The organism is Nocardia sp. NPDC060249 (assembly GCF_042728755.1).
GTDB lineage: Bacteria > Actinomycetota > Actinomycetes > Mycobacteriales > Mycobacteriaceae > Nocardia.
The window spans coordinates 435,814-493,484 of sequence record NZ_JBHXAQ010000002.1 but is presented as its reverse complement, the minus strand read 5'-3'; the positions used below and the strand labels follow the sequence as shown (position 1 = coordinate 493,484).

The window sequence follows — 57,671 nt, the reverse complement described above, 5'->3', positions numbered from 1 at the left end:
CGGCTACCTGGTCGGCGCGGGCGTGGACGCGGAACAAGTGCGCGCGGCCGCGCGCGACCGGCTTCCGGCGCACATGGTGCCCGATGTGTGCATGGTGCTCGACCGATTCCCGCTGACCGCCAGCGGCAAACTCGATCGCGCCGTACTGCCCGAGCCGGTGTTCCCGCAGGCCGCCGAGCACATCGCGCCGCGCACGCCGTCCGAACAACTCGTCGCCGGTGTCTACCGCGATGTGCTCGGCGCAGCGCACGTGAGCGCGCTCGACAACTTCTTCGACCTGGGCGGCAATTCGCTCACCGCGACCAAGGCCGCGGCACGGCTGTCCGATGAATTCGGCACCGACATCGCGGTGCGGGTCCTGTTCGAGATGCCGACCGTCGACGCGCTGGCTCGCGAGCTGGATTCGGCTGGTGGACAGTCTGATCGGGGATCAGTCCATCGTCGGCTGGTGCCACAGCAGCGTCCGGATCGGATTCCGCTCTCGCCCGCGCAGACCAGGATGTGGTTCCTGAACCAGTTCGATACCTCGGCGGCGGTCTACAACGTGCCTGTCGTCGTACGGATCTCCGGTCCGCTCGATGTCGATGCTCTTCGGTCGGCTCTGGCCGACGTGATCGTCAGGCACGAAACGCTGCGCACCCGCTATCCGGACAGTGACAGCGGACCGTGGCAGCAGATCCTGCCCCCGGCATCGGCACCGCAGCTGCAGTGCCGCGAGATCACCGAGACCGAGATCGCCGAACAGATCGCGCGGGAAACCTCCCTCGGCTTCGATGTGAGCGCCGAGGTCCCGATCCGGATCGCGTTGCTGCGCACCGCCACCGAGGAATGGACCGTGGTGCTCACCGTGCACCACATCGCCATCGACGGATCCTCGCTCGCGCCGCTGACCGCCGACCTGGCCGCGGCCTACCGGGCGCGGTCGGCCGGCCAGGCGCCCGCCTTCGCGCCCCTGCCGGTGCAGTACGCCGACTACACGCTGTGGCAGCGGCGAAATCTCGGAACCCAGGAAGACCCGGCCAGTGTGACCGCGGACCAGATCCGGTACTGGATCGCGGCGCTGGCCGACCTGCCGCAGATGCTGGACCTGCCGACCGACCGACCGCGTCCGGCGCGGCGGTCCTTCCGCGGGGCGACCATGTCGGCCACGATTCCGGCCGACCTGCACCGCGACGTCATCGCCCTCGCCCGCCGTCACGACTCGACGCTGTTCATGGTGACCCATGCCGCGTTCTCGGTCCTGCTGGCAAGGCTGTCGGGCACCGGCGACATCGCGGTCGGCACTCCGGTCGCCGGGCGTGGAGAGCCCGCCCTCGACCCGCTCATCGGCATGTTCGTCAACACGCTGGTGTTGCGCGTGCAGGTCGATCCCGCGGCCCCGTTCACCGAGGTGCTCGGGCGGGCCCGGGAATGCGATCTCGGCGCGTTCGACAATGCCGCGATCCCGTTCGAACAGCTGGTGGAGGTCCTCAATCCGGCGCGCAGCACCGCGCACGAGCCACTGACCCAGGTCGGTTTCTCGTTCCAGAACATCGATGTTCCGACGCTGCGCCTGGGCGGGCTCACGGTGTCGGCCGACCTCGTCGAACCGGGCGTCGCCAAGTACGACCTGCATCTCACCCTGGTCGACACGGTCGACGCCGACGGCGCTCCCGGCGGCATACAAGTCGAATTCGGCTATGCGACCGATCTTTTCGACGAAACCACGATCGCGCCGATCTTCGAGCGGTTCGTCGCCGTCCTGCGCGGAATCGTCGCCGATCCCGCCGCACCCGTAGGTGACCTGCCACTGCTCAGCCCGCGCGAACTCGACGAGCTGGTGCTGCGCGAGTCCGGCCCCCACGCGCCCCCGGACGGCGCGACGATCGCGGATCTGTTCGCGGTGCGGGTCGCGGCGACACCGGAACGCCCCGCGATCGTCGACGCCGACAGCGGTGATGTGCTCACCTACGCCGCGTTCGGCGCCGAAGTGAACGCGCTGGCACGAGAGCTGATCAGCCGCGGTATCGGGCCGGGAAGCGTGGTGGCCGTGGCCGTGCACCGCTCGGTCGAGCTGCTCACCGCGCTCTACGCCGTGCACGCGGCAGGCGCCGCCTATCTCCCGCTGGATCCCGGTCATCCCGTCGATCGGCTGCGCACCGTCCTCACGTCCGCCCGACCCGACGGGGTACTGATCGGCGACGACATCGACCTGCCGGCACAGGTGCCGGTCTGGCGTCTGCCGGATCTCACCGCGCCCGCGTCCGACACCACACCGATCACCGACGCCGATCGGATCAGGCCGCTGCGCCCGGACGATCTGGCGTACGTCATCTTCACCTCGGGGTCGACCGGGGTCCCCAAGGGTGTCGCACTCACCCACGCGGCAGTCGTCAACCAACTCCGGTGGCTCACCGGGCATTACGAGATCCGCACCGACGACGTACTGCTCCTGCGCACGCCCGCGACCTTCGACCTGTCGGTGTGGGAACTGTTCACCGCATCCACCGCCGGCGCCGCGCTGGTCGTCGCCGGGCGCGACGATCACACCGACCCCACCGCCGTCGCAGGGCTGATCGCTCGGCACCGCGTGACCGTGGTCGACTTCGTTCCCTCACTGCTGTCGGCGTTGCTCGACATCGCCACCCCGGACGATCTCGCCACCGTCCGCCAGGTGCTGTGCATCGGTGAGGCGTTGGACTCCGCGACCGTTCGCCGGTTCCGCGACGTCAGCGCAGCACGCATCGACAACCTGTACGGCCCGACGGAAGCGGCTGTCAGTGTCACCGCCCACGAGATCGGCGAGCTCGACGGACCCGTCGTGCCGATCGGCACGCCCGAGGCGAACGTCGTCACACGGGTGCTCGACGCCCGGCTGCGGCCCGTCCCCGCCGGCGTGACGGGCGAGCTGTATCTCGGCGGAATCCAGCTCGCCCGCGGCTACCATGCCCGCGCGGACCTGACGTCGACCGCGTTCGTGGCCGACCCGTTCGGCTCGACGCCGGGGGCACGCCTCTATCGCACCGGCGACCTGGTCCGCTGGGACACGGCAGGCCGGCTGCGGTACGTCGGCCGTCGCGATTCCCAGGTGAAGATTCGCGGCCTGCGCGTCGAACTCGGCGACATCGAAGCAGCGCTTCTCGCCCACGAACACATCGATGCTGCGGTCGTGCGGGTCCATACGGTCGCCGACGGACAGATCCTGGTGGCCTACGCCGTCAGCGACGAGGCGGTCGACCCCGACTCGCTGCGGACGTACCTGCTGTCGCGCCTGCCCGCGTACATGGTGCCCGCCCAGGTGATTCGGATCGACACGATCCCGCTCACACCCAACGGCAAAATCGACTACCGTGCCCTTCCGGTTCCCGACACCCGCGCCACCACGACCCGATACCGCGCTCCCAGCGGGCTCACCGAGGAAACCATCGCCGGGGTGATCGGCGAACTGGTGCAGACCCCCTGGGTCGGGGCCGACCAGAACTTCTTCACCCTCGGTGGCAATTCGCTGCTGGCAACCCGCGTGCTCAGCCGCATCGGCGAAGTTCTCGGCGTGATGATTCCCGTGCGCGCCATCTTCGAAGCGCCGACGGTGGCGGAGCTGGCCCGGTGGGTCGAGCGGCAGCGCGCCGTCGGCGACATCGCGGGACCGGTGGCGAAACCGCGGCCCGAGCGCATCCCGCTCTCGCCCGCGCAGAGCCGGATGTGGCTGCTCAATCAGCTGGACCCCGAGTCGGCGAGTTACGTGGTGCCCCTGTCGATCCGCCTCGACGGCGAACTCGATATCGAGGCCATGTCGGCCGCGCTGCGCGATGTCATCGAACGGCACGAGATCTTGCGCACCACCTATCCGGCCCACGACGGCACCCCCGCGCAGCTCGTTCTGCCCGCCGATGACGTCGTCGCGTCCTGTGATCTCGTGGTGCACCCGGTGTCCGCCGACGAACTGCTCCCACGGCTGACAGACTTCTTCGGCACCGGCTTCGATGTCTCGGCGGGCGCCCCGTTGCGAGTGGCCTTGTTCCGGCTCACCGAAACCGCGCACGCGCTGGCGCTGTCGGTGCATCACATCAATTGCGACGGCTACTCGGTGGCGCCGCTGGCCGCCGACATCATCGAGGCCTACCGCGCACGCCGGATCGGTGCTGCGCCCGAATGGACGCCGCTACCAGTGCAATTCGCTGATTACGCCCTGTGGCAGCGCGAACTGCTCGCCGCGCCCGACTCCGCGCCGGGCCGCGACCTGCTGTACTGGCGTACCCAACTCGCGGGGATCCCGGATGTACTCGCGCTGCCCACCGACCGCCCGCGCCCGCTCGAGCAATCCCACCGCGGCGCGACCGTGCACACCCCGGTGCCTTCCCGGGTGGCCGAAGCCGTGGCGGACTCGGCGCGGCGCAGCGGGGTGACCCCGTTCATGGTGGCGCACACCGCCCTTGCCGTCCTGCTCGCGCAGTTGTCGAGCAGCGACGACATCGCCATCGGCATCCCCTATGCGGGTCGCGGCGACCGAGCCCTCGATCGCCTCGTCGGCATGTTCGTCAACACGCTGGTCCTGCGCACCCGCGTGCGCCCCGACCAGCGGTTCGCCGACCTGATCGAATTGACGAGGCGTACCGACATCGAAGCGTTCGATCATGCGGCCGTTCCGTTCGAACAGCTGGTGGAAGTGCTGAATCCGGCGCGTTCGACGGCACATTCGCCGCTGTTCCAGGTGATGCTCGCCTACCAGAACATGGCGCCCGCCCAGCTCGAGGTGCCGGGGCTCGAGGTCGGCGGCATCGACGTCGGCGCCGACGCGGCGATCTGCGATCTGCTGCTCATGATCACCGAGGACCGGGGCCCGCACAACGAGATCACGGGCATGAACCTGCGCCTGACCTACGCCACCGACCTGTTCGACGACGCCACCGCGCGCCGGTTCACCGACCAGTTCGTGCGCGTTCTGGACGCGGTCACCGCCGACGAGCAGATCATCGCCGGGGAGATCGACCTCGCCGACGAAACGACCCGCGATCGGCTGCTGCGCCCGCAGGACGCACCACTGGTGAGCGCGGACCGAACGCTGGTCGATGCCTTCGACGAGCAGGTAGCACGCACCCCGGACGCTGTCGCTGTCCGAGTGCCCGGTGGCCGTGGCCTCACCTACCGTGAATTCGACGACTCCGTGAACCGCCTCGCCCGCCACCTCATCGAGCTCGGCGCGAGTCCCGAAACGACCGTGGCCGTGGCGATGCACCGCTCGATCGACCTGATCACCGCCGTCTACGCCGTCGTGAAATCCGGTGCCGCCTTCGTTCCGCTCGACCCGGACCACCCCACCGCGCGGCTGGCCCATGTCCTGTCGGTGGCCCGGCCGCTGCTGGTCGTCACCACCTCTGGCGACGAGAGCTCGCTTCCCGACGACATCGAGCGGGTCCGCCTCGACGGACTGGACCTGAGCGCGCGCCCCGGCGGGCCGATCGGCGACGACGAACGCCGCGCACCGCTGCGCGCCGGCAACGCCGCGTACGTGCTGTTCACCTCCGGCTCGACCGGCGCACCGAAGGGCGTCGCGCTCACACACGCCGCCACGGTGCACCAGTTGACCTGGGCGCAAAGCGAATTCCCGCACGACGCGTCGGATGTGGTGCTGCACAAGACCCCGATCACCTTCGACATCGCGGTGTGGGAGTTGTTCTGGCCGTTGCAGACCGGCGCGCAGATCGTGGTCGCCGAGCCCGGCGGCCACCGCGACCCCGCCTACCTCGCGCAGGTCATCGCGGACGAGCAGATCAGCACGGTGCACTTCGTCCCGTCGATGCTCGACGTGCTGCTCGAGCATCCGGGCACGACACGGCTGCCGTCGGTCCGCTATGTCTTCCCGGCCGGTGAGGCCCTGGCCCAGCGCACCGCCGAACGCGCACAGCAGGTGTTCGACCGGGCTCAGGTGGTCAACTGGTACGGCCCCGCCGAAGCGGAGGTCGTGACGGCCTACCGGTGCACAACGGATTCCGACGCACCGCAGAGCGTTCCGATCGGATACCCGGTGTCGGGGATGTCCGCCTCTGTGCTGAACGCGCGGCTGCGGCCGGTTCCTGTCGGTGTCGCCGGGGACCTGTACGTGTCCGGTGCTCAGCTGGCTCGCGGCTACCAGGGCCGTCCCGACCTGACCTGCGGTGTGTTCCTCGCCGACCCGTTCGGGGTGCCGGGGGAACGCGTGTACCGCACCGGCGATCTGGCGCGCTGGACAACCAGCGGCACGCTGGAGTTCCTCGGCCGCAGCGATTTCCAGGTGAAATACCACGGTCAACGCGTCGAGCCCGGCGACATCGAAGCCGCCATGCACTCGATCGACACGATCGCCCACTCGGTCGCGATCGTCACCGAGGACCGGATCACCGCCTACGTCACGCCGGCGCCGGGCGTGACGCTCGACGGGCCGGACATCCGACGCGAGCTCACCCGGTTGCTGCCGTCCTACCTCGTCCCCGGTGCGGTGCTGGTGCTGGACACCCTGCCGCTCAACGCGAACGGCAAGCTGGACCGCGCCGCGCTGCCCCGCCCGGACTTCGACGAGGCGGAGGAGTTCGTCGCCGCGCGCACCGATCGGGAATCGGTGCTGGCCAAGATCGTCGCCGAGATCGTCGGCGCCGATCGGGTCAGCGTCGCCGCCGACCTGTTCGACATCGGGGTGAACTCGCTGTCGGCTGCCCAGATCGCCGCTCGCGCCGAAGCCGCCCTGCGGGTGCGCGTCGGTGTCCGCGACATCTTCGACGCGCTCACCATCGGTGCGCTGGCCGAGCGGATCGCGCTGCGCGACCGGTATGCCGGCGTCCCGCTGGTGCGCCGCACCGACCTCGCCGAGATCCCGCTGGCGGCGGCGCAGCGACGTATTTGGATCCTCAACCAGCTCGACCCCACCTCCGGTGCCTACAACATCGGATTCGCCGCGCGATTGACCGGTCCGCTCGATGTGGCCGCATTGCGCGCGGCGATGCTCGATGTGGTGGCGCGCCACGAAACCCTGCGCACGATCTATCCCTCGGTGGGTGGGCGAGCACGTCAGCTGGTCCAGGACAGTGCGGTCGGTGCCGTGGATATCGAGATCGCCGTCCTCGACGACCCGGCGCTGCTGGCCGAGCGGCTGCGTGCGGCGGTCGAGTCCGGCTTCGACATCGCCACCGACACCCCGGTCCGCGCGCGGCTCTATCGCACGGGCGCCGAGGAACACGTGTTGATCCTGGTGGTGCACCACATCGCCGCCGACGGCGCGTCGATGGCGCCGCTGGCCCGAGACGTGTTCGCCGCCTATCGGTCTCGCCGTACCGACACCACACCGCTGTGGCCCCCGTTGCCGGTCGACTACGCCGACTACGCGGTCTGGCAGCGTGACCTGCTCGGTGCCGAGGACGATCCCACCTCGCTGTCGGGCCGCCAGATCGCCTACTGGCAGCGGATTCTCGCCGATGCTCCCGAACTGCTCGCACTGCCGACCGACCGTCCGCGGCCCGCGGTATCGACGATGGACGGCGGCAGTATCGGCTTCACGGTCGAGCCGGCGCTGCACGGTGCCGTGGCCGACCTCGCCCGCCGCGAGGGCGCCACGGTGTTCATGGTTCTGCACGCCGCCCTGGCGATCCTGCTCGCGCGCACCGCCCACACCGACGACGTCACGATCGGTACTCCGGTGAGCGGTCGCGGCCGCCCCGAACTCGACGATCTGGTCGGGATGTTCGTCAACACGGTCGTCCTGCGTACCCGCGTCGCCGAGCGACGGTCCTTCCGTGCGTTCCTGGCCGAGGTGCGCGGCACAGATCTGGAGGCGCTCGCGCACGCCGACGTACCGTTCGAGCGTCTCGTCGAGGTGCTCGACCGGGCCGGGTCGACTGCGTATTCGCCGCTCTACCAAGTGCTGCTCGGGTTCCGCAACGCCGACCCCGCGCGCTTCGAACTCGACGATATCGACGTCGAGGTGCTCGATCCCGTGGTGGCGCAAGCCAAAACCGATCTCACGGTGCTGCTGAACGAGCGCTCCGACGCAGCGGGCATCGACGGTGAGATCGTCTACGCCACGGATCTGTTCACCGCGGCCACCGCGACCCGGTTCGCCGACCGGCTGCTGCGCGTGCTCGCCATCGTCACCACCCAGCCCGACATTCCGCTCGAGGCCATCGACCTGCTGAGCCCGGAGGAGGTCACACACCTGCTCCCCGCCGGGCGCGAGATCGCCGTAGTGCCGAAAACGCTGCCCGCGCTGCTCGCCGTCGCTGCCGCCGACTCGATGGCGACCGCGCTGATCGGTGCCGACGAAACCGTGACCTATGGTGAACTCGACCGGCGATCCGATCAGCTCGCCGTGCTGCTGGCACAGGCAGGCGCGGGACCGGGAACCTATGTCGCCCTGGCTGTCCCGCGGTCGGTCGCCTTCCACGTGGTGCTGTGGGCGATCGCGAAAACCGGTGCGGCGTTCATGCCGCTGGATCTGCGTTACCCCGCGGACCGGTTGGCGCACATGGCCCAGGATTCCGGCGTCGGTCTCGGGGTGACGCTGGGCGCGGCGCGCTCCGCACTGCCGGACACCGTCGAATGGCTGTGCCTCGACGACGAGCAGGTGATCGCTGAGCTGTCCACCACGACAACAGATCACCGTTTCCAGCAGGCACGCCTGGACGATGCCGCCTACCTGGTGTACACCTCCGGCTCGACGGGCACGCCGAAGGGCGTGGTCGTCACGCACGCGGGCTTGTCGGCTTTCACCGCCGAAAAGGGTCAGCACTATCAGGTGGATCGAGCGTCGAGGGTCCTGCAGGTCGCCGCACCCGCGTTCGACGCGGTGATGATGGAATCGCTGATGGCGTACGCGGCGGGTGCCACCCTGGTCGTCTCGCCGGCCGAGGTGTTCGCCGGGGCGGAACTGACCGAACTGATTCGCACACACGAGGTGTCGCACGCGTTCCTGACACCCAGCGTGCTGGCGACCCTGCGGCCCGAAGGTCTCGACGCGCTGAAGATGCTCACCATCGGCGGCGAGGCACTCTCGGCCGAACTCGTCGCCGCCTGGGCGCCGGGCCGCCGCTTCCACAATGTGTACGGTCCGACCGAGACAACGGTCGCGGTGTGCGTGAGCGCCGAGTTGCTGCCCGGTGATCCGATCACCATCGGCACCCCGATCCGCGGGGTGCGCGCGGTCGTGCTCGACCGTCGGTTGCGGCCGGTACCGGTCGGCGTCGTCGGCGAGCTGTACCTGGCGGGCAATGCGCTGGCGCGCGGCTACCTGAATCGGCCGGGGACGAGCGCCGGTGCGTTCGTGGCCGATCCGTTCGGTGCGCCGGGCACCCGGATGTACCGCACCGGTGACCTGGTGCGCTGGAGCGCCGAGCACACCATCGAATACGTGGGTCGCGCCGACTTCCAGGTCAAGATCCGTGGTCAGCGGGTGGAACTCGGTGAGATCGACGCGGCGCTTGTCGCCTGCCCGAACGTCGCCTCGGCGGTCACGGTGAGCGGGCACGGGCGTGCCGGGCAACCGACGTTGGTCGGCTACCTGGTGGCCGCCCAGGGGCGAACGATCGACACGGCCGCGATCCGCGACCAGATCGCGGGCGCACTGCCCGACCACATGGTGCCCGCTGTGCTCATGGTTCTCGACGAGATGCCGGTGACGTCGACGGGCAAGGTGGATCGACGCGCACTGCCCGAACCCGATGCCGAGGTGTCGGATTCGGGTGTGGCCGCTGCGGCGACCGCGTTGGAGGCGACCATCGCGGGGATCTTCGCCGAGGTGCTCGGTGTGGCCTCGGTGGGTGTGGACGAGTCGTTCTTCGCGAGCGGCGGTGACTCGATCATGTCGATCCAGCTGGCGTCGCGATTGAAGACCGCGGGCGTGCTCGTGACGGCACGCGACATCTTCGAGCACCGGACCGTTCGTGGACTGGCCGCCGTGGCAGGCGACGCCGGACGGGTGAGTCTCGAGGAACTTCCCGGCGGTGGCATCGGCGAGGTGACGCGGACCCCGATCGTGTCCTGGTACCTCGACCGTCCCGCCGGTGACCGGTTCGCGCAGTCGCTGCTGGTCGAGCTGCCCGGCGATGCGCGCCCGGCCGATGTGGTCACCACTGTCCGAGCGGTGCTGGATCGGCACGACATGTTGCGTGCGCGCGTGAGTCTCGCACACCTGGAAGTGTTGGCGCCCGACGCGATCGACGCCGAGCGGCTGGTATCGGTGCGTGAATTCGGTGCCGGGAGTGTCCCCGGCAGTGCGGGTTTCACGTCATTGATCGAGGATGCCCTCGAGGAGGCTTCGGCCGCGCTGAACCCCGTGGACGCCGTCATGATGCAGGTCGTCTGCCTGCTGCCCGAGCCCGGTGTGGTGTCGCGGGGGCGCGCGTTGATCGTGATCCACCACCTGGTGGTCGACGGTGTCTCCTGGCGCATCCTGATCCCCGACTTCGTCTCCGCGTGGCAGCAGGTCGGCACGGGGCGAACGGTCGAACTGCCCGAAGTCGGCACATCGATGCGCCGGTGGGCCGAGGCCGTGTCGTCCGCCGTCGACAGCCGTACCGGCGAGCTGGCGCTGTGGCAACGGATGGGGTCACGCCCTGAACCGCTGCTCGGGCGCGCACCGCTCGACCCGGCGGTCGACACGCACGCCACGGTCGAACGGCTGACGCTGGCGCTGCCTGCCGAGCTGACCGCCGCCCTGCTGGGTGCGGTGCCCCGCGCCGCGCATGCCACCACCGACGACGCCTTGCTCGCGGGTCTCGTTCTCGCACTGGGACGTTGGCGCACCCGGCGCGGTGTCGAGCACTCCGGTGCGCGCATCCTGCTCGAAAGCCATGGGCGTGAAGAGCAACTCGCCCCGGGCGCCGATCTGTCCCGCACCGTCGGCTGGTTCACCAGCGCCTACCCGGTGGACCTCGACGTCGACGGCACCGATCCACGTGCCGCGGTGAAGGCGGTCAAGGAACAGCTGCGAGCCGTGCCCGACAAGGGCATCGGATACGGCATGCTGCGATACCTGAACCCGGCGACCGCCGACCAGTTGGCCTCCCTACCCGCACCGCAGATCAGTTTCAACAATCTCGGCCGGGCAGGCGTCGACATCTCGGCACTGTCGGGACTCGCCTGGATTCCCGCCGACGAGGAATTCGACCACCAGGGCTCATTCGACCCGGACATGCCCGCGGCCGCCACACTGGCCGTCGACACCAGCATCGTCGATACCCCCGACGGTCCTACCCTCGGCGTGCAGATCGGCTACGCCGCACGGCTTCTCGATCGTGAGGACGTCGATGAACTCCTCGACGAGTGGACAGCCGCCCTCGGACAGATCGCGGAAGCGTCGGCACGAGAACACGATTGGGGCCTGTCCCCGTCCGACGCCCCGCTGGTCGCGCTGACCCAACAGGACCTCGACTACTTCACTGAACGATACGGCCCGATCGAGGCCGTCTGGTCGATGGCGCCGTTGCAGGCGGGGCTGCTGTTCCACGCCGAGCTCGCCGCAGGCGACCTCGATGTGTACACGGCGCAGTCGGAGATGACACTCACCGGGCCGGTCGACGAGGTCCGGTTGCGGCAAGCCGTGGCGGACTTGCTGCATCGGCATCCGAACCTGCGCGCGGCGTTCACCCGAACGATCGATGGTGATGTCGCGCAGGTCGTTCCCGTGGAGTCCGTCGTGCACTGGCGCCGCATCGAGGCAGTCGAGGCAGCGCTGCCGGAGATCTCGGCCGTTGAACGCGAAACCGCGTTCGACCCGGCCGATCCGCCGCTGGTGCGATTCGTTCTCGTCGCTGTGGCCCCCACCGAATTCCGGCTGATCCTGACCGCGCACCACCTGCTGCTCGACGGCTGGTCGCTACCGTTGCTGCTGCGCGACCTCGTCGGGCTGTACGCGGCAGGCGCGGATGCCGCCCTGCTGCCTCCCGCGCCGTCCTACGGCGACTACCTGGCCTGGCTGGACCGGCGCGACAACACCGCCGGTGTCGAGATCTGGCGCGAGACCATGGCGGGCTTCACCGAGCCCACCCTGATCGCGGACACGGTCGGCGAGGCCACTGTCGAGGTGCCGACCGACCTGAGCATCGATCTCGACGACGACATCACCGCCGCCCTCACCACACTCGCCCGCACCTCGGGCGCCACGATGTCGACGATCGTGCAATTCGCGTGGGCGACGGTGCTGGCCAACCAGCTGGGCCGCGAGCGGATCGTGTTCGGCGAGACCGTCTCCGGTAGGCCGGCCGAGGTGCCGGGCGTCGAGTCGATGATCGGGCTGTTCATCAATACGCTGCCCGTTCCGGTCCTCGTGCGAGGTGACCGGACCATCGTGGCGGCGCTGGAACAGTTGCAGACGGACAAGACCCGGCTGCTCGACCACCACCACGTCGAACTGTCCGGCATCATGGCCGCGCTCGGCGGCGGACAGCTTTTCGACACCCTGGTGGCATTCGAGTCCTACCCGGTCGACAGCAGCGGACTCGGTGACGCGGACATCGACGGAGTGCGGGTCACGGAGGTGGTCGGCACCGATGCCGCGCACTACCCGATCACCGTGCAGGCCCACCACACCGACACCTTGCACATCCGCCTTCGGTATCAGGCGGCTCGCGTCGCCACCGTGACCGCCGCCGGGCTCGCCGCCCGGGTCGAGCGGGTCCTGCGCGCCGTCGCCGCCCACCCGACCGGGCGCGTCGGCGATATCGACCTGCTCTCGGCGGCGGAGCGTGCGGCACTGGTCCCGGCCAGGGGCGCCGACCGGGTGACTCCCGAACCGTTGACGGACTTGCTGCGCCACGGCGTGACCCGGCACCCCCACGGTGCGGCGGTGCTGTGCGGGACCGAGACGGTGAGTTTCACCGAGCTCGACACCCGGGCACATCGGCTGGCGCACTGGCTGGTCGAGCACGGTGTCGACACGGGGGACACCGTGGGGGTGGTGATGCCGCGGTCGCTGCCGTTGATCACCACGATCTGGGCGCTCGCCGAGATCGGCGCCGCGTGTGCCCTGCTCGACCCACGCAACCCCGACGAGCGGCTCGCGGTCATGCTGTCCGACTGTGCTGCCCACGTCGTGGTGACCGTCTCGGAGGTGAGTGCGGGAGTGCCGGAAGGTGAGTGGGCGCGTCTGGTCGTCGACGATCCGGCGGCCGAGCGCGAGATCGCGAGCCGACCGGCACAGGCGGTGGAACGGACGGTCCGCGACACCGACCTGGCCTATGTCATCTACACCTCCGGAACGACCGGCACGCCCAAGGGCGTCGCGGTGACCCAGGCGGGAATGGCGAACTTCGCCACCGAGCAAAAGGAGCGGTACCAGGTCAGCCCGGATTCACGGGTGTTGCAGTGTGCCGCACCAGGATTCGACGCGGTCATGCTCGAAGTCCTGATGGCGCACCCGCACGGCGCGGCGCTGGTCATCGCGCCGCCCGACACCTACGCGGGTACGGAGCTGGCCGGGCTCATCCGCGACAACGCGGTCACCCACGCCTTCCTCACTCCGACCGTGCTGGCGACCATGTCGCCAGACGGGCTGGACAGCCTCACGGTTCTGGTCGCGGGCGGGGAAGCCGTGTCTGCCGAACTCTCCGCGCGCTGGGCACCGCGACGCCGCTTGTTCAACGGCTATGGACCCACCGAGACGACCATCATGGTCGCCATCAGCGACCCACTCGCGCCGACCGAACCGATTACCCTGGGCGGTCCGATTCGCGGAACATCCGCGGTGGTGCTGGACTCCCACCTGCGGCCCGTGCCGATCGGGGTGACCGGCGAACTGTATGTCAGCGGCGTCCAGCTCGCCCGCGGATACCTCGGCCGCCCCGGCGCCACCGCCGCCGCCTTCCTCGCCAACCCCTACGATCCGGGCACCCGGATGTACCGCACGGGCGACCGAGTCCGCTGGACCGCCGACCACACCCTCGACTACGTCGGGCGCACCGACCATCAGGTCAAGATCCGTGGCCAGCGGATCGAACTCGGCGAGATCGAGGCCGTTCTCGCCGAACACCACGCGGTCACCCACGCGGTAGCGCTGCTGCGCACCGACGACAACGGCACGGACCGACTCGTCGGCTACCTCATCGGCGACAGCATCGACCCCGAGCACGTGCGGGTATCGGCACGCCGCCGGCTACCGGCCCACATGGTTCCCGACATCTGCGTTGTGCTGGAACAGGTTCCGCTGACCACCACCGGCAAACTCGACCGCGGCGCACTGCCGATGCCGAGCTTCGCCGCCGCCGGATACCTGGCGCCGAGCGACCCGACCGAGCACCTCGTCGCCGACCTCTGCGCGGAAGTGCTCGACCTGCCCCGAGTCGGCATGCGCGACAACTTCTTCGACCTCGGCGGCAATTCACTGACCGCGACCAGGCTGACCGCTCGACTGAGCACCGCGCTCGGCATCCGGGTGACGGTGCGCGACCTGTTCGAGTACCCGAGGATGGCCGACCTCGCCGCCCGGCTCACCGAACGTGACCACATCGAACGCCCGGCGCTGACCCGGCGGCCCGACCGCGGCCCGGCACCGCTCTCGCCGGCCCAGCAGCGGATGTGGTTCCTCAACCAGCTCGACGCCTCGGTCGGCGCCTACAACGTGCCACTGGTGATCCGGTTGACCGGCGATCTGGATATCGCCGCGCTGCGGACCGCCTGCGCGATGGTGCTCGGCCGCCACGAGTCATTGCGCACGAAATTCCCGGTGGTCGACGGCATTCCGCGGCAGGAGATCGTCGATGTGGACGAGGTCGTGCCCGACCTGATCCCGGTGGCGATCGAGGAATCGGTGCTGCCGAAGGCCGCGGCGGCGGTCCTGTCGCGCAGCTTCCAGGTCACCGAGGCACCGCCGGTACGGGCCGAACTGTTCGATCTCGGCTCCGATGAACACGTGCTGGTGATCGCCGTGCACCACATCTGCGCGGACGGGCTCTCGATGATTCCGCTGGCCCGCGACGTCGCCGCCGCCTATCACGCGGTGACCACCGCGAGCGCGCCCGCCTGGCCACCGCTCCCGGTCCAGTATCCGGATTACGCGCTGTGGCAACACGATCTGCTCGGCGACGAGCACGATCCGCAGTCGCTGCTGTCCCGTCAGCTGGACTATTGGCGCGATACCCTCGCCGGGCTGCCCGAACTGCTCGAACTGCCGACCGATATGCCGCGTCCGCCGGTCGCGTCGATGCGCGGCCGGATCATCGACTTCGACATCGAGGCACGACTGCAGGAGCGGATCGGCACGGTCGCGCGGGCCGCGGGCGCGACGCCGTTCATGGTGGCCCACGCCGCGCTGACCGTCCTGCTGGCGCGGCTGGCGAACACCCGCGATGTCGCGGTGGGCACCCCGGTCTCGGGGCGCGGGGAACGTGAACTCGACGACTTGATCGGCATGTTCGTCAACACCGTCGTCCTGCGCACGACGGTGTCCGCCGATCAGCCCTTCGATGAGCTGCTGGCCGAGGTGATGGCCGGTGACCTGGCGGCACTGGCGCACGCGGAGGTCTCCTTCGAGCAGGTCGTGGAGGCGCTCAACCCGCCGCGTTCGACCGCGCACCTGCCGCTGTACCAGGTCACGATCGACTACCAGAATCTCGATCAGGTGGTCCTCGAACTGCCGGGAATCTCGGTGGAACCGGTGGAGGACTACATCGAGCAGGCGCAGTCCGATCTCAATGTGAAGCTGGTCGAGCGATTCGACGCCGACGGTAACCCGCTGGGCATGCTCGGCCGATTGACCTACGCCACAGACCTGTTCGTCGAAGAGTCGATGGAGCGGTTCGCGCACTGGTATCTGCGGATCCTGGAGGCGGTGACCGCGGATCCGCAGGCGATCATCGGCGACATCGAGTTCATGCAACCGCAGCAGCGCGACGAGGTTCTCGATGCGGCGGGCGTGGCGGGCGTGCACGTTCCCAAGGAAACGATCGGTGGATTGTTCGCACGGCGCGTGGATATGGCCCCGGATTCGGTCGCGGTGACCGATGGGACGACGGTCCTGACCTACGCGGAGCTGGATCGGCGCGCGAAGTCTGTTGCCGCCCGACTGATCGCCGCCGGTGCGGGCCCTGAAACACTGGTCGCCGTCGCGTTGCCGCGCTCGGCCGAACTGGCGATCGGGCTACTGGCTGTGGTCATGGCGGGTGCGGGTTATCTGCCCGTGGATGTGGCCTATCCGGCCGAGCGGCTCCGGTTCGTGCTCGACGACGCACGACCGGTAGCGATGCTGACCACGTCGGCATCGGCATCGCAGACACCCGAATTCGACGGGCCGACAGTCCTTGTGGAAGACGACAACGACATCGACAGTGCGCCCGGCGTTGCCGCGCTTGCGGACAACGTCGCCTACATGATCTACACCTCGGGCTCGACCGGCCGGCCGAAGGGTGTCGCGGTCACCCACCGCGATGTGGTCACCCTGCTCACCCACACCGCGCAGAAGTTCGATGTCGGGCCCGACGACGTCTGGACGCTGTTCCATTCCTACGCTTTCGATTTCGCGGTCTGGGAGATGTGGGGCGCCCTGCTCTCGGGTGGGCGCCTTGTGGTCGTCGACTACGACACCACGCGCACGCCCGACGCCTTCGTCGAGCTCGTGGCGCGCGAACAGGTCACCGTGCTCAGCCAAACCCCGTCGGCGTTCTACGGATTCGCCGACGCGGAGCGCCGTTATCGTGGCGAGGGCGGCGCCGGGCTCGCCCTGCGCTACATCGTGTTCGGCGGCGAAGCGCTCGACCCGTCCCGGCTGACCGGCTGGTTCCTCGCGCACCCGGCGGGCACGCCGACGCTGGTCAACATGTACGGCATCACCGAGACAACCGTGCATGTCAGCTACGCCGAGGTCGATCAGGTGGCCGGGGGCGGGATCGGTCGCGCCCTGCCCGGCCTGTCGGTGTACGTGCTCGACGCGCGGTTGCGGCCGGTCCCGGTCGGCGTCGCCGGTGATCTCTACGTCGGCGGCGGCCAGCTCTCGCGCGGTTATCACGGGGCGAGCGCGCTCACGTCGGGCCGGTTCGTGGCGGATCCGTTCGGCACGCCGGGTAGCCGCCTGTACCGGACCGGTGACGTCGGCCGGTGGCGCCGCGGCGGGCACGGACTGGAACTGGACTACCTCGGGCGCGCGGACGCGCAGATCCAATTGCGTGGTTTCCGTATCGAATTGGGCGAGGTGGAATCGGCGCTGCTCCGCCATCCCGGCGTCGCCCAGGCGGCAGCCGCGGTGCATCGCCACGCCATGGACGTCGACCAGCTGATCGGTTATGTCGTCCCCGTCGACGGGCAGGAGCTCGACCCGGCGCGGGTCCGCGAGACCGCCGCCGACCTGCTCACCGGCTACATGGTGCCCTCGGCCATCGTGGTGCTCTCGGCGCTGCCGGTGACGGTCAACGGCAAGCTCGACCGAAAGGCCTTGCCCGCACCCGACTTCGACCACGCTGCGGACGAATACGACGCGCCGCGAACACCGTCCGAGATCGCGATCGCCGAGGTCTTCGCACGCACCCTGGACGTGGCCGTGGTCGGTGCCGGTGACGGCTTCTTCGATCTGGGCGGCAACTCATTGCTCGCGACCATGGCGGTAGCGGAGCTGCAGGGCCGTGGCGTGCGACTCGAACTGCCGTGGATGTTCGACGACGCGACACCGCGGGCGCTGGCCCGCAGGGTCGATGAGGCCGAGGGCAGTTCGGGCATGCAGGTGCTGCTGCCCTTGCGGCCCGCGGGCGAGGCCACCCCGCTGTTCGCGATCCATCCGGCGGGTGGGCTGGCCTGGTTCTACGGCGGACTCGTCGGACATCTGCGTGGTGACCGGCCGGTGTTCGGCCTACAGGACCCGCACGTCGTCGCCGCCGAGCCTGCGGCTACGTCGATCGATGAGCTCGCGCACCGCTACGTCGACGAGATCCGCCGCACCCAGGCCGCTGGGCCGTACCACCTGCTCGGCTGGTCGCTCGGCGGCGAGATCGCGCACGCGGTGGCGACACAGCTGCAGGAACAGGGCGAACAGGTCGCGCTGCTGGCCATGATGGACAGCGCGGTCGGTGCGCCACCGATCACTCCCGGCACCGATTCCGCGCCGGGGGAACTGATCGCCGATCTGCTCGGTGGCTGGCGGGAACTGTTCGACCTCGGCGACACCGTCACCGCGAGCACCACCGAGCAGGCGTGGCAGGTGGTGCGCGACCAGATCGCCGGCACCGGCTTGTTCAGCGCCGACCAGGTCGACCGGGTGATGGAGAGTTTCTCCACCGCGGGCGAACTCGCCGGCGACTACCACCCGCGGATCTTCGACGGTGACCTGATCTTCTTCACCGCAGGCAGAGACCGTGACGACACCGAGGCCGTCGCGCGGACGTGGCAACCGCACGTCACCGGCCGGATTCACAACACTGTTCTCGACGCTCGCCATCTCGAGCTGACCCACCCGTCCGCGTTGGCCGTGATCGGCCCGATTCTCGAAGGATTCATGAACTGATGACGACACGGCAGCAACTGCGCCTCGACGACGGCCGCACCGTCACCTGCACGAGCCCCGCCGAAGCGCGCATGCTCTGGAACGAAATGATCGTCGACGGGTACTACCGCCAGGCCGCCGCCACCCTGCGGTCCGGTGATCTCGCGGTCGACATCGGCGCCAATATCGGGCTCAGCGCGATGATGTTCGCCGAAACGCGCCCCGGTGTCCGCGTGATCGCCGCCGAACCCGCTCCCGCCACCTTCGACTGCCTGCACCGCAATATGGCGGCCCACGTGCCCGGCGGTGTTGCCCTCGAGGTCGCCGTGGGCGCCGCACCCGGTGTGCTGCCGTTCACCTGGTACCCCCGCGCCACCGCGAACTCGAGTCTGTATGCCGATCGTGGTGCCGACGACGATGCGACGAGAACCTTTCTGCGCAACAGCGGCCTGCCCGACGACGCGATCACGCTCATCACCCGCGGCCTGCACGACGGGGAGCAGATCGATGTCGAGGTCACGACGGTGTCGGCGATCCTTGCGCAGGAAGATCCGGCCGCCGAAATCGGCGTGCTGAAGATCGATGTCGAGCGCGCCGAATTCGATGTCCTGCTGGGTATCACCGAATCCGACTGGTCCCGAATCCGCGCGGTCGTGGCCGAGGTGCACGACCGTGACGGCCGCCTCGCCGAATTCTGCGAGGTCCTCCACCTCCACGGACTCACCTCGCGCACCAGGCAGGACCCGTCGCTGGCAGGCACCGAACTCCACGAGGTGTATGCCGTGCGGGTATGACCGCACGTGAAATATTGCCGCGCAGTCGGATTCAGGTGACGATCGGTGTTCTCGCCAGTGCGGCGGCCACGTCGGCGGCTCGGCGCGCGTGGTCGGCGGTGATCGGTTCGTGGGTGATGAACAGCCGGTGGAACAGCGGCGCGACCGCGAGCCGGATGATCTCGGCGGCGTCGACCTCCGGGTCCGCCTCGCCGCGCGCGACCGCCCGCGCCACGATCACCGCCGCTTCGCCGTGTCTCGCCGCGTAGAAGCCGCGCAGCGCGTCGGCGGCCTCGGAATCTTGCATCCCCGCTGCGATGAAAGCTGTGGCCAGCGAACCTGATTCGGGATCGGTGAAGCCCTGTCGGAGCAACTCGGTCAGCGCACGGAGATCGCCGGTGAGGGTGCCCGTATCGGGGATCGGCCACGGCTGTTCCGAGGCGCGCTCGAGCGCGTCGGCGACGAGCCCCTCCGGGCCGCGCCAGCGCCGATAGACGGTGGTCTTGTGCACCCCGGCTCGCTGCGCGACGGCTTCGATGCTCAGGTCCTGGTAGCCGCGCTCGGCGAGTTCGTCCGTCGTCGCGTCGAGAACGGCTTCCCTGACTCGCGCGCTTCGTCCGCCGGGACGTCGTTGCGGTTCCAAAAACAACTCCTGTTGCTTTAGGCGTCGTGGTTTTGTAGGGTTAAAGCTACACCAGTTGCGATTGGGGCCTGCTCGACCACTCAACTGCCCCTGCGCGGAGTATCGAAGTCTGCTGCGGACCGGCCGGTGCTCGACACCGTCTCGGCCTCGATCCGGCCGGGCGAACGCGTCGGCATCGTCGGGGAATACAGAAGGGAATTGAGGACTGTGGCTGAGATCGTGCGAGTGATCGACGTGCCCGGCGCTCCGTACGGGATCACTGTCGGGCCCGACGGGGCGCTGTGGTTCACGTTGGTGGCGCAGGGGGTGATCGGACGATTCGCGGAGGGGATCGTGCGGTCCTATCCGCTCGAGCGGTCCGACGGACAACCGACGGTGATCGTCGCTGGTTCCGATAATGCCCTGTGGTTCACCGAGTTCCAGGGTGATCGGCTCGGGCGGATCACCGTCGACGGTGCGGTGACGAGCCTGTCCATGGACGGTCCCTACGGTGTGTGCGCCGGGTCGGACGGTGCGCTCTGGTTCACCGAATTGCGGGCGGGCCGGGTCGGGCGACTCGCCGCGGACGGCAACCTCACCCGCGTCGAGGTCGACGGAATGCCCTCGATGATCACGCCGGGGCCCGATGGGGCGCTGTGGCTGACGGTGAACCAGGGCAACGCGATCGCCCGCGTCGGCACCGACCTCGCGCTGCGCGTGTACCCGCTCCCCACGCCGTCGGCCGCGCCGGTCGGCATCACCGCGGGGCCGGACGACGCGCTGTGGTTCACCGAAATCGGCGCGGGCGCGATCGGGCGCGTCGACCTCGACGGCACCGTCACCGAATTCGCCCTCCCGGCGACCGATGCTCGCCCGCACGCGATCGTGGCAGGCCCCGACGGTGCGCTGTGGTTCACCGAGTGGGCGAGCTGCCGTCTCGGGCGGATCACCACCGACGGCACGATCACTCACCTCGACCTACCGGGCGCCGAACCGCACGGACTCACCGTCGACGCTGCCGGAGACCTCTGGGTCGCGATGGAATCCGGTGCGCTGGTGCAGGTTTCGCTGTAGCGGCGTCCTGGCCGGTGTCCTAGGGCGTGGTCAGCGCCTTGACGACCGCGGTGCCGAAGCCGAGGTCGTTGCTCGTCGGCATGCGGGTGTAGGTGCCGCCGGTCTGGTCGGCGAGGGTTTGCAGGGTCTGGGTGCCCTGGCCGCCGACCACGACGATGTCGACGCGAACGGGCTTGCCCGACTTGGTCGCCGCGGTGATCTCGTCGACCAGCGCGGTGCCGGTCAGCGTCGAATCGTCGTCGGGACCGTCGGTGATCAGCAGGATCGAATTCGTGCGACCGGGGGAGTATCCGGTCACCGCGGCGCGGTAGGCGGCGAGCAGGCTCGGGTAGGCCTGATCCGCGGTGAGCTGGCTCGGTTTCACCGCGGTGACCGCCGAGCCGACCGCGTTGCGCTGGGAGTCGGTGAGCAGCGCGGTGGGCGCCTGCACCTTGTACGGGGTGGTGCCGTCGAGGTTCTTGCCGAACGTCCACAGGCCGAGCCCGAAGTCGGGCGGCATCACCTGCAGTGTCGAGGCGACGGCGGCGATCGCGTTCGACAGCCGGGTGGTCGAGCCCTCGGCGGTCCCCATCGACGACGACACGTCGAGCAGGACCGTCGCGTTCACGCCGAGGACCGGGTCGGCCAGCGTCGACTGCACCTTCTCCAGTGCCGCGCGTGGCGGATTCGCCGGTGCCGAACCGATGGCGGGCCCGAAGCCGTCGGTGGCGAGCGCACCGGCCTGCTCCGGTGCCCGCAGGAAGTCGATGAACCGCGACGCGATCAGATTCTGGGTCTTGTCGACCCACGGACCCGACAGCAACGCCGCGGGATAGTCGGCCAGCGGTGCGCTGCCGACCGGCCGGAACGCGGTGAGGCCACCGGTGCCGAGTTGCTGCTGGGTCGCGGCGACCGCGTGTACGTCGTCATCGGTGGGATTCGCGCTGATCTCCGACATGGCGGTCATCAGATCGGCCGGTGCCTGCGCGCCGGCGGCGAGCCCGGAGATCGCGGCGACGACCTGACCCGACCCGGCTGCCTGCTCGGTCAACGGTTCGGTGCCCGAGATCGCGGCGCCGATGGACGCGGCGGCGGCAGTCGTGGCGTCACCGGTGGGCAGCGCCATCTGCAGCCCACCCCAGCCCGACAGGCCGACCTCGTCGAGTGAGCCCTGCTGCAGCCGGGGCAGGTCGGCCCACGAGATCTGGTGCTGTTCGAGCGCTTGGCGCAGGGCGTCGGGCACGGCCAGCACGATCGGGCTGGTGGCGATCGAGGCGGGCGTGCCCTCGATCAGGCCGGGCACCCGAACCAGCTCGATCGACCGGCTGGAATCGGCGATCCACAGCCCCGGCTGCGGACCGAGGCCCGGATCCCACTTCGTGGTGTCGGCGAGGGCGGCGACCAGCGCGCTCGACGGGCGCGCCGTCACCTTCACCTGCGCGCAGTGGTCACGTACCCGAGGCTTGGTCGCGTTGAACCGGTCGCCCGCGGCGCGCACCGGGCCCGCGATCGCCGGATCGACGGTGACATCGAGCTGCGCGGCCCCCTCGACGCACTCGGCGGCGGCGGCGACATCGGTGGTCGCGGCGCGATCGCTGAGCTGGAACCACGCGAAGACGGCGACGATCACCAGGACGAGTGCCGATGCCGCGATAACCGGACCCTTGCTGATACTTCGAGAACTGGTCCCGTTGCGATGCGTACCCACGCGGCAAGTTTAAGGACACCACGCGCAACCGCAGCACAGCGCATACCGGTGCGCATCGCTGCAGGTCACAGCAGGCACGACTAGCGGTCCGCCCCGGTTGAGGCAGTGTGTGCAATTGCGCACCGTGTGCCGAACGGGCCGAGCCGGGTGTCACAGCGGACACCCGGCTGGGCCGGTCAAGCGCGGATCACGCGCCCGCGATCGTATTCACGACCACCCCACACCCCCGACTGACCCGTCTGCGCCGCGTACTCGGCGCACCCCGCGAGCAACGGGCATCCGGCACAGATTTCGCGGGCGTAGTCGAAGTCCTGCGACGGGTAGGGGAACCACGCCTCGTGGTTGGGGTCACCACGGCAGGCGGCGCGGTGCCACCGCCCCGAATCGGACAGGGTCAGCAGTTCGGTCAGTGCGAGGTCGGTGGTGGTCACGGCGCGTACTCCTTCCAGATCCGGCGCTGCTTGCGAGCGAGCGGGTCGGGAGCCTTGGGCTCCCACAGCAGCCGCATCCCCGCCTCTTCCGGGGTGCGGTCAGCTTTGCCTGCATTGCACGGTGCGCAACAGGCGACGAGATTGCTCCAGGTGTTCGGCCCGCCCCGGCTGCGCGGGCGGATGTGGTCGACGGTGTGCGCCCAGTCGGCGCAGTAGCCGCACCGGTGCTTGTCGCGACGCAACACCCCGGCCAAGGTGGCGCGGCTGTCGTCACCGATCGGCGCGACGTGCGCCAGGTAGACGTAGCGCACCAGCCGGATCGTCTCCGGCAAGGCGATGACCAGATGCTGCGAGCGGATCGGGAACCGCGGGGCCCGCTCGATCACGGTCTCGGCGGCGCCGCTGATCAGCAAGGTCACGGCCCGATCGGCGGGGATCTCGTCGAGGGCCTCGTAGCTGGCGTTCAGCACGAGCACCCTCGTGTGTATCCAGGTGTCGGAAGCGGGCGCCGTCGGGTCGACGGCATGACGAATCATCATGGGAATCACCATGTTTCGAGAGAAGTGTGAACGTCGTGAGCGGAGGCGGGCCGGGCCGGTCAGGCCACGATCAGGAGACGGCCGGAGCCATCGATTTCCAGGCGCATCGCGCGATGGACCGAATTCGCGCGGCGATAGGTCCTATCCGATTCTCGCTGTGGCGCTTGCTGTTTCACGGCCGTCTCCTCCTCTCGATGCTGCTCGTCGGTTCCTCGCCCGATGCGAATCACCTGCGTGAAATCATGGTGGCACACCGTGTCCGAAATGTCGGCTGATTTATTTTCGGCCCGCCGCGCGGAGACGGGCCGGTTCCCGGCTGACCTACGTCCGATCGGCGGCGACCAGTTCGGCGCAGCGTTCGCCGACGAGCATCACGGTGATATTCGGATTGACGGTCGTGTGCGCGGGGAACACCGAGGCGTCGGCGACCCGCAGACCCTCGACGCCCTTGACCCGCAGTTCGGGGTCGAGGGGACTCATCGGGTCGTCGACCGGGCCCATCCGCACCGTGCCCACCGGGTGGTACACGGTGTTGTGGGTTCGGCGGACGTAGTCGGCCAGTTCGGTGTCGGTCTGCGCGTCCGGCCCCGGATACAGCTCACGCGCCACCCAGTCCGACAGCGGCGCGGTCGCGGCGATCTCGCGCGCCTTGCGCAGACCGGCGATCATCACGCGCATATCGTGGCCCTCGGGGTCGGTGAAGTAGCGCGGGTCCACTTTCGGCTTGTCGCGGAAGTCGCGCGAGCGCAATCGCACCGTGCCGCGTGAGCGGGCATGGGTGACGTTCGGTGTCAGACAGAAGGTGTTCTCGGCGGTCGGATACCCCTGGCGCAGGGTGTGCATATCGAAGGGCACGCTGCCGTAGTGCATCATCAGGTCCGGCCGGTCGAGTCCGTCCTCGGTGGGAGTGAAGATGCCGGCCTCCCACCACTGGGTAGAGCTGTCCACCATCGGTCGCGTGGTCTCGAAACCGATCACGCCCTCCGGGTGGTCCTGCAGGTTCGCGCCGACACCGGGCGCGTCGACGATCACCTCGATGCCGTTCTCGCGCAGGTGAACGGTCGGTCCGATGCCCGACAGCATGAGCAGCTTCGGCGAGTCGATGGCGCCGGCGCACACGATCACCTCACGGTTCGCCGTGATCCGGGTGGTGCGGCCGAACGCGTTGTCGGTGATGTCGACCCCGACGGCCCGCCCGTTCTCGATCACGATCTTCTTGGCCCACGCGCCGGTCCGGACGGTGAGGTTGCGCCGGTCGAGATGAGGGTGCAGATAGCTGACCGACGACGACGAGCGCGTCCCATCGGCTCGCCGGTTGATCTGAAAGAAGTTGGCGCCGTTGACGACTGTGCGTCCCGCGTTGAATTCGGCGCGCGGGATACCGACCGCCGCGCAGGCGTCGAGCAAGGCCACACCGCACGGATCGTTCGGCGGCACCGTCATGATGTGCACCGGGCCGCCACGGCCGTGGTGCTCGCCGGGGGCATCGTTGGTCTCGATCCGCGAATACAGCCGATACACCGAATCCGCGCCCCACCCGGTGGCGCCGTGCTCGTGTTCCCAGGCATCCAGGTCCTCGCGCGGAGCCCAGAAGGCGATGCAGCTGTTGTGCGACGAGCAGCCACCGAGCACCTTGGCGCGGGCATGGCGCATGAACGAATTGCCGTTCTCCTGCGGCTCGATGGGGTAGTCCCAGTCGTAGCCCGATTCCAGCAGTTCCATCCAGCGGTCGAGTCGCAGGACGGCAGGGTCGTCGACATCGGAGGGGCCTGCCTCGAGCAGGCAGACCGTCACCGAAGAGTCCTCCGACAACCGTGCCGCGACGGCCGCGCCCGCGGAACCGCCGCCGACGATCACGTAGTCGTATGTGGTCACCGCTGTTCCTCCCGATCGGCGAACCAGCCGGTGACGCCCGGCCGGAGATTCTCGTAGACGTGCTTGGCTTCGCGATACTCGTGCAGCCCGGAGGGACCGAGTTCGCGGCCGACGCCGGAGTGGCCGAAACCACCCCACTCGGCCTGGGGCAGGTACGGGCCGAAGTCGTTGACCCACACCGTGCCGTGCCGGAGCCGGGCGGCGACGCGGCGGGCTCGTGCCGCGTCACCGGACCACACCGCGCCCGCGAGACCGTATTCGGTGTCGTTGGCGATGGCGACGGCCTCGTCTTCGGTCGTGAAGGTCTCCACGGTCACGGTGGGCCCGAATGCCTCGTCGTGCACGCACGCCATCGCCCGGGTGGCTTCGTCGATGACGGTCGGCAGGTAGAACCAGCCGTTGTCGAGGTTCCCCGAGCCTCGGTCGCCGGTGGCGAACGCGCCACCGGTGCGGATGACGGCGCCCTCGGCGCGGGCCTGCTCGACGTAGGCGTTCACCTTGTCGCGATGGGCGGCCGAGATCAGCGGCCCGGTTTCGGTGCCCACGGCGAAAGGCAAGCCGAGCCGGATCTGCTCGGCGCGGCGCACCAATTCGTCGACGAAACGGTCGTGTGCCGATTCCTCGACGACCAGGCGCGCGCCGGCCGAACACACCTGGCCCGAATGCAGGAACGCCGCGTTGAGTGCGTTGTCGACGCTCGCGGCCAGCCGTTGCTCGGTGTCGCAGGCGTCGGCGAAGACGACATTCGGGTTCTTGCCGCCCAGCTCGAGCGCCACCTTCTTGACCGTGGCGGCCGCCTCGCGCGCGATGATCTTGCCGGTGGCGAGCCCGCCGGTGAACGAGACCAGGTCGACATCGGGATGTTCGGACAGCGGCGCACCCGCGGTGGCGCCCGCGCCGAGCACGAGATTGGCCACCCCGGCGGGCACGCCGAGGTCGTCGAGCACCGACATCAGCAGAATCGCGGTGTGCGGGGTCAGTTCGGCCGGTTTGAGAACGAACGTGTTGCCTGCCGCCAGCGCCGGGGCGACCTTCCACGCCGCCTGCAACAGCGGGTAGTTCCACGGCGTGATCAACCCGCAGACACCGACCGGTTCATAGACGATGCGGGAGTCGATGTCGGGGGAGCCCGCGTCGACGACCCGGCCCACGTCGTCGGCGGCGAGCTTGCCGAAATACCGGAAGCAGTTGGCGATGTCTGACATGTCGATGTCGGACTCGTAGGGGCGTTTGCCGGTGTCGAGAGTCTCGGCGCGCGCGAACTCGTCTCGTCGCGCGTCGATCGCCTCGGCGACGCGCAGCAGCAGGTCGCCCCGGTGGGCGGCGCCGGTGCGCCGCCACGGGCCTTCGTCGAAGGCCCGGCGGGCCGCGGTGATCGCGGCGACCGTGTCGTCCCGGCCGGCCTCGGCGACCACACCGACGAGGGAATTGTCTGCCGGACAGCGGATTTCGCGCGTCTGCCCGGACGCTGACGGTCGCCAGGAACCGTCGATATAGAGAGTGTCGCTCATGCTGGATCCCTTCACGGTTCGCGGTCGGTGCTGTCGACGTCGCTGGACTCGGGCTCGTGGTGATCGGTCGCCGCGCGGCGCAGGTGCAGGTAGCCGAGGTGGCGTTCGTACTGGTCGAGAATGTCGCCGATGATCTGCTCACGGCTGTAGCCGTTGAGCGAGTATCCCTGCGATCCCTCGGCCAGATAGACCTCGCAGCGGAAGTAGCGATCGCCGGACCGCTGGGCGAGCACCGCATAGGTCGGGGCCGGCGCCGAGACCGGCCAGACGCCGTACTCGAACCGGGGCTCGCTGGCCTGATCGACGAGCAGACGCGGCGACGGCAGACCCTCGTTGGACTGGGAATCGTCGATGGTCGCCGTCATACCCATGTGCTCGAACTCCGCGGCCACATCGTGCATCGCCGGGTCGACGGTGCCGGTGATGAATTTCCGGGTGGCCGCGGCCCCCGGGTAATTGACGGTCGAGAGCAACCGGCGACGCCAACTGCTGAGTTCGGCCGGGCCGCGGCCCGCGGCGAAAGCCTTGGGTAGCGAGGTGCGGTAGCTGTCGAGTTTGAACGACTCGTTGTGGACGGCGCGCAGCATCGCGATGCCGATCAGCGCCAGCACGAACGAGAACGGCAACCCCATGATGATGGTGGCGTTCTGCAGGGTCGTGATGGACCCGCTCGCACCGGCGAACAGCATCGACAGGGTGAGCACGCCGATCGCGGCCGACCAGAAGATCCGGGTGCCGGTGGCGCAGTCGGCCATCGGATCGGGCAGTTTCGAGGTGAAATTGCCCATGACCAGCGACCCCGAATCGGCGGTGGTCACATAGAAGAGCAGCCCGGTGATGGTCGCGACGCCGAGCAGCAGTGTCGCGCCGGGATACTGCTCGAGCAGTGAGTAGAAGCCGAGTTCGGCCTGGGCCGCGGTCTTCTCGGCGAAGGCGCGGTCGTCCCTGGCGACCTCGAGCGCGCTGTTGCCGAAGATCGAGATCCACATCAGGGTGAAGCTGAACGGCACGACGAGCACTCCGAAGATGAACTGGCGCAGCGTGCGTCCGCGCGAGATACGCGCGAGGAACAGGCCCACGAACGGCGCCCAGGCCACCCACCACGCCCAGAAGAACAGCGTCCAGCTGTCCAGCCAGGTCGAGGGCGCGTTCGCGGTCTCGGGGTTGCGCTCCCAGGCGAAGGTGTCGAGGGTCCGGTCGGGGAAGGTCGAAAGGTAGTCGCCCGCGTTCTGGGCCAGGCCGTTGAGCAGGAAATCGGTGTTGCCCGCCACCAGGATGTAGATCAGCAGCGCGATCGCCATGATGACATTGAGCTCCGACAATCGCCGGATGCCCTTGTCGACGCCGGTGGTCGCGGAGATCGTGGTGATGGCCACCGACAGCGCGATGAGCCCGATCTGGGCGGCTTTGCCCTGGGGGATCCCGAACATCTGGTGCAGTCCGTAATTGAGCTGGACGATGCCGATGCCCAGCGAGGTGGCGATGCCGAAGATGGTGCCGAGCACCGCGGCCACGTCGATCGCGTCGCCCCACCGGCCGTGTACGCGCTTGCCGAAGATCGGATAGAGCGCGGCACGGATCGTCAGCGGCAGGTTGTGGCGGAACGCGAAGTAGGCGAGTGCGCCGCCCATCAGCGCGTACATCGCCCAGCCGGTGATGCCGTAGTGGAAGATCGTCCAGGCCACCGCGTCGCGGGCCGTTTCGTTGGTGCCCGGCTCGCCGAGCGGGGGACGCAGGTAGTTGTAGACGGGCTCGGCGACCGAGAAGAACATCAGGTCGATGCCGATACCCGCCGCGAACAGCATCGACGTCCAGGAGAACAGGCTGTACTCCGGCCGTGACTCCTCCGGTCCCAGCCGGTAGCGACCGTACCGGCTGGCGCCGAGGAAGACGACGAGGCCGAGGATGGCCGTGGCGAGCACGAAGTACCACCAGCCGAACCAGGTGGTGGTGAAGGTCTTGACCTCGCCCACGATGGTCTCGGCGCTCGACGGCGAGGCCAGTGCCCAGATCCCGAAAGCGAGCACGGTCCCTGCGGCGATGAGGAACACCGGCTTGTTGACCGAACGACGATCGGCGGCGGGACCTACCGGGCCCACCTCGTGCTCGGTCCCGGTCGGTGATCGTTGCGTGCCGTTGTCCCCGGGATTGCTGACACCACCCATGCGAGGCAGGCTAGTTCGTGCCTACCTCGCGATCGGGGACCTTCAGTGGTTGCCGACCTCGTGTTCCAGCCTGCGCGCCACCAGATCGCGGGCTTGTTCGCGCAGCGCGGGCCGGTAGCCACTCGGATACACAGGGTCTCCCGGCGCGTAGTTCTTGAGCACTTCCTTGGCGAGCGTGATCTTGTGCACCTCGGTCGGGCCGTCGGCGATGGCCATGACCTCGGCGTAGGTGGTCATGTCGAGGAAGGGCAGGTCGGTGCTCACGCCCATCGCGCCGTGCAGATGCAGTGCGCGCCGGGCGATGTCGTTCATGACGGTCGGCATGGCGATCTTGATGGCGGCGATGTCCTTGCGGACGGCGCGATAGTCCTGCGCCTGGTCGATGCGCCACGCGGTGCGCAGGACCAGCAGACGGAACTGCTCCATCTGGATCCAGCTGTCGGCGATGCGTTCCTGGGTCATCTGGAAGCCGCCGACGACACCCTTGCGGGCCGGGCGCGACACCGCGCGCTCGCACATCATGTCGAAGGCCTTGCGCACCAACGCGACCGTGCGCATCGCGTGGTGCACGCGTCCGCCGCCGAGCCGGGTCTGCGCGACGATGAACCCCGCGCCTTCGGCCCCGAGCAGATGATCGGCGGGCACACGGACATCGGTGAATCGCAGATGCCCTTCGTGTTCGCTGAACCCGGGCACGGTGAAGTTGCGCACCAGCTCCAGTCCGGGCGCGTCGGCGGGCACGATGAACATCGACAACCGCTGGTGCGGTTCGGCTCCGGGGTCGGTCACGACCATCACGATGTGGAAGGTGGCGAATTCGGCGGCGGAGTTGAACCACTTCTCGCCGTTGATGACCCACTCGTCACCGTCGCGCACGGCGGTGGTGCGGAACGCGGTCGGGTCGGAGCCGCCGGTGGGCTCGGTCATCGCGTAGCAGGAGCCGATCTCGCCGTCGAGCAGCGGCTGCAGGTACTTCGCCTTCTGCTCCTCGGTGCCGAAGTGCGCGAGGATCTCGGCGTTGCCGGAATCGGGTGCCTGACAACCGAAGACGAGCGGGGCCCACATCGAGGTACCGAGCACTTCGTTGAGCAGCGCCAGCTTGAGCTGGCCGAAACCGGGGCCGCCGAGCTCGGGACCGAGATGGCAGGCCCACAGACCCTGATCCTTGACCTGCTGTTGCAGCGGCCGCATCAGCGCCCGGATCTCGGGGTCGGCCCGATCGTAGGGATTGGGGTAGAGCAGATCCAGGGGTTCGACCTCGGTGCGGACGAACTCCGCCACCCAGTCGAGCTTGCGCTGGTACTCTGGATCGGTCTCGAAATCCCAAGCCATGGTCAGCCTTTCGTGTTGTCGCCCGTGGCGCGGAGCCCGGACAGGACGGTGTCGGTGAGGATGTCGGCGATCTCGACCGGGGAGTGGGCGCCGCGCTCGCGGTACCAGTAGCCGAGGGAATTGAGCATGCCGAGCAGGCCGTTGGTGACGATGTGGTCGGCGGTGCGCAGTTGTCCGGCCGCGTGGCCCGCGTCGATCACGTCCTGCCAGTGGCGCTGCAACCGGTCGCGCAGTTGCTGGAGAACCACCGCGTGTTCGTGGGTGAGCGCGTCGGCGTCACGCAGGTGCACGGCCACGGCGCGCCGATGGGTGACGATCAGTTCGACGTGACTGCGAATCAGCAGGCGCAGGGTGTCGACGGGGTCGGCGCCTGCCTCGATGATGCGTTCGGCATCGGCGAGCAGCAGCCGCGTGTAGTCGCGCAGGATCGCCCACAGCAGATCTTCCTTGGATCCGATGTGGTAGTACAGCGCACCCCGCTGGACGTCGGCTTTCGCGCCGATCTCGGCGACGCCGGTGGCGTGGAAGCCGCGTTCGGCGAACAGCTCGAGTGCGGCGTTGTGGATCCGCTCGCGGGTGTCGGCGCGCTCGGTGGCGCGGGGGCGTCCGCGACGGCGCACGGGAGATACCGGTTCGGTGGTCACGGCGCCTCCGTTCGGTCCGGCTCGCGACTTAATGTTCCGATCAGTACATTAATTGCCCGCGCACCTACAATCAAGGGGTGACCCGCCGCGCCCATGCCACCGACCTCGGCGGCTCGGCGTGGCGGAATGGATGGAGCCCACAGGGCGTTCGAACCCACACGAGGTGTCACCTCTACCCACGGGTAACATGACATCGACTTTTCCCACCCGGTTTTCACCAAAGTGAGGCAATAGATGACAGAGCGGATTCAGGTCGGCGGGCTCCAGGTGGCGAGCGTTCTTCGCGATTTCATCGAGAACGAGGCGCTCCCCGGTACCGGCGTAGATTCCGCCGCGTTCTGGGCCGGTGCCGAGCAGATCATCAACGACCTCGCCCCGCGTAACCGCGCTCTGCTCGCCGAGCGCGACGAGTTCCAGGGCAAGCTCGATGCGTGGCACGGCGAGAACCCGGGCACCGGCTACGACAAGGCCGCCTACAAGCAGTTCCTGACCGAGATCGGCTACCTGCGGCCCGAGCCCGCGCCGTTCCAGATCGGCACCGGCAACGTCGACACCGAGATCGCCACCACCGCGGGCCCGCAGCTCGTGGTGCCGGTGATGAACGCGCGCTTCGCGATCAACGCCGCCAACGCGCGCTGGGGTTCGCTCTACGACGCGCTCTACGGCACCGACGCCATCCCCGAGGCCAACGGCGCGGAGAAGGGCAGCGGCTACAACCGCGTGCGCGGCGACAAGGTCATCGAGTGGGGCCGTAACTTCCTCGACGACGCGGTCACCCTGATCACCGGTTCGCACCTCGGCTCGGCGTACTACAAGATCGTCGACGGCGAGCTCGAGATCGGTCTGGAAGACGGCACCGACATCGGCCTGGCCGACCCGTCGCAGCTCGTCGGCTACCTCGGCGACCCCGAGGCACCGACCTCGATCCTGCTCAAGCACAACGGGCTGCACATCGAGATCCAGGTCGACGCCACCTCGCCGATCGGCTCCACCGACACCGCCGGTGTCAAGGACATCGTCCTGGAGTCCGCGCTCACCACGATCATGGACTTCGAGGACTCGGTCGCCGCGGTCGACGCCGACGACAAGGTCGTCTGTTACCGCAACTGGCTCGGCCTGATGAAGGGCGACCTGGCCGAGGAAGTCTCCAAGGGCGGCAAGACCTTCACCCGCACCATGAACCCCGACCGCGTGTTCACCGCGCTCGACGGTTCCGAGCTGGTCCTGCACGGTCGTTCGCTGCTGTTCGTGCGCAACGTGGGCCACCTGATGACCTCCGACGCGATCATCGACGCCGAGGGCAACGAAGTGCCCGAGGGCATCATGGACGGCCTGATCACCTCGCTGATCGCCGTGCACTCGCTCAACGGTGACAACACGCGCCTCAACTCGCGCACCGGTTCGGTCTACATCGTGAAGCCGAAGATGCACGGCCCCGACGAGGCCGCGTTCACCAACGAGCTGTTCGGCCGGATCGAGGACGTCCTCGGCCTGACCCGCAACACCCTCAAGGTCGGCATCATGGACGAGGAGCGCCGCACCACGGTCAACCTCGCCGCGTCGATCGAGGCCGCCAAGGACCGCGTGGTGTTCATAAACACCGGCTTCCTCGACCGCACCGGCGACGAGATCCACACCTCCATGGTGGCCGGGCCGATGGTCCGCAAGGCCGAGATGAAGGCCCAGACCTGGATCACCTCCTACGAGGACTGGAACGTCGACACCGGCCTGGCCAAGGGCCTGCCCGGCAAGGCACAGATCGGCAAGGGCATGTGGGCCATGCCCGACCTGATGGCGGGCATGCTCGAGCAGAAGATCGGCCACCCCAAGGCCGGCGCCAACACCGCCTGGGTGCCCTCGCCGACCGCTGCCACCCTGCACGCCACCCACTACCACCTGGTGGACGTGTTCAAGCAGCAGTCGCAGATCGCCAAGGGCGGCCCGCGCGCCACTGTCGATCAGATCCTCGAGATCCCCCTCGCCCAGTCCACCGACTGGACCGACGAGGAGAAGCGTCAGGAACTGGACAACAACTCCCAGGGCATCCTGGGCTACGTGGTCCGCTGGATCGATCACGGTGTCGGCTGCTCCAAGGTGCCCGACATCAACGACATCGGCCTGATGGAAGACCGTGCCACCCTGCGCATCTCGAGCCAGCTGGTCGCCAACTGGCTGCGCCACGGCATCGTCACCGAAGCCGACGTGATCGCCAGCCTCGAGCGGATGGCCCCGGTCGTCGACCGCCAGAACGCGAACGACAAGACCTACCGCCCGCTGGCCCCGAACTTCGATGACAACATCGCGTTCCAGGCCGCCAAGGAACTGGTCCTGGAAGGCACCACGCAGCCCAACGGCTACACCGAGCCGATCCTGCACCGCCGCCGCCGCGAGTACAAGGCCGCGCAGAAGTAGTGCTGTAGCGTCCTTGAAAAGTAGCTCGTAGCAGCTCTTTTCGACTGAGGCCCCGCATCGGAGACATCCGAGGCGGGGCCTCTGCCGTCACCGGAGATCACCTCGGACACCGGTCCGTCACCCTCAAAACGGTCACAAAAGCGGTCACAGGCGGAACGTGCGGACATCCTCCACAGAAGTCGACTACCTGCGGATTCGCATCCCTCGTTTGGAGGCTGACCTTGCAGCGATGCGTTGTGCCCTCGTGTTCGCTCGGTGTCGTCTGCGGGACTGCTCCACAGACTTCCCGATACCCGGGCGAGCAGGTGTAGATGCTCGCCTGAAGTCGCCCAGCCTTGGCGTGTCGGAGTGCGACACGCAGGGGATTGCCAGCGTTCAGCAATCTGGCAGCTAACTGGATTTGCCGCATCTGCGTCCTCGCTCAATTGCTGTGCAGCGTTGCTTGCCGACCAGATAGGGCACGCTCGGTCGAGCGCGTTTTCCTCGGCAAATCGGAGTCATCGCGAGATGTCGGAGCGATCCTGACTATAAGTGCGCCAGGGCACAAGCTGGAGCTCAAGGTAGCTGTTAGTGCATCCCTACGTTTGGATAACACTGGTGTCCGGAGGGCGATTCGACCATTACGCACATCAACCGACCCAGCAGACGTCGTTGGTGGTGAGGTGAGATATGCAGCGGGGGCGGCCTGACACAGTCGGCTCCCACGACCGTGCCGATACGCTGTGAACGCCAACCATTGGCTTGCACCAAGCCTGTGCGCGGCCGATTAACCGATCACGAACGCCCCGAACTCGTTACTAGCGAGTTCAGGGCGTTTCAGCGTTGCGCGGCTGGAAGGGCCGGACCGGCACACGGTTCGGCGGATCGAATGCATACCTCGGGCCGATAGGCGGCCTGAGCGCCGACAACCCAACTCCGTCTCTTGGCGGGAGTCAAAGCCGAGCTACGTACCCAAGATAAGGGTGATCGTGCTGTAGGGGCGGCATCGATGATGCTCTCGGCCTCGGTGTCCCACACGTAGTGCTTGTCGGCCTGTTCGTCGACGGGTTGGTGGCCCAGTCGATCAGCGGCGGCGGGAACTTCAGCGGCACCACGAGGATCAAATCCTGGTGGGTGATAGAACTACTTCGGGCGGCGGGTCCAGTCGAGCCCGTCCCACCAGCGTTCGCCGTCACCGTCGGGGTTGTTGTACCAACCGGAATTGGGTGCAGACCGGGAAGCCTGAGACGCAGGCGGCGCGACGAAAGCAACTGGTGCAGGCCGTGGCTCACCCAGTCGGTAGAGGGCGCGCACGACTAGAACAATGAAGGCAAGCGGGACGCCAACGACGAGGAGCAAGATCACAGCACCGGTGAAACTGCCACCGTCGCTCATGGCGAGGAAGACAACGAACGCACCGATGAGCACGGCGGCCCACCACGGGTTCCGCTTCGACTCCATGGTCGGTGTGGACGCGAACACGGGAGGTGTTGATGGTTGTGGTCGTTGTTCGAACATGGTTGGCCCCCTGCGGCATTCCTGCTAGCAACAGACGGCCAGCATACGGGCACTTCCTTTACCCTGAAGGGGGATGGGATAAACCTTGAGCGCGACCTGCTTGCACGGGACCACCTGCGGCCGGGTCTCCCAGTGAGCGCCCGACTTCATACCACGGAGGACATCAACGACATGGATGGATCGGTGGAGCCCGGCGACCTGGATCGCCTGCACGATGACCTGAATGCCGAGTACGCGCGACTGCTCGACATCGTGAGCGGATTCGATCAACGACTTCTCACCATCAAGGGCTGGGGTGTCACGTTGAGCCTGGCCACCCTCGGTTTGGGATTTCAGCAGAATCACTACGGTCTGTTCCTCGTCGCTGCCGCCAGCGGTGTCGCGTTCTGGCTTCTGGAGGCGTTCACCAAGGCGCATCAGGTGCACTATTACCCGCGTATGCGCGCTATCGAACTGACTGCGTACACGCTGTTCTCGGTCGCGATGCCCGATGGTGGACGTGCTTCCTCACCGCTTATCGATTGGGGATGGTGGGTCGCAGGCCCGATGGGCGTCGGGTCGACCCCGCGGTGCCGGAATCGTGGGAGAGCCCGTCCTCGTGGTGGTCGAGGCAGCCGTGGTTCTTCGGCCACGTCATGTTTCCCCACGTCGTCGCGTTCTTTCTGGGGACTTTGTTGTTCGTGCTCGGCCTCGTCGGGGTGTTCGGCCAGATCTGACAAGACTGAATACAACGACACGAGATCCGTCGCCGTCCGCGATCTGAGCGGGCGGACGTCGCCATCTTGCCCAAGGTGGCCGGTGGTGCGCTGTGGCCCGGCCTCGTGGCGTCAATGACGACTTGTCCGGGGGCAATTGGACCACTACGCACTAACTAACCCAGCAAACGTCGTGGGTGGTGGATTGACGCATGCGGTGGGGAGGCCTGGCGCGCTTGGTTCCCGCTGCAGGGCGGGTACCGATACACTGTGAAACGCCAACCACTAGCTTGCATCAAGCCTGTGCGCGGCCGATTACCCCATCACGAACGCCCCGAGCCCGTTGCTAGCGAGCTCGGGGCGTTCGGCGTTGTGCGGCGGCTTGAAGGGGCGGACCGGGGAAACCACTTGGACTCGCAGCTGAGCCCTTCCTATTCCTGGCAGAGACGAATCCAAGCGGGAATCTACGGGTCGGTGATGCTGAGTCATCGATAGTCTGTGGATCGGGCAGCCGAAGTTAGTGGAAGTTGTGGAACCGAACGATGCGGCGGGCGCGGATGAGATGGGGCCGCCGGCGCCGCGGCCGTGTGTGAGTTGTCCGTACCGGCGTGATGTCCCCAGCGAGGTGTGGGATTTCGCCGAGTAAGAGAAGCTGCGTGCCTACGACGTGATATGAGTGGGCAGGCTCCCTAGTTGTTTCAATGCCACCAGACCGATACGGACTTGACGGGGCGGCGAATGTGTGCGGGCTGGGTGGGTTGCCATGGTGGTCGGGAGTTGTTGGCTCTTCGTCTGGCTCTGGTGCAAGGGCGGATCGGCGGCCATACATTCGAAGTGGCAGAAGTGTACGAGTCGGCGGTATCGTTGTTCGCCTCCAGCGCGGCGGCTGACCATGGCCAGGGGGAGATTGACAAGCCGAGTGTGGACGCACAGGATGCGATCCGAAAGGTCGCTCGAATCCGCTCAGATCTGGCCGCTCTTGAACCGCGCTGACGTGATCAGCGGCGTCTTTTCTGATTTGCCCGTCCGCGGTTGAGGGGACGTTTCCGCGTCGCACCTTCTGGGCGGGGCGGGTTGGTTAGCAGGTACTCGATCGGTCTTCCGGTTGCCTCACGGGGTTGATCTTCCTGCGGCACAACAGATGTCTTGACGGCTGGAGTCTTTGCGGCGGCGGTCGGTGTTGGGTCGGCCCGCAAATGTTCGGGGACCTTTCGCAACAGGGCGTTCAGGGCGCGCGAAAGCCCCTCGCCTTTGGTGGCTACCGAGATCGGGTAGGTCGCAGTTCGCACCTTCGGCCCGTCTCGGTACTCACGCTTGGGAGAGCCGAGGACAGCCTTTCGATCGAGGACATCGAGCCGATCGTCTCCGAGGACCTTTCCCTGGTAGATCTCCAGGTCGCCGATGTAGGGCGCTCGGTCGGGTTGTCGCGGGAAGAACCCGGTGTTGGGGTAGAACACGATCTCGCAGCTGGTGGTTAAAAGTAGGAAGTTGACTTCCTGATAGTCAGGGCAGCTCCAGATCACCTCGCGACTCAGGACCCAGCAGAGGTGCCCATCGAAGAGCCTGGTCTCGATGTCGGCGCGAAGACATGCTGCTACGACCTTCCGTGCGTACGCGCGGATGCGGTCTGGGTGCAGGTTGGATCGTTCGTAGGCCAGCTCGCATTCAGTAGGTGTTCGCGGCATTGATACCTCGACAGTCTGGGAAAGCGGTTCTTGGACATCGGAATCCACATGCGTCCGAGAACTGCGCTTGTACTAGCTCTTCGCTCCACACTTGTCGTTGGTGCACCGCCCATCCTCGGTGCACTTTGCGCCACACTCGTTGCATTCTTTCGCCACAGCTCAGCCTCCCTGTCAGCGCCGTGTCCGACGCGATTTGGCCAAGCGAGTCTATGACCCAGGACGCGCCGAGGTTGCCGAATCGGGCGAGATCGCCACCGCCAGTGTCGCTTCCGGGTTGACGATCTAACGTCGCAGGTTCGAGCTCGGCAGGACATGCAAACATGGGCGACTGGGAAACGCCTGGTCATTGTGGACCAGTCCGCCGGAGCCGCGCAGATGCAGGGCGGCGGTGAGTGGACGGGCCCAATGGCGATCAGCGCCGCCACCTCCCCGCGAGAAACGGGTGTGCTGTAGAGGAATCCTTGTCTGCGGTCGCACCCGAGGGCGATTCAAATAGCTGCGGCAGTAAGTGTTTCGAAACCCGCGCAGCAGCGAGCAGAAAATCGACATCGCGGCCGAACCAGTCCACTCGATCCTGAACCCTGCCCGAGGAGATCCTGTTGTCGTTCGTGATGGCACACGAAGAACGGGACGCCTTCCCCAGGCGTCCCGTTCTTCCGAGAATCTCTGCGTGGCCGGGGTAGGCCCGGTCGACCTAACGGTGTCCGCTCAAGCCGCCTTACCCGATCACGGGTGGGACATGGATCTCTGCGCAATCCGAGTGCGTGAAGTCGCCGAACGCGTCGAAATGGTCGTGCAACGTGCACCCCATGAAGCCGTCGCGGCCCGGAGGACCCGGCTCCCCACGGTCCCCCTGATGCCCTCGGGGACCACGATCTCCCTGCGATCCCCGCGGTCCCACCGGTCCTGGGTTACCCTGTGTCCCTTGCAGACCGCGCTGGCCGCGCGGGCCCTTTGGGCCGGGTGCCAACCCCGAGGCGCCGTCCAGGACCGCGTCAGTGAAGTTGGCGCGGGTCACGTCGGCGAATCGCAGATCGGCTCCAGTTAGATTCGCGTCTTCCAAGTTCGCCGTGACCAGGTTCGCGAGCCCCAGGTTTGCGCCGGACAACTTCGCCCCGGTCAGATTCGTACTGGTCAGGTTCGCCATGAACAGGTTAACGTTGCGCAGATCTGCGCCTGACAAGTCCGCCCCGGACAGGTCCGCGAAGGATAGGTTGTGATCGCGCAGGTCCTCACCGGGCAGTTTTGCGCCGTGGCAGGATGTTTTACGTCCCAACATCTCTGGGTTGGCGACGATTGTGCAGGTGCCGTGTTTCGGCGCTGCGCCCGCGATCGAGGCCGGCGCCCCGAGCCCCACCGCGGCCAATGCCACAGCAAACAGAAGTACGACGGGTCGACGGGTAGCAGAGGCTCGCACTGCTGCCGGTTTGTCAGTGTTCCTAGTCATTGCTCTCTCCTGGAAGGTGTCCGCCGGATGGTGGCGGTATCGGTGTGCCACCAGTCAGTAACACTCTTCAAAATTAAGCTCTGAGCAGCAGTTTTCTCGTCCGGGCAGGTACTGAAGTCTCTACGGGGCACCACGGTTGACCTGGGCTGGGCGTAGAGGTATCGCGTCGTGCGCTCGTGGTTGTCGCTTCCGCCTGAAGACTGATCCTCTGATTCCGGGTGAATGCTGACCCACCCCGTGAACGATCATGAGGTGCTGACGTGGAGGACTGGGCGGAGATCCGCCGGTTGCATCGCTCGGAGGGAATGGCGATCCGCGCGATCGCTCGTCGGATGAAGGTTTCGAAGAACACGGTGAAGAAGGCGTTGGGCTCGCATGAGCCGCCTCGGTATCAGCGCGAGCCGCGAGGGTCGGCGGTCGATGAGTTCGAGCCGTTGATCCGGGCGGTGTTGGCGGAGTTCCCGGACATGCCGACGACAGTGATCATGGAGCGCGTCGGCTGGCCGCGCGGCAAGACGGTGTTCTTCGAACCGGTGCAGCAGTTGCGGCCGTTGTTCAAGCCGGTGGACCTGGCCTCGCGGACCGAGTATCAGCCCGGCGAGCTGGCCCAGTGCGATCTGTGGTTCCCGCCGGTCGATGTTCCGTTGGGTTCGGGCATGTGGGTCATCCGCCGGTGTTGGTGATGGTGAGCGGCTATTCACGGATCATGGCCGCGGCGATGATCCCGACCCGGCAAAGCCCGGATCTGCTGGCCGGGCACTGGGCGTTGATCTCGGGCTGGGGCCGTGTCCCCCGAGCGTTGGTCTGGGACAACGAGTCCGCGGTCGGGCAGTGGCGCGGCGGCAAACCCCAGTTGACCGAGACGAGGAACGTTGGGCATCAAGTTGATTCAGTGCCGACCTCGGGATCCTGAATCCAAAGGTCTGGTCGAACGAGCAAATGGATATCTGGAGACCTCGTTCCTGACGGGCCGCGTGTTCGCCGACCCGGCTGACTTCAATACCCAACTGGTCAGTGGCTGGTCAAGGCCAACCATAGCCACCATCGCCGGTTGGAGTGTCGACCGGTCGATCGCTGGGATGCCGACAGGCAGGCGATGCTCGAGCTGCCGCCGGTTGATCCAGTGGTCGGATGGCGACTCATCACGCGCCTGCCTTGCGATCATTACGTCCGGTTGGACTCCAACGACTATTCGGTCCACCCGGCCGCGATCGGTCGGCGAGTGGAAGTCCGCGCCGACCTCACCGAGGTGACGATCAGCCTGGCCGGCACCGAAGTCGCTCGTCATCAACGGTGTTGAGCCGACCACCAAACCATCACCGACCCTGATCACGCGGCTGCTGCCGCGGATCTGCGTCGGTCTCGGCGCCTGGTCGCGGTTCCCGCGCTCGACACCGATATCGAGCATCGCAATCTTTCCGACTACGACCGAATGTTCGACCTAGACGAGGCGAGCGGCAGCGAGGAGATCGCCTGACGGCCACAAAGTCCGCGACAAATGGATCACGAACGTCTCGTCCGAAATGGCTTATCTCGCAAGAGCTCTCAAAGCACCATCGCTGGGCGATGCGGTTGAGCGGCTGCCTGAGCGGGCGCGTAGCGAGGGCTGGAGTCATGAAGAGTTCCTGGCGGCTTGCCTGCAACGCGAGGTTTCCGCCCGCGAATCCCACGGCGGTGAGGGCCGAATCCGAGGTGCTCGGTTTCCATCGCGAAAGGCGTTGGAGGAGTTCGATTTCGAGCATCAACGTTCTCTCAAACGCGACACGATCACCCATCTCGGGACTTTAGATTTCATCACCGCCATGGAGAACGTCGTATTCCTCGGACCGCCGTGAACCGGCAAAACCCACCTGTCGGTCGGGCTCGGAATCCGGGCCTGCCAGGCCGGGCATCGCGTTGCCTTCGCGACCGCGGCGGAGTGGGTCTCACGACTGGCTGAGTCCCATCACTCCGGAAAACTGCAGGCAGAGCTGATAAAGCTCGGCCTAATTCCGCTGATCATTGTCGACGGAGTGGGCTACATCCCGTTCGAGGCCGAGGCTGCGAACCTGTTCTTCCAGCTCGTGTCGTCTCGTTACGAGCGGGCATCGTTGATCGTGACCAGCAACAAGCCCTTCGGCCGTTGGGGCGAGGTCTTCGGGGATGACGTTGTCGCCGCGGCGATGATCGACCGCCTGGTGTGGCTCGACGATCTGCACCGATTCCTGACTCCCGGACAGGATCGCCCCGATCGAGGGGGCGACGGGCGCAGAGGGGTCGGGAGTCAGCCCTGCGCCGCAGAAGGGGCCCGGCGACTGTGTGAACCTAGCGCTACCGAACAGGGAACTGGTCGTACCCAGCAGGTAGGGGTCGAGGGCTGTGACAGTAGGCAGGTCACCGTCGGGGCCGATGATGTCGAGCAGGTCCTGCAACCGACTTGCCACGACCGGCGTGTACCCGCCGAGGGTGCCTTCGTCGGAATCGACCACTGATGTGACCACCCCGACGCCCACTCGAGCCCCGCGACCAGCTACACCGAGGCCAACGTCGAGCACTTCCGACGGCCGCCGTCCTCGTGCGGCGGAGCCCGCGGCGGGGCATTTCCCCAGGTGCGGGTATTGGGTCTGGCCGAGTGCGGGTCGCACGCGATCGTCGAATGTGGCGCTGGGGACCTATACCCGAGGCGAGCAGACCCCGACCGAGTCGGTGACGCGGTCACTGCGTCCGGGGACGCTACTGCTGGCCGACAGAGGCTTCTTCAGCTACCGGTTGTGGAATCTGTGTGCAACCACTGGCGCGGACCTGCTGTGGCGGATGAAATCCAATGCTGTACTGCCCGTCGAAAAGCGTTATTCGGATGGCTCTTTCGCGTATTGCCTGTATCCGGGGGCCAAGGCGCGCCGCAATGACGACGCTCGCTGAACTTGGCTCTGTCCGACTTTCGATGATCGGTGATCGGCCCCGTGAGGTGGTCCGGGTAGATATCTGGGTCGTGGTGGTTGTCGATGGTGGTGCAAAGGTGTTGTGGCGGTTGACGTTCCCACATCTGTCCGAGGTGCGGGTGTATCCCGAGACCTGGGGCCCGACCGACCTGGCGATGTAGAGCCAGCCGGGGCACATAACGATGGAGTCGAGTGACAGCACATTCGAACCAGAGGAGGTCGGGGAGGACCCAAATACCGGTTCCGGGGGCGGAACTCACCATGAGGACCGCGACCTTGGCTCGCAGATACCCGAACGTAACAACACCCCAGCACCGACCGATCATTCGGCGATACCCACACTCCGACAGGGACAACCGTGACCATCCCGCCCCATCCCGCACCGCGCCCCATGCCCGCCGCCGCGGCCGCCCAAACCCAGCACCCGTCTGCCACGGCTCGTCGGCGGGGTGTTCGTGGCTGTGTTCGTGGCGCTGTCGATCATCGGCAACCTGATCAAAGACGGAGACGGCGACAACAGCGTCGTGTTGACAGCGGCAGCTTCCTCGGCGCCCACCAGCCAGCCGTCAGCGACGACTCGGGGACCTGCGGCGACCAGCGCGCCGGCCCCCGCCCCCTGCTGTGACTACCTCTGGGCAAGGGCTGACGGCGGTCGCACCGTTCTCGGCAGGACTGAACCCCCGGTGCAGCGAGGCTCCTGCTGAATTGGTGGCCGCAGTGGCGGTCGGGTTGAAAGACCGCACCAACACCCTGGTCCACACGGTCCGGCTACGCGGCGCCGACGGCTACGAGTACTTCGCTGCGTCGATCATCGCAACAGACGGCAAGCTGGTCCAGCGCTCTGATGTATAGGTGCGAGGGCTCGGAAAGGTGTGGGCAGCATCCGGAGGCGCCCGCAACGCGTCGAGCTTCGACCGCGCATCGCGCGGGCTGGGAATCGATCTCGCCGGAGACGACTTCCAAACCGTGGATCGATGCGCCTATGACTGGAGCAAGATCACGGGATACCGGTGAACGCCCGAACCCGGCACCGAACAGCGGAGCTCGTGCGGCCCAATAAAGTCCGACCCGGCACCTACTCGACGATGAACGGTTGCAGTCACCTCATGCAAATCCTGAAGATGGGCGAGAACATCGCTGTTTCGGCGGCGTCTGTGCGGGTGCTGATCGGCTGGTCGGCAGGACCCGCAGATCCTGGCCTGGATGCGTGTGCCCTGCTGCTCTCGTCAGCGGGAAAGGTACGCAGCGACAACGATTTCGTGTTCTACAACCAGCCCGACCATCCCACTGAACCGGTGCGGCATCTGGGTCGACGCGGCACAGTCGACGCGGTCGAAGTCCAGCTTGCGCGTCTCGGACAAGATATCGACTGTATCGCCGTCTGCACCTCGGCCGATGGACGCCCCTTCAAACAGATCCGGGGTCTGCATCTGCGTGTCATCGACACCGCGACGGGCACCGACCTCGCCCGATTCGATATCACAGCGGGCCCGGAAACCGCGCTGCTGGCAGGCGAGCTCTACCGACGGCAAGGAACGTGGAAGTTCCGTGCCGTCGGACAAGGATGGGCCAGCGGTCTGGCCGGCCTGGCCACCGACTTCGGCATCACCATTGACGAGACCGACAGCACCGCCAGCGCGCAAACCGTTGTCGCGCAGTCTGGCCGAGCACCGGCGTTGCGACCTGGCATGGCCGCGCCGCCGCGGATCAGCCCGGGCGAGAATCTCTTGCCACTGGATATGCGCAAGCGGCTTTCCACACGCAAGCACCAGGTGGTCGAGATCCTGGCCAAATACGGAATGGCCTACGCGACAGCGAGGGTCGTCCTCGTCTTGGACAGCTCCGGATCGATGATCCACCTGTACCAGAAGAAAGTCATCCACCGCGCGGTCGAACGCGTAGGCGCCGTCGCCGCCCAACTCGACGACAACGCACAGATGCAGGCCTGGGTCTTCGCTGAGAACCCTGCCAGGCTTCCTGATCTCGCCATCGCCGACCTCCCTCAGTGGATCTCGCTGCATGTGCGATCCGGTGAACTGCCCCGGTTTCGCACCTTCCCGCTCCAACCTGGTCAAGTCGACATGTCCGCCGTCGGTGTGGTCAACGAAGAACACAAGGTCATCGCCGAAGTCCGCAGCTTCGTCGCGGTCACACCAACTGCCGTCCCCACTCTGGTGCTGTTCTTCTCCGACGGCGGGATCTACCGTGACGTCGAGATCGAACAACAGCTCCGGGCCGCTGCCGACGAACCCATCTTCTGGCAGTTCATCGGACTCGGCACCACCAGCGGCTACGGCGTACTCGAGCGGCTGGACACGATGACCGGACGCCGAGTCGACAACGTCGGGTTCTTCGCCGTTGACGACCTGGACAGTCTCACCGACGCTGACCTCTACAGTCGGCTCCTGCAGGAGTTTCCATCCTGGATCCAAAGTGCCCGACAGGCCTCGATCGTGCGGTAGCCGCACCAGGACGACCGGTCTACACACCCAAGCAGCAATCGGTGCCCACCACCGCAATCCACGTTCTCAACGGTCCGGCATATGACCATCGCTATCAGCACACACCGACGAGCCCCGACATGGCTGCGCAGCAGCGCCGGTGCCGAGGCGGGGTGGCGATGTTGTCGACGGCCAACTGCGAGGTCTACTCCGCGCAGCAGTAGCGGCAGGTGGGTACTGCAACGGGTCGGTGGGGAAGGTCACGTACTCGTTGGTGGCTCGTGGCTCCGTTCGACCCTGGTACCGGGTATGTGCCACGGCGAACAGTTTTGGCCGCTACACGAAATCTTGACGGCGACCGGGAATTCGTCGCACTACTCGCTCATGTGGCCGGAAAACCGGTCACCGCGCGCGGGGGTACCAACCCAACCCGCGGACGGGAGTAGGAAGGGCGGGCGCCGATACCCATTCACCAGATTGGCAAACATTTTCGTGACGTGACACACTCCAGTGTTGGCGGGTTCCGACTCCCGACTCTTCGGACACATGACGTGAGGGGAATCTGTGAACGGACCGTACGGTGGCGCCCCACCTCGACGGCCAGGGAACCGTCGTGGCGGCGGGCGGAGTTCGAAACAGAACACCTGGATCGTGCTCGGTGTCGTGCTCCTGATCTTGACGTGTTGCTGCTCGGGACTGTTCCGCAAGAACGAGAAAAATGCGTCACCCACGGGCGCTGTGACGACGACCCCGCGACCGCCGGATCCTCGTGAGGCCTCGATATTCAACGCCACGGTGGTCTCCGTCTCGAGCGGATCGGTCAGGGTCTCTGCCGAGAGACACGAACTGTCTCTCACCCTGGCCAACACCGGCGCTCCGATCGCGTGTTATAGCGAAACGCACGACGTCTTCTCGACGCGCCTTGCGACGATTCTGCCCGTCGGCAGCGCCGTGACCGTCGTGCGCGCCGCTCCGGGGGTTGCGTCCGACAGGAAGGCCTTCATCCACGTCGGAAGCGCCAGCGACACATCAATTCCTCCGTCGGGTCCGAGCATCAACGAACAACTGGTTACCGAGGGAAGCGCAGCGCTGAGTGAGGCGCGAAGGGACTCGACGACGACCTCGCACCAGGATCAGATCGCTGCGATCCGGGCACAAAGCCAGCCCGTCGCCGTGCCCTACATCGACGCGATCGCTCGGGCGGACGGGGCAGCATGGGAAGGCCGGCTCGGCGCGATCGGCGAGTGCAGAAACCGACTGGATCGCGAGGAGGCGGAGAAGAGGGAGAAGTGGGGCCCCGACGGGCGTGCAGGCACCGACGATGACCCCGAAAAGCACTACACCTCGCCACCGTCGGCGGGCACCGGCGGCGGAGGGGGGAGGCGGGTGTCGACGTAGCCGGTGGTGCTGACCCTTGGGGCGCAACGATCCGATCAGTGCCGCCCTCCCGATACCCGACTATCGAAGCCGCGGAGCGTCCACGCTGAAGCTCCGCTGATGAATCCCGCAGGGAGATCATCGAGATCTACTCAAAGCCCGTCGGGTCGCGACACCGGCGTGGTCGCGCGACTCCGCCACGGACACCGTCCACGCCTGACCGACTTCTCGCCGAAAGTCGCTACAGCCCAACAGTTGCGGGCGTGGTCAGGAGAGGAAGGGCAAGACGACATCGCGCATCTCGCCTGGACGGTCGAGTTGGATGATACGACCACTCGGTACTAGAGCCCGGGGCGTTGTCGGTTGTCAGTCGATCCTGCAGCCCACCGGGGGTGGTGGGTGTGGGTGCAGACTGCAGCGTATTCGGCCGGTGTCGGTAGCCCAGTGCTGAGTGGCAATGCCGGAGGTTGTGTTCGCATCTTGCGCATCAATGTCTCACCACCACTGCTCGATGAACCGGACTTCGTCGAAAACCTCGGCGCCACACTGAGTCAGTCCGGACTCCCCGCTGCGGCGATCTGTCTCGAGATCGTCGAACGTGAACACACTGACTTCGATGCGACCGTGGCTACCGTTCGAGCGCTCAAGCAGGTGGGGGTGCGGGTCGCGATCGACAGTTTCGGCACCTACAACAGCTCTCTATCGATGATCCAGCGATTGCCGGTGGACTCGCTGGAGATCGACCGCAGCTTCGTCCAGGGACTGTCCAGTAGCGGCGACGACATCGCGATCGTGCGCGCCATCATCGCTATGGCGCACAGCTTCGGCTTAGACGTGTCCGCAGCTGGATTCGAAACATATACTGCCGCAGATACTTTGAATGACCTCGGGTGCGATCGGGGACAAGGGTTCCTCTACAGCCCGCCCATGCCTAGAGATGAGATGTCTGCGCTGATCGCCACCGCGTGCATCCACCCGGGATCGTAAGGCTGATGTGTTGGGAGATCGGGACTGTGCCCGTGTCAAGCCGTCCTCGCCGTTCGAATACTGATCGCTGCTGGTCTTGCCGCCGGGCAGACGAAGTCCACCCTGCATGCTTTCAGACGTTCGCACTGTACCCGTCGGTCACATTCGACCGAGGAGTTCCTGCTTCTTCGTCTCGAATTCTGACCCCGACAGAATCCCGGCGTCGCGAAGCTCTGCCAGTCGCTTGATCTGATCCACGGGATCAACTGGCGGTAGAACAGGAGAAAACGCCGGCGGCGCGGGCGAGGGCTGCCGGAACTCTGCGATCTTGCGGCGGACAGCGTCGGTGATGGCGCCAGCATCGGCCGCGAGCATTTCCCCGATCACCGCGCGGTTTCCTGATGCATGGATCGTCATCTCCGAGGACACGAACCGCTCTTGCTTGCACCGAGCTGATCACAGGGATCGGGAACACGCGCCCGACAACCGGTCGTGGCCGCTGAGCGCGACGACCCGCTGCCGGGCCTGGACCGAATCCGGTGCCGCCCACGCCTTGCCGCAACGCGGTGGTGATCGCCGATGACGGCTACCAGGGCACCGGTGTGATCATCCCGCACCGCCGATCACGCAGTGTCGAGCTGCCGGAATGGAAACAGGCTCACAACAAAGTCCCGCCGAAACCTCCAGCCCGTGTCGAGCATGCTTTGGCGCAGATGAAGACGTGGAAGCTGCTGCGGTACAGTCGGTTACGTGGTGACGGTGTGGGTGTTGCAAAGGCAGGGATAGCGACTCTGGCCAACCTTTGCCCACCCCCACTGACTCCTGACCGGTGGACCGCCCACCGTCACCGCCCCAGACTTACGGGACATCCCTTAATGAGTCCTGGGGACGGCCTTCGTCGATTGATGGTTGACCCCGCCGATCCCATTTGACCTGGTAGTCGTGTCGCATCCGGCATACCGAACAGACCGTAACCGATCGAAGTGCGTGCCGTTTCGGCAGCCGGAAGCCCAGTCGACAATGCGCCGCCCCGGCGTAGTCGGTGCGGAGCCAGCGTGGAGGTGTATAGCGTGACTGCCGTCGCTGTGTCGACCGGCTCACGCTGCACGACAACGAAGGCGAACCCGCGTATGTCCGCCACCCGACACGATGGCGGTTTCTGGATCGAGTGAGTGAGCTGAGTATCACCATAACGAGGTTGTTCGGATCATGTACCCAGATTCCGGCGCATAATGAAATCCTTTGGCTTGGTTGCGGACGTTTAGATACCGGTTGGGAACACAGATATTTCGCTCGGAGAAGCGCAAGCTATTTGACCAACATGGAGTGTGGGGCGTGGTCTGCTGGCCTCAAGTAAGAGGTTGCCGGGTTTGAGGTCGAGTACGACGATTCCGTCGTCGAATACGGTGGTAACTAGGCCGCAGACCATGAGTTGACCATTCTTCAGATAGATTCCCTCACTAGGTGGGTCGGAATCATAGATCTGAATTTCTGAGAGCTCGTCGCCCAGTTCGATCTCCACGTCGTACTCGACGCCCTCTACTCCGAGGTTCCTACCGGCCCACACTGCGGTCCAATCGCCGCTGCGTGATCTGACCATTCCCGATGTGCCGGTCGGCATGTCGGTCAGCAGGGTTACGAGCATCATCATGTTCCCTTCGGGAAGGGCACTCGAACAACTCGGTTGTCGAGGTGCCACGCGTTTGCGGACGGATTGTAGGTCCATGTTTCGTCGTGGTACCTGCCGACACCGTCGGGCGACCTGGAGTGCGCCGAGACCCTGGTCGTGCCGGCCTGCCTCAACGTGCACGACGGCCCGCCGCCCGAACTGGTCGACGCGGTGCGCGACGCTCACCGGCGCGGCGTGCGCATTCTGTCGATCTGTTTCCGCGGTGATCGATGGTGTCCCAGTACAGCGAAAGCCATGGGTGCTGGCGGGTTTGGTCGGGTTCGAGCTTCTGGCCGTGGAACGCGGTGTTCGGTGCGGCGGCCGCTGCGGGGACGAAGGAGCAGGTGGTGCCGGTATAGCCTTCGACGGGGCCGTGGCAATGGCGTTAGCTCCTGAATGGAGCCGTCAGGCCGCATGGATGGGGGCCCAGGGTCGTGGCGAGGTCGCGGTCCTGCTCGTGGGCGGCGGCCAGCGACGCCTTGTGCAAGGGAAGTAGCGGGGCGAGGGCCGCCGCGTGTGGGGCCATAATCAGTTCGGGGATCACCGCGGTCACGTTCAGGCCCAGAATGCCGCTGCCCAGGACGGCCTCGAGCTTGGACACGACAAAGTCCAGGCCGTATTGGGGGTTCCGGGGCCGTAGCTGCCGCCACGAGCCATGATCAGCACGGCCGTGCGGCCCGCGACCGGGGAAGCGCCGGTGAGGTTGAGGGTGCGGTAGGGCACGATGATCTGGTCCAGCCACGCCTTGAACAACCGACGGCATCGACAGGTTGTACATCGGGACGGTGAATAGGTACCCGCCCGCACCGAGGAACTCCTCGATCAGCTCGGCCTGGACAGCGGCGGTTTTCGCCTGCTCCGAGGTGTGGCGGGGCCGGTCGGCGTCGCGGGCGGTGATGCCCGCGGCGTCCAGGTGCGGAACCGGGGTCGAGGCGAGGTCGCGGTGGACGACCGGGCCCTGCCAATGATCGCGGAACGACAGCGCGACCTGGTGGGAGACCGACGCCTCGCCCCGCGAGGAGGAACGCCCGCGATGACCAGTCCGATGAGGGCTGACGCCCGAGAGGTGGCCGTAGACAGGCGCCCGATCAGTTCGGCGCTGTTCGGGGGCAGCAGCGCCGCGGACGTAGTGTCGGTACTCCAACCCTCCGCGCTCCAGCGCGAGAATTCCGGTGGCAGTTGTCTTGGATGTCGGTGTGACCGAACCTCGGTGAATCGGCAGCACCTGGTTGTTTGCCCCGATGGCAGGGCTTCGTGCAGCGTGTCGTTGAAGATCGTGGCCGTATGCCCATCAGTTCCAACATCATTCACGTCCTGCAGCATGGATTGGGACGCCTTATAGTGGCCGCATGTGGCTGTATGCCGTGTGGGGAATGGTCGGCGCAGCCGTCAACTGTGGACTGGTATTCCTCGAAGCGACTCAACGTTCCAAGGGCTGGCCTTGGGCCCGTCCGGAGGGGCCAGGCGGAGTGATCTACGCGGTGTCGATTGCGATCCAGTTACTCATCGCGGGTGCCACAGCCTCAGTCGTGCTGGGTAGTGGCCTGGTCGCGCCAAACATCTTGGTGGCCTTCGGAATCGGCACTGGCACGCCGGTAGTTGTCAAGAAGCTCAGTGCCTACGTGCAGTCGTTGTTGCCTGGCGATGACGAGTCGGACGGAAGTGAGCAATGAGTGGTACTTATTCCACACGCCGGCTGCTTGCTGCGTTGGCGCAGTCGACTCCGGCTTTTGCCGGTACCTCCGGCGCACCCGTGGGGGACAGGATCTGGTGGCGTCGCCTCCTGGCCGCTCTAGCAGGCACCACTCCCGCGTTCAGTCCTGCGATAGGCGACGAATACCGTCCCTCGAACACACAGGGCCCACACTCGGCGCCCGCACCAGTGCCCCCGCCGACTGGCGCATTTCCGATCACGCCCGCGGCCGAGCAACATCGATTCGCGCCCACAAAACGCCTGTTCACCAGTGAGTCGGTGACCGAGGGGCATCCCGACAAGATCGCCGACGCCATCAGCGATGCCGTTCTCGACGCCATGCTAGCCCAGGATCCGGCCAGCCGGGTCGCGGTGGAGACGATGGTGACCGCGGGTCAGGTCCATGTTGTCGGAGAGGTGACTACTGCTGCCTATATCGATGTCTCCTCAATCGTGCGTGAGACGATCATCAGGATCGGCTACGACTCCTCGGACATGGGATTCGACGGCAGCATGAGCGGCGTGAACGTTTCGATCAGCTCGCAGTCGCCCGATATCGCTCAGGGTGTCGACACCTCGCACGAGGCGCGTGTCGGCGGCTCCGACGACGAGATCGAGCGTCAGGGTGCCGGTGATCAGGGCCTGATGTTCGGCTACGCCACCACCGACACTCCCGAGCTGATGCCGTTGCCGATCGCGCTTGCGCACCGGCTCTCGCGCAAGCTCACCGAGGTCCGCAAGTCCGGTGTGCTGCCGTACCTACGTCCCGACGGCAAGACCCAGGTCACCATCGAATACGACGGTGACCGCCCGGTCCGGCTCGACACCGTGGTCATCTTGACCCAGCATGATGCAGGCATAGACCTCGACCACGTTCTCGAGCCTGATATCCGTGAGAAGGTTCTCGATCCGGTGCTGGCCGACTTGGGACTGCCCGGCCTGGATTCTTCCGGCGTTCGCTTGCTGGTCAACCCGACCGGCAATTTCGTGCTCGGCGGTCCGATGGGTGATGCCGGTCTGACCGGCCGCAAGATCATCGTCGACACCTATGGCGGCATGGCTCGCCACGGTGGTGGCGCGTTCTCCGGCAAGGACCCGTCGAAGGTGGACCGCTCGGCCGCCTACGCCATGCGCTGGGTCGCCAAGAACGTGGTGGCCGCCGGGCTGGCGGAGCGCGTCGAGGTGCAGGTCGCGTACGCGATCGGCAAGTCGGCGCCGGTCGGTCTGTTCGTCGAGACCTTCGGCACCGAGAAGGTCGATCCTGCACGGATCGCGGCCGCCATCTTGGAGGTCTTCGACTTGCGACCGGCCGCGATCATCCGCGATCTGGACCTGCTGCGCCCGATCTACACGGCGACCGCGGCCTATGGTCACTTCGGTCGCACCGATGTCGAGTTGCCCTGGGAGCAAACCAACCGTGCCGACAAGCTCCGCTCCGCGGTTGGTCTCTGACCTCGATCCGTGGGCGGCAGTGACATGGCGTGGTCGCTGCCGCAGCTTAGCTTCCTGATTGGCGTCAATGCCGGTCGCGTTCGCGCTGGACGGCCACAGCGGAAGACCTTAGAGGGTGTCTCACGTCGGAGTTGGGTAGTCACGATCCAACCGGAACCTGGTGTAATGCATGATGTTCGGTCGTGACCCACAAACTGTCGTTGCGTTTGGTGCTCGATGAGCTGTGGCAGCTGGTTGAGCCGTTGCTGCCGGTGTTCACCCCACGTCGCCAAGGTGGCGGTACTGCACCGACCGATGAGCGGGCCGTGTTCGCCGCGGTCGTCTATGTGTTGACCAGCGGATGTGTGTGGCAGATGCTGCCGCCCTCGTTCGGGGTGACTGTTCCGACGGCGCACTGCCGGTTCACCGCCTGGACCGAGGCGGGCCTGTGGCGGCGCCTACAGTGCGCCGTGCTCGACGAGTTCGGCAGCGAGGGTTTGCTCGACTGGTCGCGCGTCGTGGTCGACGGTGCGTCGGTTCGAGCAAAGAGGGCCCAATGACCGGGTCGAATCCGGTCGATCGGGGCAAGTCGGGCTCGAAACTACACGTACTGTCGGACCGGGCGGGGATACCATTGACGGTCGCGGTCTCGGCGGCCAACACACCTGACGCCGCTGCTCTGCGACCGTTGGTGCGATCGATCCCGGCGATCCGTTCCCGGCGCGGTCTGCGTCGACGCAAGCTGGGAAAGTTGCACGCGGACAAGGCTTATGACCACCACGAACTACGGGACTGGGTGCGGGATCGAGGAATCGGGGTTCGCATAGCCCGCAAAGGAATCGAGTCGAGTCAACACCTCGGCCGACACCGCTGGGTCATCGAACGCACCATCGCCTGGCTCGGCGGCTATCACCGGCTCTCGATCCGCTACGACCGCAAGGACACTCACTACTGCGGGTTCCTCACCCTGGCAGCGGCGTTGACCTGCTACAAGAACCTAGTGAAAGCCCGGTCAGCGACATGAGACACGCTCTAAGAGTTCAAAACGCCGTCATCTGGTGGCATCCGACCGCAATACCCATCGCTGCCGTGATCGGCGGAGCCATCCGTGACAAATTTAGCACCGTCAACGCCGAACGACCGGTAGCTTGCTCGGCTACCCGACAACTGACGAGATCGTCCTGCCGGCGGCATCTACCGATCTGCTCATGCGAACTACGCATGAAGCGTAAGCGTTAGGTCTTTAGCACTAGTAGATAATTCAAGGAACCAGCATCGCTCCGAATCGCCGAAGGGCTCGCCCCAGCACCCTTCGAATTCATACCAGGGGCAGTACCCGGATAGCTTGTCTCCCCACCCTGCGACCCACTTTGAACCATCCCATGCCCTGGCGTGGACGTAGTAGTGAAACCGTGGGCTCAGGTCCCCGACGAGGATGCGTTTCGGTTGGGCCGTGAGGGGTGGCGCCCCTTTATATGGCGGAGGGGCTTCCCAATATGGGAAGACTCTCCACCATCCAGCCTATACCCACGGACCCTCCGGGTTATATCCACATCGTTTATCCGGATAAAATACAGACTCCGGAAAAACGACAGCGACCCATATTACTGTCTCGTACCGGTTGTCAATGTAAAGACTCATTTTCGATCTGCCCTGTCATCGCCCTCTGGCTGCGCTCGATGCGCATCCGCCCGAGACAAAGGGTGATTGTCGGGGTCTGAAGCGAGTTCATCTGCGCTCTTCTGAATAGACCATCTGCCATGGTAGTTGGGCGCTGCGGAGCGATCAGTGGGACGAGGAAGAGCCTCGCGTTCGTCGGCAGCTCCGCTATTGTGAAAAGGGAAGTTCTCATCTCGCGGCACAATCACGATGATCTCCTATGGTCCCGACAAGCGGCCGGGCCGAGTCCGCCGGACCGGTCTATTCCATCGTACCCCTTGCCGCTTTCAAGTCACTCATGCTTAGAGCTCCTAACAGGTTCTGCCGGGTAGCGACGAGTCCTGTTGTAGTGCAGGATGTTTCGTCGTGGCAGCGCCGTGGTTCGTGGACGACCGGCTGTGGGCAGTGATCGAACCGCTACTGCCGGTCAAGGCGCCGGGAACACCGGGACCGACACGGATGAACGATCGGCCTGTCCTGCAGGGGATTTTGTTCGTACTGATCACCGGTATCGGGTGAGAGGGCCTGCCCCAGGAGTTGGGATTCCGGTCCGGCATGACGTGCTGACCCGCGACGCCGAACCCGCCCACCGGCTCCGCCGACGAGCTCGCTGCGGAAGAGGCATTCACCGAACAGGGAAGCTATTCGCTGATCCAGTGCGCGCATTCGCATCTCGTTCAACTCCTGGCTGCGGTACGCAAGGTCGACCCAACGATCTTTCCGTCCTAGCTCTGCACCCGAGTCGCCCAGGTTGGTGCACCACCGATTCGTCACGGCGATCGTCAAGCCTGATGGCGGACCGTCGCCGAGATCGGCGCCGGGTTAGCGCTCGGGCCCGGAGTCGATCTCGAGTGCCAACGGCGGTATCGTGCCGGTGTACTCCACGGCGCGGCCGGGCGGCCCAGGGTGGGGCAGTGCCTCGCGCGCGGATCGCGGGGACTGGGCCCGCAGCGAGCGCAGCACCCGGTCGATGTCGGCGCCGCGGACCCAACCGCCACAGCAGCAAACCCCGCAGCCCCAACCGCCTGCCACGGAGACTGAATCCAAAATGACGGTTCGGGCCATCGAGGCGACCGGCCAGACTCGTATCGGCACGTTGCTACGCAAGGTTGACAACGATCTGCCCGCAGGCTGGAGCCACCGAACGTTCGTGGCCCCAGCGATCTAGTTGCCGTGTACGCCATCGGAGCTGTCGATCTCGGGGAGAAACTTGGCGACGAAGGCCAGTGCGGCGGCGAGTAGCGACAGCTGCGCCCTGGTTCCGGTCGCGATATAGAGGCCCATGTGCTCGACCAGCTCGTGGCTGACAGTGGTTTCGGTGCTTCTGTCGGCGGTGTTGTGGCCGATGTCGTGGCGCCAGTCATGCAGCACGATGGCTTCCAGCGCAGCCTAGAGCCGGGTCGACGAGTTGGGCGGGCAACCGCCACGCCTCCTCCTGATCGCCCTCGGCGGCAGAGTCGTTGGCGTGGCGCAAGGCTCCCGCGAAGTCGACGGCACGGCCGATCTGCCCGAAGAGATCGGGGTGATCGGGCGCGAGTACTCGCAAGATCTCGGACATGGTCGTGACTTCCTCTCGCACCGGGGCGTGCTGCCCCTGGTGCCATTGTCGTGCGGGGTCATGAATCGCTCATATCTGGGCGGTTTCGATGCAGTAGACCTTCTGCTTCCCAACGGGCGGAGCAGTCCGGCGCGAGCACGGATTCCGGGCAAGTATCCTGTCGTGGTAGGTGTCACCCAGAATCTGAAGCGCCGGTCATGCCGACTCGTATCGCGAATCTTGGTCCGCCACAGCTACTTCCAGCGAATATCCAGCTCATTCTTTGCCTCTAAGAGCTCCTATCAGGTTCGATTGCTGAGTCGTCGCCAGCAGATCAGCGCAGCGGCGAGGTCAAGGAATTCCTGGTGGATGTCGGTGCGACGTTCCCAACGAACGGCCAAACGCCGGTATTGGTGCAGCAAGGCTAGCGTTTGCTCGACGATCCAGCGGCCGGCGGTCACCTTGTCGCGGGTGCCTCGTCGTGGGATGTAGCCGGTGATCCGTCGGCGCTCGAGTTCGTCGTAGACCCGGGGATAGTCGTAGCCCTTGTCCGCGATCAGGGTCGCAATCTTCTCGCGTGGTCGGCCGGGGCGTCCTCGCAGCGGCCGTACTCGATCGAGCAGTTCGGATAGCACGAGGTGGTCGTTGACGTTGGCCGCTGATTGAACGATCGCGAGCGGGAGGCCGTTACCGCAGGTCAAGATGTGATGCTTCGATCCGGTTTTACGGCGGTCGACCGGGCTTGGACCGGTGTCGGCGCCCCCTTTTTGGCCCGCACGTGCGAGCCGTCGGGGATGACGCGGTCGAAATCGATCAATCCCGCGCGGTGGCAGTGCGCGAGCATCGTGGTGTGCATGGCCTCGAATACCCCGTCGGCCTGCCAGTCGCGGAGCCGCCGCCAGCAGGTCATCCCGGACCCGAATCCCAGCTCCTGGGGCAAGTCTTCCCAGCCGATGCCGGTGATCAGCACGAACAAGATCCCTTGCAGGACAAACCGATCGTTCATCCTTGCTGGTCCCGGTGTTCCCGGCGCCTTGACCGGTAGTAGCGGTTCTATCACTGCCCACAGGTGGTCGTCCACGATCCACGGCGCTGCCACGACGAAACATCCTGCACGACAAGCAGACTCGCCGCTACCGGACAGATCCTGTTAGGAGCTCTAAGTACAGGTGAAGCAACGGGCCGATTCGGTCGGCGCGCCACGCAGCCGCGGATACGCTTGAGGCCGTGCTTTCTCGACATCGTTGAACAGCTTGCCCACGAGATCCCCCGAGCACGTGGGGTGGTCGACTATCGACAACCTATCACCGACGACCGCAAATAACGAGACAGTTCGACACCATGCGCAGTTCACTGCCTTCGATACTCTGTCAACTGGCTGCGGCCGCAACGGAGCGCGTCCCCGCAAGAGGGATATTCACGCTACGGCGGACTACCAGACCGTTGCACGCGTCGAGGCTGAACGGGTACTGCAATTGATCACAGACTTCAGCACGCTGCTCGACAATTTAGATACCCGCCTTCTCCTCAAGACGCGCGAAATATTGAACGACATCAGTAAAGCGGTGCGGAAAATTAAGCAGATCGACAGGGAATGGGGCTACTTCCGCGGTACAGCGAAAGTGTATGTGCCCTACACAATCGAGCACGGCACCAGACTTCTTCCTTCCCTAGGTGGACCGCGTCCGCCCAACTCAGCTACCATAGCGGCGGGGGTGCCCTGCGTTGCGCAGGCCGGGCTTGAAGGGGATCCAGAAACACCGGCTACACCCGAGGCAGCAGCCCAGCTCTTCCTGGGGAGCCTGCACAGTAATATCGCCAAATCAGGACTCCCGCTCGAAGCCGTACCGTTCCCGCCATCAGATCCAGCGGCCACCATCACAGTCAGGGTTCCATGAGACAAGTAATCCCCTCATAAGAGGTGAGCTCTTGCGTGAGCGTCAGTATCAGCACAGGCAAGTACGCACAGAGTACGCAGTACGGTCGCGCGCCGCCCGCGCTGACCAACTCCGCAAACGGTGAAAGGGCTGGCGAGGCTCGCGCCATCAACAGCCCCAGCCGCGCCAGAACCGGCAAACCGGATACAGATCGCTGTCCTGAAGTCCGTATCACGAGTACCAGATCATCTACTTTTCAGCAGATTCCCAAGGAGGTTATGTGCTCGACGATGACTTTTTACTTCAGGTCGAAAAGGCTCAGCAGAGAAGAGCAGCGGAGAAGCATCGCGAAGCGGATGCTGAGGCTCAGAAAAACGAGCTCACTCGGCGGACCTTGACGCAATTTTCCGACCTATTGGAAAAAAATGGTTTTCGATCCATAGCCGTCTTCCGAACGGTCGAAGAATACAGTTCGGAATCGTACGGGTTTATGAAGAGGCATACACGGCCTATTACAATAGTCGAACACGAATTGATTGGTTATGGCTGGCCGCTGGGCTACTGGGCCAAGCCTTACGATGGAGAATGTGACAATTACTGCTACATTCCTGACGTTGGCGTCTTATCGGTTAATTTTGGGAAACTTCCCGAGAACATGTTTACCGTTCACGAGGCCACGGGCCTTTTGAGTAAACGTATGGTCATCGCGCCCGAGTTTATGGACGAACTTCTCATTCCGGATTATGCCCTCAAAGGCCATGACCGCGGGCGCTCTTGGAGCGCATACGAAAGAAGAAGCTCCGAGCTGGTTCGCAGCGACTGGGGCGCTCCACAACCGCGGCAGCAGTTGGCAGATTTTGCGGCCAGTCTCCTCCGGCCGGACTGACGCGCCTCCGCACACCCCTGCCGAGCAGGGGTAGAGGTACTTACAGAGTGCGCAGCCCGCCCTTCAACAACCGTCAACCTCAACACAGCCAACGTCATATGAGCTGGTCAAGCGACTTCACCAACATCCAGCAAACGCCCAGGTGGCAGCCCGAGCTCTACAAGAACGACTCCGGCGAGTTCCAGGGGCGCGTCAATGCCGCGAACGGTGAGACCATCGCTTCGGGCCAGGGCTACAAGAGCAAGGCCTCGGCCGAGAACGGCTTCGAGTCGGTGCGGAAGAACGCCCCGACCTCCGCGCTCGCGAAGCGTTTCGGCGTGGGTGACCGGGGTCGTCGTGGGAAGAAGGGCCGCCGCTGATCCCATGTGGCGTCGACGACCGCGCCGACCGGAAGTAGCGCGTACGGCGGGAACCGAACGAAA

General features: G+C 66.3%; 39 protein-coding genes and 2 pseudogenes (1 of these 41 running past the window's edge). 22 read left to right on the top strand and 19 right to left on the bottom strand.

All coding sequences use genetic code 11. The annotated features are described in order from the left end of the window. Both ACFWFP_RS09855 and ACFWFP_RS09850 read left to right on the top strand, forming a co-directional pair. On the top strand, positions 1-18,424 hold the 3' portion of the coding sequence (locus ACFWFP_RS09855; protein ID WP_379294344.1) for a non-ribosomal peptide synthase/polyketide synthase. Its footprint begins 5,900 nt before the window's first position; only the last 18,424 of its 24,324 coding nucleotides appear in the window; its start codon lies off the left edge, out of view; it ends in the stop codon at positions 18,422-18,424. Then, positions 18,424-19,197, top strand: coding sequence for an FkbM family methyltransferase (locus ACFWFP_RS09850; RefSeq protein WP_379294343.1), 774 nt, complete (start codon positions 18,424-18,426; stop codon positions 19,195-19,197). Before ACFWFP_RS09855 ends, ACFWFP_RS09850 begins: the two co-directional genes overlap by 1 nt. Before the next feature lie 31 nt (positions 19,198-19,228). Here ACFWFP_RS09850 and ACFWFP_RS09845 read toward each other — a convergent pair whose 3' ends face one another. Next, entirely contained in the window at positions 19,229-19,819 is a 591-nt protein-coding gene (locus ACFWFP_RS09845) for a TetR/AcrR family transcriptional regulator (protein ID WP_379294342.1), read from the bottom strand. Positions 19,820-20,026: 207 nt separating this feature from the next. Here ACFWFP_RS09845 and ACFWFP_RS09840 point away from each other — a divergent pair, with 207 nt between their 5' ends. Beyond that, on the top strand, positions 20,027-20,872 hold the full coding sequence (locus tag ACFWFP_RS09840) for a virginiamycin B lyase (RefSeq protein ID WP_379294341.1): 846 nt from the start codon (positions 20,027-20,029) through the stop codon (positions 20,870-20,872). Between the two features lie 19 nt (positions 20,873-20,891). On the opposite strand, the gene ACFWFP_RS09835 is transcribed toward ACFWFP_RS09840, so the two are convergent. The 3 genes from ACFWFP_RS09835 to ACFWFP_RS09825 all read right to left on the bottom strand — a co-directional run bounded on the left by ACFWFP_RS09835 (position 20,892) and on the right by ACFWFP_RS09825 (position 23,529). Next, positions 20,892-22,559 carry a VWA domain-containing protein gene (locus tag ACFWFP_RS09835; RefSeq protein ID WP_379294340.1) on the bottom strand — a complete coding sequence of 556 codons (1,668 nt, stop codon included), beginning with the start codon at positions 22,557-22,559 and terminating at the stop codon, positions 20,892-20,894. Positions 22,560-22,735: 176 nt separating this feature from the next. After that, positions 22,736-22,990 (bottom strand): WhiB family transcriptional regulator, encoded by a 255-nt coding sequence (locus ACFWFP_RS09830; protein WP_379294339.1) that lies wholly within the window; start codon positions 22,988-22,990, stop codon positions 22,736-22,738. Beyond that, a complete protein-coding gene (locus ACFWFP_RS09825; RefSeq protein ID WP_379294338.1) occupies positions 22,987-23,529 on the bottom strand; it encodes an HNH endonuclease in 543 nt (180 codons plus the stop codon). Before ACFWFP_RS09825 ends, ACFWFP_RS09830 begins: the two co-directional genes overlap by 4 nt. 26 nt (positions 23,530-23,555) lie before the next feature. Between ACFWFP_RS09825 and ACFWFP_RS09820 the strand changes: the two genes are divergently transcribed. Then, positions 23,556-23,804 (top strand): hypothetical protein, encoded by a 249-nt coding sequence (locus tag ACFWFP_RS09820; protein WP_379294337.1) that lies wholly within the window; start codon positions 23,556-23,558, stop codon positions 23,802-23,804. A gap of 46 nt (positions 23,805-23,850) precedes the next feature. Here ACFWFP_RS09820 and ACFWFP_RS09815 read toward each other — a convergent pair whose 3' ends face one another. From ACFWFP_RS09815 to ACFWFP_RS09795, 5 genes are read right to left on the bottom strand one after another with little or no spacing between them, the layout of a single operon-like run. Then, the gene (locus ACFWFP_RS09815) at positions 23,851-25,404 is read right to left on the bottom strand and encodes a GMC family oxidoreductase (protein WP_379294336.1); all 1,554 of its coding nucleotides are present in this window, start codon (positions 25,402-25,404) and stop codon (positions 23,851-23,853) included. After that, positions 25,401-26,915, bottom strand: coding sequence for an aldehyde dehydrogenase family protein (locus ACFWFP_RS09810; RefSeq protein WP_379294335.1), 1,515 nt, complete (start codon positions 26,913-26,915; stop codon positions 25,401-25,403). The genes ACFWFP_RS09815 and ACFWFP_RS09810 overlap by 4 nt, the downstream gene beginning before the upstream one ends. 11 nt (positions 26,916-26,926) lie before the next feature. After that, positions 26,927-29,080 carry a choline BCCT transporter BetT gene (betT, locus tag ACFWFP_RS09805; protein ID WP_379294334.1) on the bottom strand — a complete coding sequence of 718 codons (2,154 nt, stop codon included), beginning with the start codon at positions 29,078-29,080 and terminating at the stop codon, positions 26,927-26,929. 42 nt (positions 29,081-29,122) lie between these two features. Beyond that, the gene (locus ACFWFP_RS09800) at positions 29,123-30,412 is read right to left on the bottom strand and encodes an acyl-CoA dehydrogenase family protein (protein ID WP_379294332.1); all 1,290 of its coding nucleotides are present in this window, start codon (positions 30,410-30,412) and stop codon (positions 29,123-29,125) included. A 2-nt stretch (positions 30,413-30,414) separates the two neighbouring features. Beyond that, entirely contained in the window at positions 30,415-31,056 is a 642-nt protein-coding gene (locus ACFWFP_RS09795; protein WP_379294331.1) for a TetR/AcrR family transcriptional regulator, read from the bottom strand. Between the two features lie 234 nt (positions 31,057-31,290). Between ACFWFP_RS09795 and ACFWFP_RS09790 the strand changes: the two genes are divergently transcribed. After that, a complete protein-coding gene (locus ACFWFP_RS09790; protein ID WP_379294330.1) occupies positions 31,291-33,468 on the top strand; it encodes a malate synthase G in 2,178 nt (725 codons plus the stop codon). Between the two features lie 1,122 nt (positions 33,469-34,590). On the opposite strand, the gene ACFWFP_RS09785 is transcribed toward ACFWFP_RS09790, so the two are convergent. Next, complete coding sequence (locus ACFWFP_RS09785; RefSeq protein WP_379294329.1) at positions 34,591-34,908, bottom strand: hypothetical protein; 318 nt, start codon at positions 34,906-34,908, stop codon at positions 34,591-34,593. An 81-nt stretch (positions 34,909-34,989) separates the two neighbouring features. Continuing rightward, positions 34,990-35,382 carry a hypothetical protein gene (locus ACFWFP_RS09780; protein WP_379294328.1) on the bottom strand — a complete coding sequence of 131 codons (393 nt, stop codon included), beginning with the start codon at positions 35,380-35,382 and terminating at the stop codon, positions 34,990-34,992. A gap of 110 nt (positions 35,383-35,492) precedes the next feature. Here ACFWFP_RS09780 and ACFWFP_RS09775 point away from each other — a divergent pair, with 110 nt between their 5' ends. Next, entirely contained in the window at positions 35,493-35,681 is a 189-nt protein-coding gene (locus ACFWFP_RS09775; protein ID WP_379294327.1) for a hypothetical protein, read from the top strand. 717 nt (positions 35,682-36,398) lie between these two features. Beyond that, positions 36,399-36,653 (top strand): DUF6283 family protein, encoded by a 255-nt coding sequence (locus ACFWFP_RS09770; RefSeq protein ID WP_379294325.1) that lies wholly within the window; start codon positions 36,399-36,401, stop codon positions 36,651-36,653. 5 nt (positions 36,654-36,658) lie between these two features. On the opposite strand, the gene ACFWFP_RS09765 is transcribed toward ACFWFP_RS09770, so the two are convergent. Next, positions 36,659-37,393, bottom strand: coding sequence for a hypothetical protein (locus ACFWFP_RS09765; RefSeq protein WP_379294324.1), 735 nt, complete (start codon positions 37,391-37,393; stop codon positions 36,659-36,661). Between the two features lie 670 nt (positions 37,394-38,063). Continuing rightward, positions 38,064-38,792 (bottom strand): pentapeptide repeat-containing protein, encoded by a 729-nt coding sequence (locus ACFWFP_RS09760; RefSeq protein WP_379294323.1) that lies wholly within the window; start codon positions 38,790-38,792, stop codon positions 38,064-38,066. A gap of 305 nt (positions 38,793-39,097) precedes the next feature. Between ACFWFP_RS09760 and istA the strand changes: the two are divergent. The 8 genes and pseudogenes from istA to ACFWFP_RS09720 all read left to right on the top strand — a co-directional run bounded on the left by istA (position 39,098) and on the right by ACFWFP_RS09720 (position 46,518). After that, positions 39,098-40,269, top strand: a pseudogene (istA, locus tag ACFWFP_RS09755) (IS21 family transposase). Continuing rightward, positions 40,266-40,972 (top strand): annotated as a pseudogene (gene istB, locus ACFWFP_RS09750) (IS21-like element helper ATPase IstB); the annotation flags it as partial. The pseudogenes istA and istB, both read left to right, overlap by 4 nt. Before the next feature lie 704 nt (positions 40,973-41,676). Beyond that, positions 41,677-41,874 (top strand): hypothetical protein, encoded by a 198-nt coding sequence (locus ACFWFP_RS09745; RefSeq protein WP_379294322.1) that lies wholly within the window; start codon positions 41,677-41,679, stop codon positions 41,872-41,874. A 556-nt stretch (positions 41,875-42,430) separates the two neighbouring features. Further along, positions 42,431-42,565, top strand: a complete 135-nt coding sequence (locus ACFWFP_RS09740; protein WP_379294321.1) for a hypothetical protein — start codon at positions 42,431-42,433, stop codon at positions 42,563-42,565. 254 nt (positions 42,566-42,819) lie between these two features. Next, positions 42,820-44,175, top strand: a complete 1,356-nt coding sequence (locus ACFWFP_RS09735; RefSeq protein ID WP_379294320.1) for a VWA domain-containing protein — start codon at positions 42,820-42,822, stop codon at positions 44,173-44,175. A 41-nt stretch (positions 44,176-44,216) separates the two neighbouring features. Next, positions 44,217-44,378, top strand: a complete 162-nt coding sequence (locus ACFWFP_RS09730; protein WP_379294319.1) for a hypothetical protein — start codon at positions 44,217-44,219, stop codon at positions 44,376-44,378. 514 nt (positions 44,379-44,892) lie between these two features. Beyond that, entirely contained in the window at positions 44,893-45,552 is a 660-nt protein-coding gene (locus ACFWFP_RS09725; RefSeq protein ID WP_379294318.1) for a hypothetical protein, read from the top strand. A gap of 459 nt (positions 45,553-46,011) precedes the next feature. Continuing rightward, positions 46,012-46,518: an EAL domain-containing protein gene (locus tag ACFWFP_RS09720; protein ID WP_379294316.1), complete on the top strand. Its 507-nt coding sequence runs from the start codon at positions 46,012-46,014 to the stop codon at positions 46,516-46,518. A 138-nt stretch (positions 46,519-46,656) separates the two neighbouring features. Here the strand turns inward: ACFWFP_RS09720 and ACFWFP_RS09715 are convergent, their stop codons facing one another. From ACFWFP_RS09715 to ACFWFP_RS09705, 3 genes are all read right to left on the bottom strand, one after another. Continuing rightward, positions 46,657-46,926, bottom strand: coding sequence for an SHOCT domain-containing protein (locus ACFWFP_RS09715; protein ID WP_379294315.1), 270 nt, complete (start codon positions 46,924-46,926; stop codon positions 46,657-46,659). An 832-nt stretch (positions 46,927-47,758) separates the two neighbouring features. Further along, positions 47,759-48,148: a hypothetical protein gene (locus ACFWFP_RS09710; RefSeq protein WP_379294314.1), complete on the bottom strand. Its 390-nt coding sequence runs from the start codon at positions 48,146-48,148 to the stop codon at positions 47,759-47,761. 403 nt (positions 48,149-48,551) lie between these two features. Further along, on the bottom strand, positions 48,552-49,310 hold the full coding sequence (locus ACFWFP_RS09705) for an NAD(P)H-dependent oxidoreductase (RefSeq protein ID WP_379294313.1): 759 nt from the start codon (positions 49,308-49,310) through the stop codon (positions 48,552-48,554). A gap of 205 nt (positions 49,311-49,515) precedes the next feature. On the opposite strand from ACFWFP_RS09705, the gene ACFWFP_RS09700 reads away from it, so the two are divergent. The 4 genes from ACFWFP_RS09700 to ACFWFP_RS09685 all read left to right on the top strand — a co-directional run bounded on the left by ACFWFP_RS09700 (position 49,516) and on the right by ACFWFP_RS09685 (position 53,468). Further along, positions 49,516-49,839 (top strand): hypothetical protein, encoded by a 324-nt coding sequence (locus tag ACFWFP_RS09700; protein ID WP_379294312.1) that lies wholly within the window; start codon positions 49,516-49,518, stop codon positions 49,837-49,839. Positions 49,840-50,075: 236 nt separating this feature from the next. Next, positions 50,076-51,311 (top strand): methionine adenosyltransferase, encoded by a 1,236-nt coding sequence (gene metK / locus ACFWFP_RS09695; protein WP_379295112.1) that lies wholly within the window; start codon positions 50,076-50,078, stop codon positions 51,309-51,311. A 182-nt stretch (positions 51,312-51,493) separates the two neighbouring features. Next, a protein-coding gene (locus tag ACFWFP_RS09690; protein ID WP_379294311.1) for an IS5 family transposase occupies positions 51,494-52,314 on the top strand; the annotation gives its coding sequence in 2 pieces (ribosomal slippage) (positions 51,494-51,836 and positions 51,836-52,314; 822 coding nt in all). 1,001 nt (positions 52,315-53,315) lie between these two features. After that, positions 53,316-53,468, top strand: coding sequence for a transposase (locus ACFWFP_RS09685; protein WP_379294310.1), 153 nt, complete (start codon positions 53,316-53,318; stop codon positions 53,466-53,468). Positions 53,469-54,113: 645 nt separating this feature from the next. Here ACFWFP_RS09685 and ACFWFP_RS09680 read toward each other — a convergent pair. The 3 genes from ACFWFP_RS09680 to ACFWFP_RS09670 form a co-directional block, all read right to left on the bottom strand. Continuing rightward, on the bottom strand, positions 54,114-54,320 hold the full coding sequence (locus ACFWFP_RS09680; protein WP_379294309.1) for a hypothetical protein: 207 nt from the start codon (positions 54,318-54,320) through the stop codon (positions 54,114-54,116). After that, positions 54,310-54,507, bottom strand: a complete 198-nt coding sequence (locus ACFWFP_RS09675; protein ID WP_379294307.1) for a hypothetical protein — start codon at positions 54,505-54,507, stop codon at positions 54,310-54,312. The genes ACFWFP_RS09680 and ACFWFP_RS09675 overlap by 11 nt, the downstream gene beginning before the upstream one ends. Positions 54,508-54,788: 281 nt before the next feature. Next, a protein-coding gene (locus ACFWFP_RS09670) for an IS5 family transposase (RefSeq protein ID WP_379294306.1) occupies positions 54,789-55,585 on the bottom strand; the annotation gives its coding sequence in 2 pieces (ribosomal slippage) (positions 54,789-55,255 and positions 55,255-55,585; 798 coding nt in all). Between the two features lie 154 nt (positions 55,586-55,739). Between ACFWFP_RS09670 and ACFWFP_RS09665 the strand changes: the two genes are divergently transcribed. From ACFWFP_RS09665 to ACFWFP_RS09655, 3 genes are all read left to right on the top strand, one after another. Further along, a complete protein-coding gene (locus ACFWFP_RS09665) occupies positions 55,740-56,384 on the top strand; it encodes a hypothetical protein (protein WP_379294305.1) in 645 nt (214 codons plus the stop codon). Between the two features lie 259 nt (positions 56,385-56,643). Next, positions 56,644-57,249, top strand: coding sequence for a hypothetical protein (locus ACFWFP_RS09660; RefSeq protein ID WP_379294304.1), 606 nt, complete (start codon positions 56,644-56,646; stop codon positions 57,247-57,249). A 98-nt stretch (positions 57,250-57,347) separates the two neighbouring features. Continuing rightward, a complete protein-coding gene (locus ACFWFP_RS09655; protein ID WP_379294303.1) occupies positions 57,348-57,608 on the top strand; it encodes a YegP family protein in 261 nt (86 codons plus the stop codon). Positions 57,609-57,671 lie beyond the last annotated feature (63 nt).

What these genes read in the sequence shown, in the direction of transcription:
- ACFWFP_RS09850 (WP_379294343.1), top strand. Translation starts at nt 18,424, where the DNA reads ATGACGACACGGCAGCAACTGCGCCTCGACGACGGCCGCACCGTCACC.
- ACFWFP_RS09825 (WP_379294338.1), bottom strand. Translation starts at nt 23,529, where the DNA reads ATGATGATTCGTCATGCCGTCGACCCGACGGCGCCCGCTTCCGACACC.
- ACFWFP_RS09810 (WP_379294335.1), bottom strand. Translation starts at nt 26,915, where the DNA reads ATGAGCGACACTCTCTATATCGACGGTTCCTGGCGACCGTCAGCGTCC.
- betT (WP_379294334.1), bottom strand. Translation starts at nt 29,080, where the DNA reads ATGGGTGGTGTCAGCAATCCCGGGGACAACGGCACGCAACGATCACCG.
- ACFWFP_RS09800 (WP_379294332.1), bottom strand. Translation starts at nt 30,412, where the DNA reads ATGGCTTGGGATTTCGAGACCGATCCAGAGTACCAGCGCAAGCTCGAC.
- ACFWFP_RS09790 (WP_379294330.1), top strand. Translation starts at nt 31,291, where the DNA reads ATGACAGAGCGGATTCAGGTCGGCGGGCTCCAGGTGGCGAGCGTTCTT.
- ACFWFP_RS09785 (WP_379294329.1), bottom strand. Translation starts at nt 34,908, where the DNA reads ATGGAGTCGAAGCGGAACCCGTGGTGGGCCGCCGTGCTCATCGGTGCG.
- ACFWFP_RS09780 (WP_379294328.1), bottom strand. Translation starts at nt 35,382, where the DNA reads ATGCGCCTTGGTGAACGCCTCCAGAAGCCAGAACGCGACACCGCTGGC.
- ACFWFP_RS09775 (WP_379294327.1), top strand. Translation starts at nt 35,493, where the DNA reads ATGGTGGGTCGCAGGCCCGATGGGCGTCGGGTCGACCCCGCGGTGCCG.
- ACFWFP_RS09770 (WP_379294325.1), top strand. Translation starts at nt 36,399, where the DNA reads ATGTGTGCGGGCTGGGTGGGTTGCCATGGTGGTCGGGAGTTGTTGGCT.
- ACFWFP_RS09760 (WP_379294323.1), bottom strand. Translation starts at nt 38,792, where the DNA reads ATGACTAGGAACACTGACAAACCGGCAGCAGTGCGAGCCTCTGCTACC.
- ACFWFP_RS09745 (WP_379294322.1), top strand. Translation starts at nt 41,677, where the DNA reads ATGACGACGCTCGCTGAACTTGGCTCTGTCCGACTTTCGATGATCGGT.
- ACFWFP_RS09735 (WP_379294320.1), top strand. Translation starts at nt 42,820, where the DNA reads ATGCAAATCCTGAAGATGGGCGAGAACATCGCTGTTTCGGCGGCGTCT.
- ACFWFP_RS09710 (WP_379294314.1), bottom strand. Translation starts at nt 48,148, where the DNA reads ATGATGATGCTCGTAACCCTGCTGACCGACATGCCGACCGGCACATCG.
- ACFWFP_RS09700 (WP_379294312.1), top strand. Translation starts at nt 49,516, where the DNA reads ATGTGGCTGTATGCCGTGTGGGGAATGGTCGGCGCAGCCGTCAACTGT.
- ACFWFP_RS09675 (WP_379294307.1), bottom strand. Translation starts at nt 54,507, where the DNA reads ATGTCCGAGATCTTGCGAGTACTCGCGCCCGATCACCCCGATCTCTTC.
- ACFWFP_RS09655 (WP_379294303.1), top strand. Translation starts at nt 57,348, where the DNA reads ATGAGCTGGTCAAGCGACTTCACCAACATCCAGCAAACGCCCAGGTGG.